This window comes from Rhodococcus sp. PAMC28707 (genome assembly GCF_004795915.1).
Lineage (GTDB): Bacteria > Actinomycetota > Actinomycetes > Mycobacteriales > Mycobacteriaceae > Rhodococcoides.
In genome coordinates this window covers 1,321,608-1,378,338 of sequence record NZ_CP039253.1, presented here as the reverse complement: position 1 = coordinate 1,378,338, position 56,731 = coordinate 1,321,608, and the positions used below count along the sequence as shown (strand labels likewise).

Here is a 56,731-nt window from a genome sequence, read left to right as displayed (position 1 = left end):
TCGGCCGTATGGGCTGCGCTTCGGGCCGAAGGCGGCACCGATCGCGAAGACCACTGCCTGCGCAGCAAGTAGCACTGCCGCGGCAACAACGGAGAAGGTCGACAACAGTAGAACTGCGACGAGTACGGCGGTGGTGATCCAGGCCGCGAATCGTGGTCCACGGGCATCGACTTGTTCGACCGCGGAATGTAGGTCAGTAGACATCGAGAAAGTGCTCCTGCGCTTGAATTTGTTGACCGAGTCGGTTGTCGAGGCGGGTCCGATGGACGGAACCGGCACATCTGCAGAGGGGTAATAGGGGATCTACCCGTGATCGCCTGAAAGTCTTCCGGAGTGCGCACCAAGGGCACCTGCGGAACGAGGGATCAGCAGCAGCGACAGCAACAACCGCCCAGTCGGCACAGGTCTACCGTGCGACGACTGGTGAGCAACAGCTCATGGCGGGACAACACGTAGAACACCCTACCCCGAGAACTTCGACCAGCAGAACTACAGGTCGAGCAACGCAGCCTCGAGGGCCGCCGCTTTCGGGACTCCTGCAATCCGAACACGCTGGTTCAGCTGCCCGTCGAGAACGAATGTCGTCGGAAGCGACAGCACGCCCAGTTCCCGGGCGAGCGCGGAATGTTCGTCGATGTCGAGTTCGAGTTCGGTGGGACCGTCCAGTTCGGCGAGTACCTGACCAACGACGCGTCGCACCGCACTACAGGGGCCACACCAGTCGGCGGAGAAGTGCAGAACTGTGGCGTGCCCAGAGACTGCGCCGGCGTCTGCCAGCATGGCAGTCAAGCGAGGGGAGGCTCCCTCCGTGGCCGCGTGCCGCACCTTTCCTGCACGTGAGGTGAGGACTACGCCGACCACCGATGCGGCAACCAGTACGGCCACGAGAATTGTGATTCCGGTCATGACTTTTCGATCTGGTCCAAGTCGATCGTCACATTCTCCGCCGAGCCTTCGATCACGATCTGCGAACCCTCCGCATAGACATCGGTGGGGAGCACTCCGAACGGAAGAGTCTGGCGATCGATCGTCTTGGTGAACAGACCGAGCACAGCAGACTTCGCGAAGTCGGGGATCGTGAAGTCGGCACTGCCCTCCGGGCCGAAGTAGAAATTGGTCGCGACGATGCTCACCCGATCACCATCGAGAATGAGATCTGCCTGAACACTGACTTCGGTCTCGACCGGGCCGACCGGCACGGTACCGGTGAGCACGACTCCGCCGTTCGTCGTTTTTCCCGACCCACCCGAACCGCCCGTGCCGTCCGACTTGTCGGCGGGTGGCGCAGAAACCTGCAGGTCGACGATGCCGAGGAAGCGCCCGAGGTCCGTCGCTTCGATGCGCACCCTCCCGTCCAGCTTGTCGACGGGAACGGTCTGCACCGACCCGTCGGCCAAGTCCGACAGGGGGATCGACACGCCACGCAGATTGGCTTCGATCGTCGTCGACCCGACGTAATCGTTGGGGACGTCCTGTGCCCGGACCTCCACATTCTGGTATTTGCCTTCGACGGCCTGGGTCAGAAAAGGGAAACCGTGGATCGTGACCTGAGGGTCGGAGGTGAGGTCCCCGCCCTCACGAATCGCGCGAGAGACGCGGTACTCGGAGTAGGCCGCAACCCCGAAGTCGACGACGAGGGCGAGTGCCAGCAGACTCACGAGACCGATGATCAGTTTGCGCATGGGGACCATTGTGACCGAAGGATCCGGGACTGCGTTGAACGGTGGCCCCCGTGGACAAGTTAGTCTTGCCCCCTGAGAAAGCCGTCGGCTTCGCTCCCGAAGACGGCGTCCCGCCGAAAATCGACTCAGTTCGATATCGGCACGACAGCGGTAAGAATAGAGGCTGTGTGGAGCTCCTGCTTCTGACCTCCGATCCGAATCCGGAGGCCGTTCTACCGTCGCTTGCGCTTCTGTCGCACCACGTGCGGCCTGTTCCCACGGAAGTTTCCTCGCTCCTGGAGGCAGGTTCCGCTGATATCGCCCTGGTCGACGCTCGTACCGACTTGGCCGCCGCGCGCGGATTGTGCCGGTTGCTGGGCAGTACCGGCTCGGCGATCCCGGTGGTGGCCGTACTCACCGAGGGCGGTCTCGTCGCGGTCAACTCCGAGTGGGGCCTGGACGACATTCTTCTTCCCGGCACCGGACCCGCCGAGCTCGATGCCCGGCTCCGTCTACTCGTCGGACGTTCCGGGGGAGTGGCAAGCCCGGAGGCGTCGGGAAAAATCACTCTCGGCGAACTCGTGATCGACGAGGGCACGTACACCGCACGGTTACGCGGACGCCCCCTCGATCTGACATACAAGGAGTTCGAACTCCTCAAGTATCTGGCTTTGCACGCAGGGCGAGTGTTCACGCGTGCGCAGCTGCTCCAAGAGGTATGGGGATACGACTTCTTCGGTGGCACCCGAACCGTGGACGTGCATGTTCGACGCCTCCGCGCGAAACTCGGCACCGAGTACGAGTCACTGATCGGTACCGTCCGCAACGTTGGATACAAGGCAGTGCGCCCTTCTCGCACGGCAAAGGGTGGGCCGGTGGTAGCAGGGCACGAAGACGATGGCCATGACGGCGCCGAGTTGACCTCGATCGACAGTACGACCAACGGAAGTGCGGCTCAGTAGATGACCCTCTCGTTCGAAATCTCCCGACTCGACCCCGCAGCGATGACCTCGGAGGTGTCCGAGGCCGTCAAGGCGGTGGTGTCACGTGCCGCCGTCACCGACGGTACGGCGCCTCTGTCGGAACAGGCCGTCAAGGCAATCTCGGCGGACAACTCGGTGCAGCATCTGGTTGTTTCCGAGGGAACTCGTATCTTCGGCTACGCGGGCATCGCGGCTGGTTCGGCCGAGGCTCCGCCGATGGCTGAAGTCGTCGTGGATCCGGAGTTTCGCGGCCGAGGCGCGGGAGGAAGCCTCGTCGACCGTGCACTGTCCGAGGGTGGAGACGGAGCCCGAGTCTGGGCCCACGGAAACCTCGAACCCGCGCAGGCGGTCGCCGCCCGACTCGGCCTGACGGTAGCTCGTGAACTGCTGCAAATGCGTCGCTCGCTCGCGGCGCCGGAACTGCCCGAAGTTGTTGTTCCGGAGAGTATTACGTTGCGTACCTATGATGGACCGTGCGAGGATGCGGAACTTCTGCGCGTCAACAGTGCAGCGTTTGCCTGGCACCCCGAACAAGGTGGCTGGACCGCGAAGGACATTGCCGAACGCCGCGACGAAGAATGGTTCGACCCGGCCGGGGTGTTCCTCGCCTTCGAAGAAGGCACCGACCATCTGCTCGGCTTTCATTGGACGAAAGTGCACGCCGCCGAGGCAGGCGAAGACGAGATCGGCGAGGTCTATGTCGTCGGTATCGACCCGGCGTCGCAGGGGCGTGGTCTCGGCCGGGTTCTGACCCTCGCAGGCTTGCACTACCTGCGCGACCGACAGCTTGCCGAAGTGCTGCTCTACGTCGAGGCGGACAACACCGCTGCTGTGCACACCTACGAACGTCTCGGTTTCTCGCGATTCCACGTCGACGCGGCGTACGCGCGTCCGTAAACGGACAATTGCCCACTCTGTTCATTCTCCGTTCACTGTTTCGGGGGTAGCTGTCAACCGGCCCCCTTTACGTTTTGCTGTGGGTAGCGCCGACGCTGCCCTATCAGCGACAACGGCAACAAGAATCCTCGGAGGAAACGGTGAACCTCAAGCGCAATGCTGCTTTGATCAGCGCAGCGGCGATCAGTGCCATGCTGCTGACGGCGTGCGGCAGCGACTCGAACATCGAAGCGGCATCGGGGAGCACAGCCGCAACATGTGAGGGCAAGTCACCGCTGACCGGTGAAGGATCCTCTGCCCAGCAGAACGCGATGTACAACTTCACATCCGTGTACGCGGGCGTGTGCTCCGGCAAAGCCGTCGAATACACGACGAGTGGTTCGGGCAACGGCCGCACGCAGTTCGTAGCCGGCCTCGTCGACTTCGCAGGCTCGGACTCGGCCATCAAGAAAGAGCAGGCCGCCGCAGCCGCCGAACGATGCCAGGGCAACCCCGCCTGGAATCTCCCACTCGTATTCGGCCCGGTTGCTATCGCATACAACCTCGACGGTGTCGACAACCTCGTGGTTACCCCCGACCTTGCGGCCCGCATGTTCACCGGCCAGATCACCACCTGGAACGACCCGGCCGTAGCCGCGGTCAACGAGGGCGTCTCGCTCCCGGCAACCCCGATCACTCCGATCTACCGCTCCGACTCCTCAGGCACCAGCGACAACTTCCAACGCTTCCTCGCAGCGTCCGCACCCGAGGCCTGGACACTCGACCACAGCTCCGATTGGGCCGGCGGCGTCGGCGAAGGCGCGAACGGTTCGTCCGGGGTCGCACAGGCGGTCGCTGCGACTCCAGGCTCGATCACCTACGTCGAGAAGGGCTTCGCCGACCAGGAGAGTCTCGGCACCGCCGACGTCGACTTCGGCAACGGGCCGGTCGAGCTGAGCAGTGAGACCGCGGGCGCAGCCATCGATACTGCTGCGTTCTCCGGCGAGGGCAACGATCTCGTCATCGATATCGACGCCCTCTACGCCAGCAAAGCCGAAGATTCCTACCCGTTGGTCCTCGCCACCTACGAAATTGTCTGCTCGAAGGGTTACGACGCCGATACCAGCGCGGCCGTGAAGTCCTTCCTGCTCAGTGCCGCCAACGAGGGCCAGCAGGGTCTCGAGCAAGCCGGCTACGTGCCGCTGCCCGAGTCCTTCAAAGAGCGTTTGGTCACTGCTATCGACGCGATCGCCTGATTCAATGAGACGAGAACCTGGATCGATGCCTTGGATGAATCTCCTCGGCATCGGGCAGGACCCGTCCTCGACCACCACACGAGAGACGTGAGCGGTATGAGAGACACCCACTCGATCACCGGCGTTACGTCCGCGGATGACACCACCGCGACCGGGGCGCCCCGGAACACGGAAGAGTCCATTCAATTGCCGGACAAGAAGGCCAAGGGCGGTACCGTCACTCGCCCTGGTGACCGCATCTTCGCCACCCTCGCCAAGGGCTCGGGTGTCTTCATCATCGTGCTCATCGCCGCCATCGGACTGTTCCTGCTGTGGCGGGCGATTCCGGCGCTGCAGAACAACACGGTCAGCTTCCTGACGTACAACGGAAGTTGGAGTACCTCGGACACCTCGGCCATGGTCTTCGGTATCCGGGACCTGTTCCTGGTGACCGCGACAGTGTCGATCTTCGCGTTGATCCTGGCGATGCCGGTCGCGCTCGGAATCGCGGTCTATCTCACCAACTACGCGCCGAAGAAAGTGGCGGGCCCGCTGGGTTACGTCGTCGATCTGCTTGCTGCAGTGCCGTCGATCGTCTTCGGACTCTGGGGCCTGTACGTGTTGGCGCCGGCCATCAGCCCGTTCGCCGAATGGCTCAACACCAACCTCGCCTGGTTTCCGCTTTTCGCCACCGGGTCGGTATCGATCGCCGGTGGAGGCACCATCTTCACCGCCGGCATCGTCCTCGCCGTCATGATCCTTCCGATCATCGCGGCAGTGACACGTGAAGTCTTCGTACAGACGCCGAAAGGGCAGATCGAAGCGGCCCTCGCGCTCGGCGCAACACGGTGGGAAGTCGTCCGGACCACCGTCATTCCATTCGGAAAATCTGGATTCGTCAGTGGTTCGATGCTCGGACTCGGGCGCGCACTCGGCGAGACCATCGCGCTGTACATCATCATTCGCAGCACACAATCGACCTTCGGATGGACACTCTTCGACGGCGGAAATACTTTCGCGACAAAGATTGCACTCGCGGCAGGTGAGTTCAACAACCAGCTCCAGGCGGGCGCCTATATCGCGGCGGGCCTCGTTCTCTTCGTGCTCACCTTCGTCGTCAACGCGGGCGCTCGCGCCGCCATCGCTGGAAAGAAGGCCTAGGCCATGACCGCAACGCTGGATCGTCCGGTCAAGGAAAAGACCTTCAAGGGCGTCAGTGCTCGACGTAAATTCGCCAACGGATTCGCGACAGTGCTGGTCAGTCTGGCCGTACTGGTCGCGCTGGTTCCGCTCATCTGGGTGCTCTACACGGTGATCTCGCGCGGCATCAGAGCAGTGGTCGCACCCGAATGGTGGATGAACTCGCAAGCAGGCCTCACCCCGTTCATTGCCGGTGGCGGCGCCTACCACGCCATTGTCGGCACGCTGATGCAGGGATTGTTCTGCGCGTTGATCTCGATTCCGATCGGTGTCTTCGTCGCCATCTACCTCGTCGAATACGGTGTCGGAACACGCCTCGCCAAGGTGACGACCTTCATGGTCGACATTCTGACCGGAGTCCCGTCCATCGTCGCCGCACTGTTCATCTACACACTGTGGATCGCCACCTTCGGCTTCGACCGGTCCGGCATCGCCGTCGCGCTTGCCTTGGTTCTGCTGATGATCCCGGTCATCGTGAGGTCGTCGGAGGAGATGCTGCGCATCGTTCCGCAGGATCTGCGCGAGGCGTCGTATGCACTCGGTGTACCGAAATGGAAGACCATCGCGAAGATCGTTGTTCCGACGGCACTGTCCGGCATCGTCACCGGCATCATGCTCGCGCTCGCCCGGGTCATGGGTGAGACCGCGCCGGTGCTGATCCTGGTCGGCTCCGCTACCTCGATCAACTTCAATCTGTTCGAGGGGCCGCAGACGTCCCTGCCGCTCATGATGGTCGACCTGCAGAAAGCCGGAACCGGCGCACTCACCAGCGAGCGCATGTGGGGAGCAGCACTGACGCTGATCCTGATCATTGCTCTGCTCAACATCGGCGCGAAATTGGTCTCCAAGTTCTTCGCACCCAAGAACTTCTGATCACTGCGCCACCCACGAATCTCCCCGCTCGAGAAACACAGGAGCCGATCATGGCAAAACGTCTCGACCTGAAAGACGTCAACATCTTCTACGGCAAGTTCCAAGCCGTCGCAGGTGTCACCCTTGCGGTTCCTCCGCGTGGCGTGACTGCCTTCATCGGGCCCTCCGGCTGCGGCAAATCCACAGTGCTGCGTTCGCTCAACCGTATGCACGAGGTCACCCCGGGCGCACACGTAGAAGGATCAGTGCTGCTCGACGGCGAGGACATCTACGGCTCCGGCGTGGACCCGGTCGGTGTCCGTCGCACCATCGGCATGGTCTTCCAGCGCCCCAACCCTTTCCCGACGATGTCGATCCGAGACAACGTCGTCGCAGGCCTGAAGCTGCAGGGTGGACGAAAGAAGAAGGAACTCGACGAGATCGCCGAGCGCTCCCTCAAAGGCGCAAACCTCTGGAACGAGGTCAAAGACCGCCTGGACAAGCCCGGTGGCGGTCTCTCAGGCGGCCAGCAACAGCGACTGTGCATTGCCCGTGCCATCGCAGTGAAGCCAGACGTCCTCCTCATGGACGAGCCGTGCTCGGCGCTGGACCCGATCTCGACGCTCGCCATCGAAGACCTCATCGGTGAGCTGAAGAAGGACTTCACGATCGTCATCGTCACGCACAACATGCAGCAGGCCGCACGCGTGAGCGATCAGACTGGCTTCTTCAACCTCGAGGCCACCGGTAAGCCAGGCAAGCTCATCGAGATCGACGACACCGAGAAGATCTTCTCCAATCCGACCCAGAAAGCCACCGAGGACTACATCTCCGGTCGCTTCGGCTAGGGAAAGTACATGAAAAGAACCCCCGAACGCTCAGCGTTCGGGGGTTCTTCTTGTGCGCGTTCGGTACGAGCGAAGGGGTCAGCTGCTGGGCAGGTGTGTGTTGCTCAATTCGGTTGGCATTTCACCGGTGGCGAGGAAGATGACTCGGCGTCCGACCTCGACTGCATGGTCGGCGAAACGCTCGTAGAACCGCCCGAGAAGGGTGACGTCCACCGCCGCCGCGACGCCGTGACTCCACTCACGATCCATCAGCACCGTGAACAAGTGACGATGAAGGTCGTCCATCGCCTCGTCCTCCTCGTGGAGCTTGGCGGCGCGCTCGGGATCGCGGGTCTCGAGAACCTCGCGCGCGGATGCTCCGAGTTGCACGGCGATTCGACCCATTTCGGCGAAGTAGCCGTTGACCTCTTCGGGGAGTGCGTTGTTGGGGTGGCGACGCCGAGTGATCTTGGCGACGTGCAGGGCGAGAGCCCCCATCCGCTCGATGTCGGCGACGATCTGGATTCCCGACACGACCGAGCGAAGATCTCCTGCTACCGGAGCTTGGAGCGCGAGGAGGGTGAATGCCCTCTCCTCGGCAATGGTGCTCAGTTCGGAGATCTTGTCGTGATCGGAGATGACCTGCTCGGCGAGGAGCAAGTCTGCTTGAAGTAGTGACTGAGTTGCCTTCTCCATCGCAGAGCCGGCCAGTGTGGCCATCTGTCCGAGGGCATCGGCAAGGTCGTTCATCTGTTCTTTGTAGGCGACGCGCATACCTGTGAGTTTAGTAGGTCACACCCATCTGGTCACCGTCGAGAGGGTGAACGGAGCGTGAATGGCTTACTCAGGCGCAGGTATCGTCGGCGGCGTTCGTGAACGAGAGATCCTCGGGCAACGGCGCACCCTCGGTCGAACCCTGAACTTGCGTAGCTTCGATCGGCTCACCGAACGCCGTCGGTGCAGCGGTGTACCCGGGGTAGTCCGAGCCGAGTACGACCTCGACGATGCTGTCGAGCCCCTGCGCTTGCTCGATGACTGCACCGGGTATCGCCGACGCCACCGTTGCCGCCTCGGATTCCTGGCCCTGCGAATAGCGGACGACGGTCTGCTTGGCTGTTCCGACGAAGTTGCCGACATCGAGAATCTGGAACCCGTAGGTGGATAGTTCGCTCGACGCGGTGGCCGCCATTCCTACCAGCTCGGAAGCATTGGAGACCTGGATCGACACGGTTGTCGGATCGACTGCCAACATCGGCGCTGTCGGTTGAACCGACGGCTCCGTGCTGGGAGGCGGGTCCTCACGTTCTTCGCCGGGCAACGGCTCGTCGTTGATGATGGCACTGAAGATCGCCACAATGGCGTCGTCGATCGGGATCTCGTTGCCCCAGTCGTTGGTGCCCGAAGTGGGGATCGTCAGGAAGGTGACGGCTCCAGCATCGACGTTCTGCAGGGAACGACCGAGAGTGACGAGGTCCTTGGTCTTCACGTTCTCGACGAAGGTGTCGCTGGTGAAGGCACCGACGAACCCGTTGAGCTTGCCTGGGTCGAGCAGGACCTTGTTCGAGAGCGCAGACCGAAGGAGGGAGGACAGGAACCGCTGTTGACGCTTGATACGCCCGTAGTCGCCATTGCCCTCGCTTTCCACATTGCGCGCCCGGACGTAATTCAGGGCCGTGCGGCCATCGATACGCTGCTCCCCAGCTGTTGCCAGGACAGTGCCGAGTTCGTAGTCGACCAGGGGCTGCGGCGTGCAGACTTCGACGCCACCGACCTCGTCCACCATCGATTCGAAGCCGGCGAAATCCATACCGACGAAGTGGCTGATCTTCAACCCCGAGATCTTCTGGATCGTCTTGACGAGGCACTTGGGCCCGCCGAGCGCATAGGTCGCGTTGAGCTTGTCGCCGTCCGCTGAGGGGTACATCTCGCCGGTGTAGGTGTTGGTGGAATTGTCGAAGCCCTCGCATTCCGGGCGAACGACGTCGAGGTCGCGCGGGAACGAGACCGCGACGACGCGGCTTCGATCAGCAGGAATGTTGACCAACATCACGGTGTCCGAGCGGGCGCCTTCGGCATCGGCCACCGTACCTGCGCCGACCTCGCCGCTGGCACCGGTACGAGTGTCCGTTCCGACGATCAGATAAGTCTCGTCACCATATTGTCCGGCCGCGTCCACGACGTCCGTCGAATCCAGGTCCAGGGCAGCGACCTGTGCAAAACCTTGGTCGGTGCTTCGAAGATATCCCCAGACCATTCCGGTAAGTGCAAGCGCGAGAACGGCGACGACGGCGACGACGGCGCGGCCGATATTGCGTAGTCGCTTTTGTCGTCGCACCTTGCTCATGGCCAAGCGGGTCAGGACCGGCCGCTCATCGGTGGGGGCGCCGACGGCTTCGGGTAGCGCGACGACCGGGGGTGGGCTCACCGGCGGCGGCGTCGAGTCCGTGATCGGGTCGATCTTTTCGGTGGGGTCATCGACCTCGGGCCGGCTGGGCCACGCGCGAACGGACGGAGTCTCGGCGGGTGGATCGTCGTCGGCCATCTTGTCCACGAGGTCGGCGACCGATACCGAGTCGGACTTTCGAGAGGAGCGCTTACCTAGCCGGTTGAATTTGCCGCTGGGGGTTTCGGTGTCCGCGGACTTGGCGGTCGGCTCGGGCACCTTGCGGCCGGAGGCGGGCGGTGAGAAGGCGGGCGGTGAGGATGCGGGTGGCACCGGCGCGCTACTCGGTGACCGAGGCTCGTGTGAGATTCGGGAGATCGGACGCTCCCAGGGAGCTCGTCCTTCGGGCGCAGGTGGGCTCGAGTCTCGATCGTCACCCACGAATGTGAACCTGGCCTTCCGCGTATCTCTCTTGCCGCCGAGTCGGGCGATCCCCGCAATGATACTGAGGAAACCTGTGGGGTCCACCCCGACCGATCCTCGCGGTCGTGACCTCGGTCAGCCGCCGGAATTCATCAAATCTGCTCCGACCGGCACTCGATCGTCCTCGGGGTCATCGAGCCACCCCTCGGGCAGTGACACAACGCCGGGCGAACCTTGCCTGCCACGTGGGCCTTCGGCATCTTTCGGGAATGCCACCGTCGGGTCGAGTTGGCCGAGCAGATCGTCCAGCTCGGTCAAGGTCTTCACCAATGCCATCGCCACGCGCAGATCGGATCCGGCTGGGAAACCGCGCAGATACCACGACACATGCTTGCGCAGTTCACGAAGACCCTTGCTCTCGCCATGGTGTGCCGCCAGAAGTTCGGCATGGCGACGAATAATGACGGCGACCTCGCCGAGAGTCGGGGGCGTGGGCTCCGCGCGCCCCGCGAAGCGTGCACTGAGTTCGGCGAACAGCCACGGACGTCCCAGGCATCCTCGGCCGACGACGACTCCGTCGCAACCGGTTTCGGCCATCATGCGAACCGCGTCCGACGCCGAGAAGATATCGCCGTTGCCGAGAATGGGGACACCGGTGACGTGCTCCTTCAACCGAGCGATCTCACTCCAGTCGGCTGTTCCCGAATAACGTTGCGAGGCCGTACGCGCGTGCAGCGCCACGGCTGCCGCACCTTCGCCTGCCGCGATTCGGCCGGCGTCGAGGTGTGTGTGATGTTCCGCGTCGATACCGACGCGGAACTTGACCGTCACCGGAATCGACGTTCCTTCTGTCGCTTTCACCGCAGCCGCGACGATGCGTCCGAACAGCTTGCGCTTGTAGGGGAGCGCGGCGCCGCCGCCTTTCCGCGTCACCTTCGGGACCGGGCAACCGAAGTTGAGGTCGATGTGGTCGGCGAGGTTGTCATCGACGATCATCTTCGCCGCGGCGTAAGTCGTGTCCGGATCCACGGTGTAGAGCTGCAGTGACCGCGGGGTTTCGGTCGGGCCGAAGGTAGTCATGTGCATCGTGGCGGGCTGGCGCTCGACGAGCGCACGAGCAGTGACCATCTCGCAGACATACAGACCGGACGTACTGCCGGCGCGTGCTATCTCCTGTTCTCGGCACAATGTGCGGAACGCCACATTGGTCACACCTGCCATCGGAGCAAGAACGACGGGACTGTTCAGCTCGAGCGAGCCGATCTGCAATGTCATGGGAGAAGCCTCTTGAATCTGTGGACGGGAGAAATGCCGTGTGCCCGGCACCGATACCGGTACCGGGCACACGAAATGTCAGCTCAGGAAGCGCGAGCCTCTGCTTTGGCGGCTTCGCGTGCGAGGGAACGATCACGCATTTCCTCGAACTTGGTGGCCTGACGCTCGAGGTCTTCGAGGAATACGGCCAGTTCTTCACGCTTGGATTCCCCGACGCCGGTGAAGTCCTCACGTTCGAAGATCTGCCACTTCCGCAGCACCGGCCACACCACGTCCTCGAGGTGCTGACGCAGATCGTAGATCCCGTGCTTGGCCATCAACACACCGTTGCGGCGGAAGTTCGGCATCCCGGCACCGGGCATCTGGAAGTTCATCACGATATGCGAGATCGCTTCCAACGTCTGATCCGGCGCGATGTCGAGGGCAGCAGCGGTGACGTTGCGGTAGAACATCATGTGCAGGTTCTCATCCGCCGCGATGCGCTGAAGCATCCGGTCGGCGATCGGGTCGTCGCACACCTTGCCGGTGTTGCGATGCGATACGCGCGTGGCCAGTTCCTGGAAGGTGACGTACGAGACCGAATGCAACAGTCCGGTCTGCGCGCCTGCCGGTGAAGCGAAACCGTTGGTCATGTGAATCATCCGGGCCTGCTCGAGCGCGACCGGATCGACACCGCGGGTGACCACCAGGTAATCGCGCATGACGATGCCGTGCCGGTTTTCCTCGGCGGTCCACCGTCCCACCCAGGTACCCCAGGCGCCGTCCTGCGAAAAGTTTTCGGCGATCTCGCGGTGGTACGAGGGCAGATTGTCCTCGGTGAGCAGGTTGGTGATCATCGCTGCTCGCGCTACTTCGGAGAGTGTGCTCTGCTCCGGTTCGTAGTCCACCCCACCGAGTGCGGCGAAGTTGCGGCCTTCGTCCCACGGCACGTAATCGTGCGGGTGCCACTCCTTCGCCATCGACATGTGGCGGTTCACGTTGTCTTCCGCAACAGGAACCAGCTCGTGTAGCAGCTCCAGCTGTGTCAGATCCCTCGCCATACATTGCCTCCATACATTGCCGATATCCGGAACTAGCCTACGGCACCGTAACTTCGCTGTGAACGCTCTCGCGTTGCGTGGCGCACAGTAGTCGGCCGGGAACCAAGGCGTTGATGCCCCCCGTAGCAGTTCATTCCCCATTGACAGTTCGTTCCCCGTAGCCGAACTGTTACCAAGTGTACTTCGATGTACTCGGACGCTGTGGGCCGCCGTTGGTGGAGAAGCGGGCGTCCGGGACCGAACACGCGGTGGGCGGCATCCGCCACCGCGTGGACATCTTCGGTGCCCCCAGTAGGACTCGAACCTACGACCTGCGGATTAAAAGTCCGTAGCTCTACCAACTGAGCTATAGGGGCGCGGATCGAAAGTGTAATGGGTGTTCCCAGTCGGCAGGCAGGTACCCCCAAAGAGTGCCGAGCAGCTATTTGCCGAAGCTGCTGCAACCTCTGGGTGCGGGGGTTCCCGCGAGCCGCTCGTCGATCCACGCGTGGGCAGCAGGCAAGCCCGACACGGCGACTGTCATGTGTTCGCCGAGGTATTCCTCCAACCGGACGTCGGATCCGTGGGCGCACCATTCGTCGTACAGGGTCTCGGCGCCTTGCCTGGGGATCCAGAATTCCTGCTGCCCTTGGTAAATGAAGACAGGGGCCGACGGCGCGAGGTCACCGCCCATCCGCGTCTGAGCGATGATCTCCTCCGCGATCGGAGTGCGATCCACGTTCGGTATGTCCGAGAGTGCTTGGACGGGTATCGGTGCCACCAGCCCGCCTGGGGCGAGTAGATAGACGCACATGTCCTTCGCTATCTGCGCGAGCCGAAGTCCGTTCGCGTTCATGAGTTGGAACATTTCCGGATATTCGCGGGCGACGCCGAGTGCGGCGGAGAGAAACAAGGTCGATGCTGCATTGGTTCCGTTCATGGATCCGAGCAGGATGCGGTAGTCGATCGGCGCACCGCCGAACGCGGTACCGACGATGTTCACTTCCGGGGCGTAGGACGGTGCGAGTTGTGCGGCCCAGCCGGATGCGATTGCGCCCCCGGAATAGCCGGTTACAGCGATCGGAGACTCCTTGTCGAGCCCCAACTGCGGTATAGCGACCATTGCTCGCAAGGCATCGAGGACTGCGTGTCCGGCTATCCGTCCGGCGGCATATGCCTGCCGGGGACCTTGGTGGTCGGTGACCACCACCGCATAATTCTTGCCCAGGAAGAGTTGCACTGCAACGATTTCTGGTGCTATACCCCGAGGGAGTGTCCATGACGGCGCGCACGTGTTGCCCAGTGAATCTATTGCCATGTTGTAGGCGACGACAGGTCGACTACCCTTGCCGGTCCACGGGGCGGTGGGCACGATCACGGTGGTCGCTGCCGCGACGGGTCGGTCCTTGGAATCGGTGGATCGAAAGAGGATCTGGGTGGAGGTCACCGGTGTGATCAGTGGGCCGACATTCACCGGACGGGTGCCGAGGATGGCTCCAGGGCTCGAATTCTCGTATCCGGCAGGCGCGTCGAACCATGGGTCCGAGAGTGGAGTGGCCGCGGCAGATGCGGGATCTTGCTTCGGCGTGACGAAGTCCGTCACGGGGTCGGCGCTGACCGACCACGGATACGCAGCGATCAGTGCTGCTGTGAGAAGTATTCCTGCCGAACGATGTAAGAGTTCTTTGACAACCATGCTGTCACCCGAATTCGTCGTCCACGATCAGCTTTGTGTGCTCTGAATCACACTATGTTCGATTTCGGCGACGCGAGTGGGCAGCGCCGGGTCGAGTTCGGATTGTTATCCGATTCTTTTCGAGACCGGAAGTCGGGTGGATAACTCTTCGAAGAAGTCCACCAACGCCGTTGCATGGAGAGTGGTCACCGAAAAGCATTGAACCGAAGGCCTTCAGCGGTGTGTCATGTTGGGACTCGAACCAGATGAAAGCCCGCGCGTGATCACCGGTGCATCATGGAGTCACCATCAGATGTCAGGTAGATAGAGGGAGTCGAATGTGATTCGTAGTACCGAAGATCACGGTGCAATCGACTGCGCCACGCGTGGTCGCATCTACCGGCACGGCGCATTGGAAGTGAGGGACCCGAACGAGGAAGCGCTCCGTAAGTGGAGCGCGGACCCTGACGCTGTTCTGTGGTTCGACCTTTTGGCGCCGACGACTGCGGACCTGTCTCGGGTCGCGGAGATCCTCGGCGGTCGCGAGCTCCATCCGCTGGCACTGGAGGGAGCGTTGTCTCACGGACGGCGGCCACGGTTCGTTCGATTCGGTGACCACTTTCTCGTGCATACGAGGTCACTTCGGCTCGATGCAGAGGATTCGATTCAGGAAACCGAAATCGGAATGTTCGTCACGAGCAATGCCCTCATCACGATTCGTTCGAATGAGGCGTTCGCTCTGAATACCATTCTCGACGGCTGGGACGATGAGTCTGCGATGATCGCCCACGGGGTGGGGTACCTGGTGTGGTCGTTTCTCGACGCTGTCATGGACGGGTACTTCGCTGTCGTGGATTCATTGGACGAGGATGTGCAGTCGATCGAGGATGCTTTGATCGACGAGGGGTTGCCGGTTCGCGATATTCAGTTGCGCAACTTCGTAGTTCGCCGATCGGTAGTGGCTGCTTCCCGGGTGGTTCTGCCCATGGCCGAGGTATGCGCGGGCTTGCTCAGGCCGAACCGACATCCGATCGACAATGAAGTCACCCCCTATTACCAAGACTTGTACGATCATTCGCTTCGGCTGACGGAGAGGGTCGACGGCCTTCGTGATGCGATCGAGATCATTTTGTCGACAGGTCTTGCAATGCAGGGTAATTCGTTGAACGAGGTCATGAAGAAGCTCACGGCGTGGGCGGCGATCATCGCCATACCTACCGGGGTGACGGGATACTTCGGTCAGAACATTCCGTTTCCTGGTTACGACCGCGCTCTCGGCTTCTGGCTGAGTACTGTGCTGCTGATCGGACTGGCTACAGGATTGTGGTGGAGTTTCAAACGCCGTGATTGGCTCTGATGGCCGTTGGCAAGTCGACTGACCGGTCCGGGGCCTTACAGTGGGGTATTATTTGTAAAGTATGTGCTTCGCGGTGAGCGCACCCTGCCCTGCATGAGCTAGTGGCTCGAGTGCGCACCCCCTGCAGCGCACTCGAGCCGGGTGAAGCGTACCACTCGGATTGTTTGTTTCTAGTCGTCGATTTGTCTGTTTTCTGGGTTTCTCAGGCATTTCTGGGGCAATGAACAGCTTTGTCGAGGACCTGGTGACGTACGCTCGATCAGCGGTGTGGACTGCTGGTACGCAGAGCGCTTTTTTCGGAGGCACGAAAAGTAATGGCACAACAAGAGCGCGCACGCAGGACCAGAGCGGCGATCGTCGAGGCTGCGGCGACGGAGTTCGCTCGACGTGGATACGCGGCTGCGTCCGTCAATGCGATCCTCGAGGGCTCCAATGCCACCAAGGGCGCGATGTACTTCCACTTCCAATCGAAGGAAGATCTAGCCCGGGCAGTGCTCGTAGCTGCGTTGGAGAGGTACACCGCTATCACCGAGAAGTGGCAGGGCTCGACGCTGCATCCCTTCGAAGTCATTCGCGGCATTATCGACGACATCGCTCTCGGATTTCAGACCGACGTGATAGTTCGAGCCGAGTTTCGGCTGATCGTAGAACCTGAGTTCTATAGCGAGGTCAAAACCGGCAGCGGCCGAGCATGGGGTCTGGCTGGACACGAATTGGCACGCCAAGCCCAGGAAATGGGCGACTTGAAGCCGGAGTTCGACCCTGACAAATTCACCAGGGTGCTGAGCGCGTCACTTGCGGGTCAGCGATTCATGGCCGATCTCGTTTCGGACAGCACCGAGCTGCGTGCGCTGTTCCAAGAGTCCCTCGAAGTGCTCCTTTATGCGATGGCAACACCTCAGTGGTTGGACACCTGGCAACGTGTCGGATGGCCACCTCTAGCGCTGGTGGCCACAAAAAGCGCCTCTGACCTGCCGGTTTGAGTTTTTCGGAAGAAGTGCCCTAAGCTATCCAAGCTCCCAACGGAATGCCGTTGAGGGTAACGTCAGAGCAGTTCGAGATTGTAGAAGCTCGTACTCCGAGTAGCTGCAAGTTCGAGCAGTTCGGCGGGCCCCCTTCGTCTAGCGGCCTAGGACGCCGCCCTTTCAAGGCGGTAGCGCGGGTTCGAATCCCGTAGGGGGTACGTTCGATCGCCGGAATTGACAATCCGGTGTGCAGTACAGCAGTCTCTTGCAGGCTGGCGCGGTTCGAAGCGGATTGATCACCTGCTAATGTTTGCGCTAGTTGAGTTCGACGCAAGGCCCTGTAGCGCAGTTGGTTAGCGCGCCGCCCTGTCACGGCGGAGGTCGCGGGTTCGAGTCCCGTCAGGGTCGCAAGTTCGGTGTTCACACCGAATTACATGATCAGTACAAATTGCGTAGATCAGTACAAGGCATTGTCACCGGTGCCGCCCGGCCAGGTAGCTCAGTTGGTACGAGCGTCCGCCTGAAAAGCGGAAGGTCGCCGGTTCGATCCCGGCCCTGGCCACCACAGTTTCAGTACCCAGCCTCATTCGGTTCATCCGAGTGGGGCTTTTTCGGGTTCTATTCACTGTTCAGGCCTGTCTCCTCGTCAGGTGGATGCTCGCGATTGTCGAGGGCGAGCGAGATCGGAAATGCGGCGCCGAAACCGTCGGACTTTCACCCAGTGAGAATTCATGCCCATTGTGCTGTCGGCCACTGCTACTTTTTGGCTCCACCGAGCGGGAATGTGCCGCCTCCTGAGCAGTCAAGGACCAAAAATGCTGCACGACAAGTCAACTCGATTCGAGTTCGAGGATCGAAGCCGCCCGTGCGCGATGACCTCTTCTGTTTCACTACTCGCACTCGGGGGGCGTCGATGACGACGATTCCAGGTCCAGTGGCTCCTGAGAAGACGGCGCCGCAGGCCGCCCGCTACACGAGAAAGCGTTCGGCTGCGGTGATCATCCTCGTTCTCAGTTTGATCGAGGTCATCAGCGCGTTCGAAACCTCGATGGTGTTCGCTGCAATCCCGACCATCATCAGAGACTTCAACAGTGACGCCGCGACGGTCGGCTGGGCAGTGACCGCATTCCTCCTGGTTGCCGCTGCCTCCGCCGCGGTGTGTGGACGACTCGGTGATATGTACGGGCGTGAGCGGGTTTTGATCATCGTCCTGGCTATCGCCACGTTCGGCTCGTTGTTCAGCGCCATCGGCGACAGTGTGGGCGCGATCATCGGTGGCCGCGCCATCCAAGGCGTTGCAGGTGCGATTCTCCCGCTGTGCATCGGACTGGCACGTGCGCATCTGCCCAACGTGAAGGTCCCGGTTGCGATCGCGGTCATCTCGGGTACCGCCGTGGCTGCCGGTGCTGGATCGGCCTTCATTGCCGGCATGATGATCGACTACGCGAGCTGGCACATGATCTTCATCGTCGCGGCTGTATATGCGACGTGCATGCTGCTGCTCGTGGTGTTCGTGCTTCCGTGGCTTCCCCCCGTCGGGACCACCCAGAAGCTCGACTGGATCGGCACCATCGCATTCGCGCCCGCCATCGCGGGAATCCTGCTGGGTATCACCAAGGGCAGTTCATGGGGTTGGACCGATGGAAAGACCCTCGGCCTGCTTGTGGGCGGTGTGGTCATTCTCGCGCTGTGGGTTCTGTGGGAGCTTCGAGTGACAGATCCGATCGCGAACGTGCGTCTGCTCACCGATCGCAAGCTCGCGTTGACGATGCTCGCGACGCTGACCCTCGCGGTCGGTCCTTTCGGAATCAGCAACTTGATCGTCCCCATCGTTCTGCAGTCGCCGTCCAGTGGCTCTTTCGGTCTCGGCATGTCACCCAGCGCGGCCGGGGCCCTGACACTTGCGGGCGCGGTGCTGGGCTTCTCCTTCACTCCGTTGAGCGGGCGTCTCTCGCGAACGGTGGGTTCTCGCGTTTCGCTGCTCATCGGTGGCCTCATGTATGCCGTGTCGGCGGTGCTGCTCTACGCGTTCAACGACGCCAAGCTCGGGATGTTCGCAATGGTCGTCACCGTGTCCATCGCGACATCGTTCGCCTACACTGCGCTCCCGAACCTCGTCGTCGAGTCGGTTCCGGTCGAAAACACCAGCGAAGCAACCGGTTTGAATACGGTTGTTCGAACTGCCGGGCAGGGGATCGGCGCATCGATCGCGACGGCAATCTTGGCATCGTCGGCCATCGCGGGGAGTATCGCACCTACGGTCGATGGATTGAACTTGGTCGTTGTGGTGATCCTCATCGGCACGGCGGCTACCATCGCTCTCGCACTGATGCTGCGGCCAGGCACGGTCTACGCCGAGGCCTGAGTATTCGCGAAGCCTCGACAGCGATAAGACCACGACACCCCAGCATGACGAATGCTGGGGTGTCGTGGTCGTCGGGCACGTCTTTAATGTGCCCACCGGCTCGAACTCGCTAGGCTTGGGCTGTGGATGTGATCGAGGAAGCCCAGCGTGATCTTGCGCGTGGGGACAATGCTCACGCTCGAGATCGACTGTATGCGGCTCTTCGTACGAGTCCTGCGTCCCAGCCGATTCTGGAACTACTGGCCTACACCCATCTGCTGATGGGCGAACGTGCAGCAGCGGGTGCCGCCTGGTTCCTGACATCGAAAGCAGACGGCGATCCCACCGCATCAGCTGCGTTCGCAGCGCTGGAAGCGCGCTATCGGTCGCCGATCTCCTTGGCACGAGGTCTACCGATAAACGCACCGTCCGAGTTCTACCCGGCCCCAGCGCAGGCTCGACTCGAACGTTTGACCTCGGCCATCCGCGCGAACGGCCAACAGTGGGTTCCACCTCGCGACACGGTCTATTTCGACGAGGTGGGCGTCGATTCCGACGACTTTCTCGACGACGACCTTCCCGGTCCGAGCGGCACCTACAGCGACCGAAGTCGTCCGATTCGGCAGCGGGTAGTGGCGTCGTTGATCATCTTGGCAATTGCTGCGACGTCGGCTTCGGTGGTTCTGGCCATCGTGTTCGGCTGACCGCTTCTTCACGCCTTCGCAGCAGGTTGCTAGCTTCCGATCAGTTCTTCCTGGGTGGCGAGAGCAGTTCCCCATCGGGCCAGGGCGACCCGACGCGTTTCCGGTTCACCGCCGTCCCTGCCCTCGGCGATGGTGATCACCGTGCGGGACAGTTCGAACAGGCTGACGCGATTGTCGCGGGCGGTGGCGAACAGATCCTCTACTGCCCGCGCGACACTCCCACCGCGAACGCCGACGAGAACACCCGTCGCGATGTCGACATCGGTGCGTGAAGCTGGTCCCCGAGACGTCATTGTGTCGGGACTTCTATCGATCATGAACAGTTCCTTATTGGTTTGGTTCGGTTCTGCTGCCCATTGCGCAGACGCGCCCACTCTCCCACACCCGCTCGACAGGTACATGGACGAGTTCCAAGTCGCTACGACGGCCTGGCTCGAATGTGGATACGTTCGCCCTGGGGACCGAAGAGACTGAGTATTTCCACTGGCCGATCGTCGACCGCACCGAACCAATGGGGCACACGCGTATCGAATTCCGCGGCCTCGCCCGGCTTCATGACGATGTCGTGTTCGCCGAGTATCAATCTCAATCTGCCGTTGAGAACGTAAAGCCATTCGTAACCCTCGTGAACACGAGGATCGGGTTCGGTGCGCGCGGGATCGACGACGAGCTTGTATGCCTGCATCCCACCCGGGCGTCGGGTGAGGGGGTGGATCGTCAGATGCTCGCGTCGGATCGGCGCCGAGCGCACCCGCGGATCCTCCACGGGCGGTGCGCTGACGAGTTCGTCCAAGGGGATCTGGTGTGCCCGGGCGATCGGGAGGAGTAGCTCCAGGCTCGGTTTACGGTCGCCGGATTCGAGTCGGGAGAGCGTGCTGAGTGAGATTCCCGTCGTCTCGGCGAGTGCGGCGAGCGTGGTGCCACGTTCGCCGCGTAGTCGCTTCAGCCGTGGACCCACAGCTGCGATGATGTCGTCGATGTCCGCTTCAGAGCTGGCCATGAACCTATTGCAGTTTCAGCAAACGGATTTGTCAAACGGTGACGCACAGGGTGAGTCGATCGCCGAAGTAGTGATCGGGTGTGCACTCGACCTACATACTGTGGATGTGACCACCGACGTTACGTCGCAGCAAGTACCTCGACGCCGCTCGCGTGTCGTGCGAGATGCATACGGTTCGACCGCGGCCGAGGCTTTCATGATCATCGCCATCGTGACGATTCTGCTCACCCGCCTGTATCTGGAGGTGACCGACTACCCACAGGTCGGTGGTAAGACCCTTCACATCGCACATGCGCTCTACGGCGGCGCGCTGATGATGTTCGCCCTGTTGATCGGGTGGATGTTCATCGGGTTCGCGGTCCGCGCAATTGCCGTCCTGCTCGGCGGAATCGGATTCGGCCTGTTCCTCGACGAGGTCGGCAAATTCGTCACCAAAGACAACGACTACTTCTATGGCCCGTCCTCGGAGATCATGTACGTGCTCGTCGTCGTCGTCCTCGTGGGCAATCGAATCGTGCGCGACATTCGACGTCCGTCGCATCAGGAGACGTTGACCAATGCGGCACTGATAGCCGCGCATGGCATCGCACACGGATTGCCGGACCACCGGCGTGCGTGGGCTCTGCGGATGGTCGACCGGGCAGAGGCGGAGGGCGAGGATGCCGCGACCATCGCCGGGCTCCGACTTCTTCTCGAGAACTGCAGGACCGGATCGGCACGCCTGTACGACGCCCAGCAGTTCGCGCCTCGCTTGATCCCGAAGTTCTTCAAGAGCCCTCGATGGGTGCCCGTTTTTGCGTGGGGCATGACCCTCGTGTCATTCCTGGGTGTGGTCTTCGGGATCGTCGAGTTGGTTCTCGGGAATCTCCATCTCGATACTCGCGACATGAATATCGAGATCGAGGGTATGGGGGTAGCGAGCGGAATCCTGTTCGTGTCCTCCGTGCTGACCTTTTCGCTCGCATTGCCGTCGGCGATTCGGCTTCGTCGAGGAAAATTGTGGCCACTGCACCTGCTTCGCATCGCGGCCTTGATCTTCACGCTGTTGAACGCGTTGGTCGACTTTGCTCAGGAGGGATTCAGTGCGCTGGCCAGCGTCGCGATCGGATTGCTGGCGCTGGCAGTGTTTTCACATCGAATCAACGTTCGGACGGCGGAGATTGCCGAGGAGAATGCCGCACACGGCGATTTTCTCTCTATGCCCCGCTAGGGAGTTCGAGTGTGCGAGTACTGGCGAAAGTTCGAATCGTCTCGGTGAACGGATCTCGGAACTCGATCGATCGAGCCAGCAGCTGCAGCGGATGCGAATAGTCGTCACCGGCGACGTCGTAGAAATCGGGGTAGAAGTTGTCACCCAGAATCGGCACCCCCAACGAGTTCATGTGAAGGCGCAGTTGATGTGTGCGTCCGGTGGTGGGTCGCAGAGTGTAGAGACCGTGACGGAGGTTGTGGTCGGTGAGCTCGACATGCGTTTCGGCATTCGGTTCGCCAGGGACTTCTTCGGCGCGAAGTACGCCGCGTACCTTGATCATTCGACTACGCAGCGTGAGTGGAAGCTCGAGCGCCGGATCGAATCGTGCCACGGCGTGATAGACCTTCGTCACGACCCGCTGCGCGAACAATTCCTGATAGGCACGGCGAACTTCGGGGCGGACGGTGAAGATCAGCACTCCCGCGGTCAGGCGGTCGAGGCGATGGGCGGGGCTCAGGTCGGGTAGACCCAGCTCTCGGCGCAGTAGAACGAGCGCGGACCTGGCGATGTACGCCCCACGGGGCATCGTCGCCAGAAAATGCGGCTTGTCGATGACCAGCAGGTCTCGGTCGTGGTGGAGGATGTCGATCGGGAACGGCACGACGGGTTCGAGCGGTGGATCGCGATAGAGATAGATATCGCTGCGCGGAACGAGCGGTGAGTTCGGGTCGAGGGGCACTCCTGCCGCATTCACCACTTCCCGCGCAGCGACTTTTTCTCGCAGACGTCTCTCATCGTGGGGGAAACGATCGACGAGGTAGTCCACGACGGTGGGAAAGGTCTCGGTATCCGGCATTCGAATCCGGGTGGGACCGAGGCCGTCACGCAGGGGAAGCGGTGCGCGGGCCATGGAGCAACTCTAGCGTCGGATCTGTCGGTGCAACGCGAGCGCAGTAACGAAGACGCGACGACAGAGTTGCCCTCTGGCGTTCTAGATGGAGACGATCATCTTTCCGGTGTTCTCTCCGCGGAGCAGTCCGATGAATGCCTGCGGCGCGTTGTCGATACCCTCGACAACGGTTTCGTCCCACTCGATGACGTTGTCGGCAAGCCATGTCGCCATTTTCCCGCTGAACTCACCAGCGAGATGCTGGTAGGAGCCGGCGATGAAGCCCTTCAACATCAGTTCCTTGCCGATGGCCAGAGCCAAGTTTCGCGGCGCAGGAGTGGCCTCGGTCGAGTTGTACTGAGAGATTGCTCCGCACAGCGCAATTCGTCCGTTCTTGTTCATCGACGCGATGGCAGCTTCGAGGTGGTCGCCGCCGACGTTGTCGAAGTACACATCGATTCCGTCCGGAGCGGCCTCGGCGAGCTGCTTGGTCACCGAACCGTCGTGGTAATCGAACGCGGCATCGAAGCCCAGCTCGAGTAACCGAGCAACCTTGGCCTTGGACCCTGCGCTACCGATTACGCGAGACGCGCCGAGTGCCTTGGCGATCTGGCCGACCAGTGACCCGACGGCGCCCGCCGCACCCGAGACGAACACCACGTCGCCGGGCTTGAACTGTGCCACCGCGGTGAGCCCGGCATAGGCGGTGAGCCCGGTCAGGCCGAGAGCCCCGAGGTACGCCGAAGCGGACCCCTTGTCGAGGTCGACTTTCATGGCCGATCTGCCGTCGAGGATAGCGGTGTCCCGCCATCCCTTCCCGTGCAGCACGGCGTCGCCGACTGCGAAAGCGTCACTGCGGGTTTCGACAACCTCGCCCACGGCGCCGCCGTCGAGCGGTGCATCGATCTGGAACGGCGGAACGTACGACTTGACGTCGTTCATCCGGCCGCGCATGTAAGGGTCGACGGACATGACGATGTTGCGGACGAGTATCTGACCATCCTGAAGTTCGGGAAGGTCGAGCTCGACGGTGCGGAAGTTCTCCGGCGTCGGCTCACCGTGTGGACGTGAAGCGAGATGAATTTCCTTGGCGCGCAAGGGATACTCCTAGTCTTCGGTGACCGTGACGGTCACATCGATGTTACCGCGGGTCGCGTTGGAATACGGGCAGACCAGGTGGGCTTTGTCGGCTAGCGCCTGGGCCTCGTCGTGGGGAAGATTCGGTAGCGTCACCTCGAGCGTCACCTCGAGCTGGAATCCGCCTGCGTCGTTGGGGCCGATGCCGACCTGGGCACCGACAGCCGAGTCCGTCACATCTGCCTTGCTCGCACGGGCGACCATCTGCAGGGCGGAGTGGAAGCAGGCTGCGTAACCTGCAGCGAACAGTTGCTCAGGATTGGTGCCCTGGCCGTTGCCGCCCATGGCCTCGGGGATGGCAAGTTCGAGGTCGAGGCGACCGTCCGAGCTGCGAGCGCGGCCGTTGCGGCCTTCTCCGGTTGCCAGTGCTTCGGCGGTGTAAATGGTAGCCACAGTTATCCCTTTTCTTGGTGAAGTGCTTCGGCCAGTGCGGCCAGAACGTTCTTGAGGTTGGTGAGTTCGTCGACGCTCATGCCCGTCTGTGCGGCGAGTTGCATCGGTATGCCGGCCGCCTCGCTGCGTAGCGCGCTGCCCGCTGCCGTCAGGTGGATCTCGACTCTCCGCTCGTCCGACGTGAGGCGTCGACGTTCGATGAAACCGAGGCCTTCGAGCCGTTTGAGTAGCGGGGACAATGTCCCGGTGTCGAGATCGAGGGCGGTGCAAATGTCACGGACGCCGCGTCCGTCCTTTTCCCACAGCACCAGGAGTACCAGGTACTGCGGGTAGGTGATCCCGAGTTTGTCGAGGATCGGGCGGTAGGCGGCGGTGGTGGCTCGCGATGCCGAGTACAACGCAAAGCACACCTGGCGATCGAGTGCGAGTTCGTTGGTCACGTGCACAAAGGTAGCGCACGTTTAAGTTGTTCGCAACCTACATGGGAGTCGCGCGCACGAACGACGACAATGCCACCGCGGCCAAATATTTCGGCGGCGGTGGCAATTGTCCTCGCTACTGCCCGTAGTTAGCTACCGGTTCCGTTCTGCAAGATTCTGCTGATGATATCGCCGATGAAGTCGCTCGGATTCTCGATGATGCTCGAGCCTGCCGATCCGGTACCGCCCTCGCCGTCCGAGGAACCGAATCCGAGATCCGCCGAACCGGAAGTAATCGCTTCTCCGGGATTCTGATCGCGGATCTCGACGAATACACCGGTCAGCTTCTGCGTGGATGCGAAGGTCGACACGTCGACATCGACCGAAGTTTCGAGGAAAGCACCCTTTTGGGCATCGTTCGGTGCCAGATAGGTGGCCTCGAAGGTCACCGTCTTACTGCCGGTCGGTGAGATGAGCCAACCCGCGTCGGGAACGCTGACTGTGTTGGCGTTCACGTCGACCGAGGGTGTGACCTTTTCCCAGCTTTGGCCACCGATCAAGTGCCAGGCGTTCACTCGCGCACTGTCCTGCACGTATTTGAAACCTGCCGGAGCGCGGTCGGTGATTCTATTGATGTACCGCTCGGGGTGTCCGGTGGAGGAGATCGAGGTACGAAGCGTGACTTTGCCTCCCGCCGCAACCGTGCCGTCGCCGACAACCTCTTTGCTGATCTTCACGTTGCCGCCTACGACGGTATTCGACGTGGGATGTGCGGCGTCTGCCGCGGCAGCGCCGGCGCCGGACAACGCACCGGTAACCGTCAAGGCACCGACTGCGAGGCCCGCAACCGTGCTCTTCCAAGCCGTACGTGACATGAATGCTCCATTCGATCTCGACTCGACCGGAACGACCCGGACGAAACGGCCACTCTGTGTGACCTGACTCATACTTATACTGTGGAGTGCGTGATATCACAAAGCCGCGTCGGCGCGTCGGCTGATCGGTGCCACGGGTCGTGGTCGATCGCAGAGAATTCGATCCGGACTTCGACGGCGGGCGTGGTTGCCGGAGACGATCCGAGCAACCGTTGGACCCCCAAATATGCACCGACCCAGCCAGTGTCGGTTGCTCTTCGAAGTAGGCGGCCTGGCGGGCACCGACGTCGATCTCTCGAAACCCAGCCAGGAATTCGCTCGACCGTATCGTGCTGGTCAGCGAAAGGACCGCGCCCCGCTTCACCGGTCAGGCTTCTTGTGTGAAGCCTGACCGGATCGAAATGGCGACGAGCAGGAGCCGAAAGGGCAAGTCGGACAGGGTTGGAAAGCTAACGAGCCAGAGCAGCGGCCTCTACGAGGTTGCGCAGTGAGGCTTCGACCTCGGCGTTACCTCTGGTCTTCAGCCCACAATCCGGATTGACCCACAGGCGGGCGGCCGGAACGGCCTTCAATGCCGCCTGCAAGGAGGCGGTAATCTCCTCCACGCTCGGAACCCGCGGTGAATGGATGTCGTACACCCCTGGACCTACACCGAGATCGAATCCGACGTCATTGAGATCGTCGAGGACTTCCATGTGGGAGCGGGCGGCCTCGATCGACGTCACATCGGCGTCGAGTGCGACGATCGCATCGATCACCTCGCCGAACTCCGAGTAGCACAGGTGCGTATGGATCTGCGTGGAATCCGCTACCCCTGACGTCGACAGCTTGAATGCACGCACAGCCCATTCCAGGTAGGCCTTCTTGTCCTCTGTGCGCAAGGGGAGCAGTTCGCGTAGGGCAGGTTCGTCTACCTGGACGATCGCGATTCCTGCCGTTTGCAGGTCGACGGTCTCGTCGCGGATGGCCAGTGCGACCTGATCTGCGGTGTCGGCCAGCGGTTGATCGTCGCGAACGAACGACCACGCGAGGATCGTCACAGGTCCGGTCAGCATGCCCTTGACCGGCTTGTCCGTCAGTGATTGAGCAAAGGCGATCCAGTCGACGGTCATTGCGCCGGCCCGGCTCACATCACCGAACAGGATGGGCGGACGCACGCAACGAGAACCGTAGGACTGAACCCAGCCATTGGCCGTGGCCGCGAAGCCATGCAGTTGCTCCGCGAAGTACTGCACCATGTCGTTGCGCTCCGGCTCGCCGTGCACGAGAACATCGAGGCCCAACTTCTCCTGCAGTGCAATGACATCGGCGATCTCTGCTTGCATGCGACGCACGTACTCGGCGTCGTCGATCTCGCCCTTGCGCAATTCGGCCCTGGCGAGACGGATCTGGGTTGTCTGCGGGTACGAACCGATCGTCGTCGTCGGGAGCGACGGGAGATCGAGCCGAGCCGCTTGGGCCACCCGACGCTCGGCAGCGGGACTGCGATCGACTGCCACACCACCCTCGAGTCGGGCGCGAACTGCACTGTCGTGCACTCGGGGGTCGGTGCGACGGGATTCCGCAGCGACCCGTGCAGAGGTGAGTGCGGTTGCAACGCAATCGGTTCCCTCGCGAAGTGCACGTGCGAGCACGGTCACCTCCTCGACTTTTTCTGCGCCGAACGCCAGCCACGAGCGCAGTGGATCCACGATCTGCGTCTCGGAGTCGAGCGTGTACGGGACATGAAGTAGCGAGCAGGAACTCGATACGGCGAGCGCGCCAGCACTGCCCAACAGGCTCGCCAGCGTGGCCAGGGCCTGGTCCAGATCGGTCCGCCAGACATTGCGGCCGTCGACGATGCCTGCCACGAGAAGCTTGCTCGCCAGAGCGGGCACCGCTGCGACCTGCTCGACGGTTCCCGGGGTGGTGAGATCGACCGACAAACCCTCGATACCGGTCGAGGCGAGTACGGGCAACGCGTCACCGAGGTACCCGAAGTACGACGCCACCAGTATTGCCGGCCGTCTCTCGACGGCGCTGAGGTAGTCGTAGGCGCGTCCGGCGGCGGCGAGTTCGGCTTCGGTTCGATCCGCGACGAGAGCCGGTTCGTCGATCTGGACCCATTCGGCACCCGCGTCGGACAGCTGTGTCAACAGATCGGCGTACAGCGGGAGGATTTCGTCGAGACGGTCCAGCAGCGGAGCATCACCGCCGACCGATTTCGAGAGCAGCAGGAACGTAACCGGGCCGACGATCACCGGACGGGCCGGAATACCCAGTGCGCGAGCCTCGTTCAGCTCGCCGAGAATCTTTTCCGGGTGGAGTGCGAACGTTGTGCTCGCTGCAATCTCGGGTACGAGGTAGTGATAGTTGGTGTCGAACCACTTGGTCATTTCCAAGGGCTGCACGGTGTCGTTGCCACGCGCGGCGACGAAATACCGATCGAGATCGTCCTCGATGGCGCTTACCCGTTCGGGCAGCGCGCCGAGTAGGACTGCGGTGTCGAGCACCTGGTCGTAATAGGAGAAGGTGTTGATCGGCACGGAGTCGAGCCCTGCGGCCTTCAGTGAAAGCCAGTCGTTCTCGCGTAGCTGCTTGGCGACGGCACCGAGTGCGGCGGCATCGCTCTTTCCGGCCCAGTAGGACTCGACAGCCTTCTTCAGTTCGCGCTTCGGGCCGATTCGGGGGGAACCGAGAACTGTCGCAGTGAATTCGAATGTCACTTCGTGTGTCTCCAGATACATGGCGTGATGGGTGGAACACCACCGTGCGCGCGAGTACGCCTGAGCCCAAGACGAGAGTTCAGGTCTACTCGCCCACTCCACGGGGCGGTGAACCGCTACGCACGGCGTGCGCAGCACAGAAGGCAGGTATTCGGACTCGCAGGCGCGCGATCTCGACAAACCCTCGAGAAAAGCTCCTAGTGGCCGTCGCTTCCCAGAGAGGCTTCTCCAGTGCTTGATAGACGGCGGTCGTTCCTGCATACCGCTGCGGGACAATCCCGGATTCTCACCGGGTTCCCTCTTGCGTCGCCGTTGCGGACTTCGGGGCTCCTCTTGGCCGCGGGCGAACCGACTGCAAGCACGAGCATAGGCGCTCGGTCGCCTCTGGAGAAAGGGCTGCTACTCTCGACCCCATGAAGCGCACGTATTTTTGGTTTAGCAGGCCGGCCCCGGGTGGGTCAGCCAGCGACACCATGCGCTGACACCCCACCCCACGAGCCGGAATCGGACCGGCTCGAAGTGCGCGTGGATTCACCGTGAACGAGTCGGTCTGGGAACAGGACCTTCCTCCATGACAACCGACATCGACACCATCGACCCAGCTCTGCACGATTCTGCTCTGGACGAGCGACGGACGATCAGTATCAGTCCGCTTCTGTCTCCTCGGACCGTTCGGCGTGAGCATGCGGCGGACGACGCAGTGGCCGCCGTAGTACGGCGCGGCCGCGACGGCGTCGTCGACATCCTCGACGGACGTGATGACAGGCTGATCGTCGTCGTCGGACCGTGCTCGGTGCACGACACCACCGCGGCGATGGACTACGCCCGGAGATTGGCCGCGAAGGCGACCGAACTCGATGATCGCCTGCACATCGTCATGCGCGTGTATTTCGAGAAGCCGCGGACCACTCTCGGCTGGAAAGGCCTGATCAACGACCCGCATCTCGACGGCAGCTTCGACATCAACGAAGGCCTCCGTGTGGGCCGCCAGTTGCTAGTCGACATCTCGAGTCTCGGTCTTCCGGTCGGATGCGAATTCCTCGACCCCATCACCCCTCAGTACATTGCGGACCTGGTCAGCTACGGTGCCATCGGCGCACGAACCGCAGCCAGTCAGGTGCACCGGCAGCTGTGCAGCGCCTTGTCGATGCCCGTCGGAATCAAGAATTCGACCGAGGGTGATGTTCAGGTTGCCGTCGACGGAACCCGGGCGGCGGCGTCGAGTCACGTCTTCCCCGGAACGGACCTCGACGGTCATTCCGCGTTGATCAGAACCGTCGGTAATCCCGACTGCCATGTGATTCTGCGCGGCGGCACCGACGGTCCGAACTACGATGCGGGCACTGTCGCCGACACCATCGCGCGGCTCCGGAAGTCGAATCTTCCCGAGCGCGTGGTGATCGACGCGAGCCACGGCAACAGCCGAAAGGACCACAACAGGCAGGTCGATGTCGTGACGGACGTGTCGGCACGGCTCGCAGCAGGGGAGCAGGGGATTGTCGGTCTCATGTTGGAGAGCTTCATCGAAGCCGGCCGGCAGGATCTGACCCTCGGTCATGCGAACGAATTGACCTACGGTCAGTCGATCACCGACGCATGCCTGGACTGGGACACCACTGCGGCACAGCTCGACGCACTCGCAGCCGCAGTCACCGAACGCCGCGCGGGCGGAACTGCACGCTGACGCGAGGGCCGGTGGCACGATTGCTTTTGGGCACGGCGTGCTCCCATGTTCGTTGGCACGAACCGCCCATGACGATCAGATCGCCGTGGCCGAGCGTGAACTTCAACGATGCGCCGCCGCCACGCGGCCGCAGCATCAGTTGTCGGGTGGCACCGAGTGACACGATGGCAACCATCGTGTCCTCGGTGGCGCTGCGGCCGAGGTTGTCTCCGTGCCAGGCGACGCTATCGGATCCATCCCGGTAGTAGCACAGTCCGGCGGTGGCGAAGGGCTCGCCCAACTCGGCCCGATAGTGCGCATCGAGTGCCGACTTGGCCTCGAGCAACCGTGCCTCGGGCCAGCTTTCGTACTCGGAGTAGAAGCGCGCCAAACGCGGCACCTCGACCACGCGGTCGTACATCTGGCGTCGCTCGGCACGCCAGTCGACGTCGGTGACGAGTCGATCGAACAAGTCCGTGGTGCTCGCCCATCCGGGGCGGACATCGACCCATGCGCCATTTGTGAGCGTGCGCCGGGTAACCGAGGACCCGAGTGGACCGAAGTCCTCGTCGCCGTCGGTGAACAGCGACCCCTGCAGATCCACGCTCATGACCGAAATCATAGCGTCACTCGAACGTATGTTCCAATAATCGATCGCAAAAATATTGTCGCAACAGTGTCCTATCGTGTGCGCATGGGATACGAAATTCAAGTCACGATAGACAGCGGCAACCCTCATGAGCAGGCCGCATGGTGGGCTGCGACCCTCGGGTGGCAGGTGGAGGAACAGGACGAGAAGTTCATCAGGGAAATGGTGGACGCCGGTCACTCGAGCGAGGACGACACACTCCTCTTTCACGGTCGGCTCGTCTGGAAGATCGGCGCCGCAATCGTCGATCCCGACCGACCCTCGGCGCCGCGCGTGCTCTTTCAGTGGGTACCGGAGTCGAAAACGGTGAAGAACCGGCTGCATTTCGACATGAGGGTCGGAGAAGACCGCGAGGCTGTGGCGCGAAGCCTCGTCGAGGCCGGGGCATCGATTGCCTTTCGCAGTCAGCTCGGCCCGAGCACGTGGATCACGATGACCGACCCGGAGGGCAACGAGTTCTGCCTCTCCTAGCGGTGCTTCACCGATACGCGCCCGGCGTCTGTCCGGTCCACCGCTTGAACGCCCGTCGGAAGGCCGACGGCTCCGAGAATCCGAGCTGATGAGAAAGATCGTCGACGGAATCTCCGCGACTCAACCCCGAGATGGCGGCGTCGCGTAGTACTTCCTCGCGAATTTGGTTCACCGACGTGCCCTCCTGCCGCAACAGTCGGCGAAGGTGCGCGGTGCTGACCGTCAGCTTGGCGGCAATCTCGTCGGTACATGGACTGCGGCCCTGAAGCCCCAGTTCGAGTGCTCGCCGCACTTGGGATGATGCGGTGCTGTCGTAGTCGCGTGCAGTGAACAACAAGTTCGGTGACTCGCGCAAATAGTCGGTCAGGCTCGCCTCGGTTTGCACGATCGGCGCTCGCATCGCGGCATTGTCGAACTCGAGGACTGCTACCGATGCGCCGAATGCCACTCGGGTGCCGAACATTCGGTCGTACAGCTTGGCGGTTTCTGCGTCTGGCATGTCGTAGGGCAGTTCGACCGAGTGCAGCTTCACCCGACCACCGATAAGCCACGCGGCGAAGCGATGTACCAGCAACATTCGAAAGTCGGTCAGTAATTGGCCGGCCCGCTCCCTGGCCTGCTCCGGCAGATGAGTGTTGTCCACCGGCGGCATCGTCAATCGCGTTGTGCTCTCACCGCGAGTGATCGTCATGGGCGGAAGTCCCGAGAGTACTCGCGTGGTTTCCGTCATCCGGTTCAACGCCGACGCGAGGTCGGGACTGTGTATGAGGGTCTGGCAGATGACGCGAAAACTGCCGCGTCGCATGGGCGTCGAGGCTAATCCGAACAGCTCGTCACCGGTGATCTGCCATGCGGACTGAGTGAACAGTGTGACCTGTTCGGCGGTGAGTCGTGCTCGCGGATCCTTCAACGTTTCCGGCCCGATTCCCGCGATCGACAGTGGATACGACAGATCGACGCCGCTGCTCGCCGCGAGAGCAGTGGCATTGACGACGAAAGCGACGGGGATGGTTCTGGCGGTCATGGTGGTTGTCAGAGTCTCAGCAGTCTGTCCGACGCTTCGGCCAGCACGTCGTCTTTTTTGCAGAAGGCGAAGCGCACCAAAGTCTTCCACGGCTCGGCATGATCGACGAACGCAGTGACGGGGACGGCCGCCACGCCGATTCTGGCGGGCAGTGTGCGACAGAATTTCAGGGCGTCGGTCTCACCGAGCGGTGCCACGTCGGCACAGACGAAATATGTTCCGCTACTGGACTTCACCTCCAGACCAGCTTTGGTCAGCGCGGTGGAGAGTACGTTCCGTTTTGCGTGCAGTGAATCTCGGAGTTGGTCCACCCAGGCGCCTTCATGGGTGAGCGCGTGCGCTACTGCAGGCTGGAACGGGGTTCCTCCGACGAACGTCAAAAACTGCTTGGCCGAGCGCACGGCATCGATGAGTTCGGCTGGGCCCAGTGCCCAGCCGGTCTTCCAACCGGTTGCGTTGAAGGTCTTTGCGGCACTGGAGACGGTGACGGTTCGCTCGAACATGCCGGGTAACGATGCAATGGGTACATGCTCGGAATCCTCGAAGACCAGGCGTTCGTAGACCTCGTCGGTCAGGACGAGCAAGTCGTGCTCGCAAGCGATCTCGGCGATACGGACGAGCTCGTCACGAGTCGACACCATCCCCGTCGGATTGTGCGGGGAATTGACCACGAGAAGTCTGGTGTTCACCCCGATCGCACGTTCGAGCGCATCGAGGTCCACGGCGAAACCGGTTCCATCGGCGACGAGAGGGACCGAGGACCGACGGGCGCCGGCCAACGCGATCGCGGCAGCATACGAGTCGTAGAAGGGCTCGATCAGCAAGACCTCTTCACCGGGCTCGACGAGCCCGAGGATCGACGCGGCAATACCTTCGGTGGCACCGACGGTGACGAGAACCTCGCAGGACGGGTCGTAGTCGATGCCGTAGCGGCGAGAGCGATCGGCGGCGATAGCCTCGCGAAGGACCGGCATACCCGACCCTGGCGCATATTGATTCAGGCCGCCGGCTATAGCGTCCTGCGCGGCCGCGAGCATTGACGCCGGCCCGTCGGTGTCGGGAAATCCTTGACCCAGATTGACCGCGTCGCTCGCCACGGCGAGTGCTGTCATCTCCGCGAAGATCGTCGACGCGAAGGGGCGTAGACGCTCGACAGTTCGACTTCGGTGCTCCGCGGGCATTCATGCAGCGTAGCTGGTGTCGCATTCGGTACGCGCGCCTCGTCCAGGAGGTAAGAACCCCCCTACCCGTCGACGGTAGTGTCGATTGCATGAGATTCGGACTGTTCATCCCTCGAGGCTGACGACTGGATCTGGTCGGCATCGAACCCTCCGCACAGTGGGGAGTCATGCGAGATCTGGCTACGGCAGCCGACGCCGGATCATGGGAATCATTGTGGGTGTACGACCACTTCCACACTGTCTCCGAACCCACCGAGGAAGCCACGCACGAGCCATGGACTCTCATGTCCGCGATCGCTGCGTCGACCTCACGTATCCGGCACGGCCAGATGTGCACTGCGATGGCCTATCGCAACCTGCCTACCTGGCCAAGGTCGCCGCCACCGTCGATCCCCATCTCGGGCGGTCGCGTCGAGATGGGGATCGGTGCCGGTTGGTACGAGCAGGATTGGCGCGCATACGGTTACGGATTCCCGCCACCTCGCGAGCGTTTGGGCCGTCTCGACGAGAGCGTTCAGATTCTTCGGCAGGCCTGGACCACCGGATCGGTGACACGAACTTCGACAGCAACCTAGAGGCGCTATCGGTTTCACCGAGAAGGAGGTGGCGGATCGGTTGACGCAACTCGAAGATCGGCTCGGACAGTATGTCGGCGCAGAAAAAGCTGCAGCCGCTCTCGAAAATTTCCGCAACGCACCCGCCGTCGGAACCCCCCGCACAGATAATCGAGAACCTGACGGCGCTGAAGTCGAATGGGCTGTCGTACGGTATCTTCTATTTCCCCGAAGCTGCCTCCGATCGCTCCGGGATCGAACTGTTCGAGCGCGAAGTTATCCCGGCACTCGCCTGAGCCCGAACTTACCGAAGGTCCTCGGGCAGGTCGTGTGGATCGACCAACAGCTGCTGATTGTCGGCCGCACGCACCTTCTCGGACAGGCCGATGTTCGCAAGGAGCAGGGACCATTCGGGTTCGGTGATCTCCGCTGTGGCTCGCTCGATGACGGACGCGTCGGTGGTTCCCCAGGCAATGGGCATGGGGGAGACCATCTGCCAGGTGTCACCGGTGGTGTTCGTGGTCCGGTCGGCAAGCACCGCGATCGACGGAACCAGTTCCCCTTCGACCAGTTCATGGCCGGGTAGGGCGCGAATACTCCTGGTCACGAGCACATAGTGCCGTGCCTGGGCGTCGGGCTTCGCGATGTCCAGCAGAGCGAGAATGGTGACCCCCCGCGGACGGGTCTCGGCGATGACAGCCGGAATCAGCTGCCCCTTCGCGTAGAGGTCCTCGACTGCGCCCACCTTGCGAGGTGCCCATACCGTGACCCACAGCGAGGTCGCTGCAGCGATGAGAAACACCGCACCCAGGATGTACGACCACGGATGAGCCATCCAGAAGAACCATGCCGCGACGGCAATCAACACGACGGACGTGACGATCGCAGACACTCTGAGCCTGCGAACATCTGCCATCGTCTCGTTCACCGACGCGGCATGGGCTACATCGACAGGGAACTGGAAACGGCGCACATGCTCATTAGTAGCACGAATGTCAGATGGCAGGACCGAGCAAGTCGTCCGCGTCGGTGATTCGGTACGCATAACCCTGCTCGGCCAGGAATCGTTGCCGGTGTGCTGCATATTCGGCGTCGAGCGTATCCCGTGAAACGACGGAGTAGAAGTGCGCCTGACCGCCATCGTGCTTCGGACGCAGCAGACGTCCGAGTCGCTGTGCTTCCTCCTGACGTGAGCCGAAAGTTCCGGAAACCTGAACTGCCACAGAGGCTTCCGGTAGATCGATGGAGAAGTTCGCGACCTTGCTCACCACGAGGGTCGGGATCTCGCCCTTTCGGAAGGCATCGAACAGCACCTCGCGTTCCTTGTTCTTCGTCGAACCTTGAATCACCGGCGCGTTCAGTGCCTCGCCGAGCTCGTTCAACTGATCCAGGTAGGCGCCGATCACCAGGGTCGGCGCACCTTCGTGCTTGGCGAGGATCGACTTCACGACCGCCACCTTGGTGTGGGCCGTCGAACAGAGTTTGTACCGTTCCTCGGGCTCGGCAACCGCATACGCCATGCGCTCGGCGTCGGTCAGCGTCACCCGGACCTCGATGCACTCGGCGGGTGCGATCCACCCCTGTGCCTCGATGTCCTTCCACGGAGCGTCGTACCTCTTCGGCCCGATGAGCGAGAAGACGTCGCCCTCGCGGCCGTCCTCGCGCACCAGCGTTGCGGTCAACCCGAGGCGGCGACGTGATTGCAGATCTGCCGTCATCCGGAACACCGGCGCGGGTAGCAGGTGGACCTCGTCGTAGATCACCAAACCCCAGTCACGGGAATCGAACAGTTCGAGGTGTTTGTACTCACCCTTGGTGCGACGCGTGATCACCTGGTAGGTGGCGATCGTCACAGGGCGAATCTCCTTGCGCTCGCCGGAGTACTCACCGATCTCTTCCTCGGTGAGCGAAGTACGAGCGATCAGCTCACGCTTCCACTGACGGCCGGCGACGGTATTGGTGACGAGAATGAGCGTCGTCGCCTTGGCTTTGGCCATCGCGGCTGCGCCCACCATCGTCTTACCCGCACCACACGGAAGTACTACGACGCCGGAGCCACCGGCCCAGAACGAATCAGCGGCCATCGCCTGATAATCGCGCAGCGTCCACTTACCGCCCTCGGTGTCGAGTTCTATGGGATGCGCCTCGCCGTCGACATAACCGGCCAAGTCCTCCGCGGGCCAGCCGATCTTCAGCAGCAGCTGTTTGAGGTGGCCACGCTCGCTCGGATGGACGAGAACGGTGTCCTCGTCGACCATTGCACCGAGCATCGGAGCGATCTTCTTGTGCCGCATGACCTCGGTCAACACAGCGCGATCCAGGCTGATCAGTGAAAGCCCGTGGACCGGACTCTTCACCAACTGCAACCGGCCGTAACGCGCCATCGTGTCGACGATGTCGACGAGCAAAGGCTGCGGAACGGCGTAACGCGAGAAGTTGACGAGCGCGTCGACGACCTGTTCGGCATCATGGCCCGCGGCTCGCGCGTTCCACAGAGCAAGCGGAGTGATCCGATACGTGTGAATATGTTCGGGAGCACGTTCGAGTTCGGCGAACGGAGCAATGGCGGCGCGAGCGGCACCTGCGAGCTCGTGATCGACCTCGAGCAACAGGGTTTTGTCGGACTGGACGATCAGGGGGCCGTCGGTCACAGTTCCTCCTAGAGAACTTCGCGTTGCATGGAAGAAAGTGCGCAACTTCTCCATTGTCCTGATACAGCGCCCTCGGCGCCATGTGATGCTCGGCGCTCGGCGCCTAGTCGATCAGTGCGACCGAGGTGATGCGGTGCAAGGTGAACCGGCGGACCTCACCGGTTGCCGACACATATGCGTCGAGCTGGCCGCCGCCGACATTGACAGGATCGACGATGCGTTGCGATGCGACCCCCTGCGCGTCGACATACCCGATCGAGACACTTCGCCGAGCTTTCAGCGCGGTGTGGAGCAACGCCATCGTCGCCGATCCGGTGGCGCGCGTCCCATCGGCAAGGACTGGGCGCCCACCCGCACGAGATGCACGATCGCCGGCGCGTAGTTCCGAGACGAGACGGGTGAGCTGCTCGTCGGTGGCGATGGCAGGCGCCCTGAAAGCAGAGCGAACTCGGTGTAGCGGAATCCGGGCGCCGCGCGAGCGCAGATCGAGAATGATGCCGTTGGCGTCCTCACCTGCAGGTGCAAAACCTGCCGCGTCGAGCGCCCTCATGACTTCGTTGAGCGGCGCCTGGGAGATCGCGACCGTCGGTGCGAGCGCGCGTAGCGCGAGCTGTTCGGCAGCAGCAGAGGTCAGTACCTCGGCAAGCAGGGCCGGATCTTCACATCGCACGAACGACGCAGCGACCCCCGCGCGTAGTCGGCCGTGACGGCGGGCGACGTCGTCGATCAGGTAGGTCAATCCCTGGGGGACCGGCGTACGGGAGTGCGCGGCGAACAATGCGTGCAGCTCGGCCGCACTCATTCCGACGTCGAGCGCCCGGCGAAGGGAGTTCTCGGTGATCCGATAGACCGTCGCAGCACCCGCGGATTCGACATCGGCGACGAGTTCGATCCTATGCTCGAGATCGGGCTCGAGGGGACCGGGCGCGACGAGCGTGAGGTCGGCCTGAATCAGGACGTAATCGATCGGTTCGGGCAGCGCAGCACGCATTGCGGCCTCGGCGTCGCCGCCGTGCAGGAGCGCCTTACCCGGCGTCGACAGCGCTCCGCGGGCGACGATGCCCATAGCCGTCGCCTCGCCGATCATCTTCGATACCGGCCGAAGCGCGTATCGCGACATTGCACGTGGTCGACGCCAGGCGAGGCCGCGCGAGACCTCGCCTTCGGCGATGGCATTGCCCGGGCCCAGTTCGGCAAGGAACTCGAGAATCGTTCGACGGTCGCGAGGAGCAGCAGGGGAGCGCACTTCTTCGGACAACGCGGCAACCGGTTTGTCGTTGGGGTCACGCATCCCGATCAGCCAGGGCGCACGTTGTACATCCAGCCATGCCGCGGCGAGGGTATGCCATCGGGATGCCGGAGTCGCGGTGGTCCACGGTTCGACGGCTGGGGTCGGACCCCAGTAGTCCTCGCCCGAATCGTTGGGTGGCAGCGGATCGGGGGTTCCGCTGGTGATGAGCGATGCAGCTGCCAGCACTTCCAAAAGCAGGCTGACGCGGTGTTCGTCGAGCCCGGTTGCCTTGGTGATGCGCTTGACTTCACGTACGCCCAGGCCACCGGCTTTGAGCGCGGGGGCGGGCGTGATCGACAGTGCTTCGATGATGAGGGCACAATGCCGAATCAGTTCCAGGGCCTCACCCGCTGCGGCAGCATTGACGTCGGTGAGGGGGTATTTGATGCTGGCGCGCTTCGGCGGCGTCAGCGACGTCGGATCGAAAATCGGCTCGCCGCGTAGGGCCTGGCCAACCTGCTGAGGGAGTTCTACAGTCTGTTCGTCGAGCCAGATCAGCAGCCCGGCGCGCAGTAGCTTCTGCACCGGACGATCCTCGGACGTGCCCGGTGCAGCATCCCTGGTACGTCCAGTCGGTGATGAACGAGCCAGTGTCATGAGCAGGGTGCGTTCACCTTCCCCAATTCGAGCGAGCGCGTCGGTGATTCGCTCGGGGGTGAGGTCGTCGGTCGGGTCGAGTAGTCGCCCGATTCGCCACGGGACCGCATCCCGCGCCGCCGGCGGCATCCGAATCGAGCCCGTTCCCCAGATGAGTGCTCGTTCTCGCAGAAATCCGAGGGCTTTGTCGACGGCCTTGGTCGTGGCTCGCTTGCCGACAGCAGCATCGAGTCGCTCGCGGTCGACCGGCATTTCGTGGGCGCCCTCGAGCGCAAGGATCTCCAGAATCGTCAGCGCCAACGTGTCGAGTGCGTCAGCGCAGCGCAGGATCGAGGCACGCTGTTCGGCCCGTCCGGCGAGTACGCCGATGGTCGTCGGTGGTGGCACGGTGAGGTCGGGTCGCAGCGTGAGGATGCTGACGAGCTCGTTATCGGTCCGTGAAGAAAGCCACGCTGCGAGGTCTGGAGGCACTGCAGTATCGGTCATCGACTACCAGATTAGAGACCTGGACTGGCTTTGGGTGCAGCGCAGGTGTCAAAATGGTCCCATGGTGAACAAGTCGAAGAAGCCCTACGTAGATCCAGGCTGGCCGGAAACCGCTCGCGGCGACCATGCGGTCAGTGAATTGGCGTCCTCGCGCTCGGGAAGCTTGTCGCCGTTCGGCGAGGAAACCGAGTTTCCGTTGCCCGTGGACCAACTGCTGTACGCCCATCCAGTGACCGTCATCAACCGTTAATTCCGACCATAGAAAAAGGCCCCCGAGTGATCGGGGGCCTTTTTCTATGGTGTGGGGTTTCTACTGAGGCAGGAATGCCTTGTTTGCCTGGTAGAAATTGACGACCTGTGGGTCGAGCTGGATGCCCTGTGTCGCGTTCTGAATGAACGAAGCGATCGCCGGATCGTTCGTGACGGTCTGAACGGCGCTCGTGATGCCGTCGATTACCTCGGCGCTGCCGTCGATGGTGGGGATGCTCGTGAGGTCGGGGAGCTTGGGTGCCTCGGGAGCGGACTGTGGGGATGCAGGCGCGCTGCGTTCGCTGGGCGAACTGCTCAGGCCAAGGCTCGACGAGCAGGAAGGCCATGCGCCCCAACCCTGCGAGGCGAGAACCTTCTCGGCGACGACAATCTGCTCTTCGCGGCTGGCCTGGTTCGCGGTGGCGGCATACTGCCCGCCGCCATGTGAACTCCAGGTGCTCGGCGAGAACTGCAGGCCACCCTGGAATCCGTTTCCGGTGTTGATGCCCCAGTTACCGCCTGCTTCGCACTGTGCGAGGCGGTCCCAATCGGAATCGGGGGCTGCACTGGCGGTGCCGGTGAAGGCCATGCCTGCTGTGCCCATGATGGCGCCGGTGACGGCGACCTTGGCTACGGTCCGGCCGGTGGTGGTCGGCTTGCGATGACGTCCGCTCATACGAGTTGAAATCCTCTCCACAGGCGCCTGCGAGGTCAGCTGTCGGGTTCGGGCTGAGAGGTAGCCCGGCCCAGCGCTTCCAAGTGGAAGTGCGTGGGCTTCACCCCAAGGAAATTCTCTGCCGAGGTAGTGAATTTCCGGTTATCCGAGAGGACGTGTGGGTCCCCCGTCCTCGTCCCCTGGGTGTTCTTGTGGGGGTCCGTTCCCGCGGGACGAGGTTTGGCGCTGCGGGTCCGGATTCAGCCGAAGTTTCTCAGCCGTGGACGACCGTACTGAAATTCCCGCGGAGTGTCACTATTTGGTAACTCTTGGTTTTTCGAGTTGTCCGGATGTGCGGCCCAGCACAGTTTTCGTCATCGGCCGAATGTGCAGCTAGCGGCGTTGCTGCTCGTTGAACCCCTGCTTGTTGCGCGTCCGTTACCTGGCTGTTATGTGATGGAAGTCACACCCATCCGCGAATGGGGCTGGAGTGTCAGGAGTCGACGATGTCCTTGCCGAGCGGCATGAGTGAGATGGGGACCATTTTGAGGTTCGCGACGGCGAGTGGAATGCCGATGATCGTGATCGCCATCGCAATCGCCGACACCACATGCGCGATGGCGAGCCAGATGCCGGCAACGATGAGCCAGATTACGTTGCCGACGACCGCCGCGACCCCCGATGTCGGTTTGTCGACGATCGTCTTGCCGAACGGCCACAGGGCGTAGACGCCGATGCGGAACGACGCGATACCGAACGGGATCGTGATGATGAGGATGCAGCAGATTATGCCCGCCGCAAAGTAGCCGATAGCCAGCCATAGTCCGCCGAAGATCAACCAGATGATGTTGAGAACGACTCGCATGTGGTGCCCCCCCTGTTTATCTCGCCCGCCGGCCGGACAGCAATGCAAACACTATCGCCAGCACGAAGCCCAGGGGCGAGAAGATCATTGCGGTCAGATAAAGCCACAGTGGGGGGTCGTCGCCGGAAAGCGCAGGCACCGCGAAGATGGCGACTATCGCGATCAACCCGATCGCAAATATCGCCAACGAGATACGAAGAAGGGTCGTGCCGTTTCGGGGTGTTTGATCAGCCACGTCGGTAACGGTAGCCCGACAAACCGGCGTGCTGCCGAGCACTCCTTCGCGCTATGCTGGGTCATTCGCGTCCAACACCGCTGTTGGACGCGAAATTTGTGCAAAACAGGCTATTTACCGAGACAAATGGACGGGTGAGCGCAGTGCCTACCGGCAAGGTGAAGTGGTACGACGTCGACAAGGGATTCGGCTTCCTCTCGCAAGAAGAAGGAGAGGACGTCTACGTCCGCTCGTCGGCGCTGCCAGCGGGTGTCGAGGGCCTCAAAGCAGGTCAGCGCGTCGAGTTCGGTATGGCCGCAGGACGCCGTGGGCCTCAGGCGCTGAGCCTGAAAGTTCTCGAGCCGGCTCCCACCCTGCGTCAGAACACCGCCAACCGTCGTGAGCCCGTCGAGCGTAAGCACACGCCCGACGAGCTGCACGGGATGGTCGAGGACATGATCACGCTTCTCGAGGCAACGATCCAGCCTGAACTGCGTAAGGGTAAGTACCCCGATCGCAAGACCGCTCAGAAGATCTCCGAAGTGGTCAGGGCGGTTGCGCGCGAGCTCGACAGCTAACCGGTCGGTGTCGTCGCGATCGACCAGATCGCGTGGCTGATGATCTCTTCCTGCTGGGTGTCGGTGTCGATGATGCCGGAGGGCAACCTGATTTCGACGCCCAGCAGTGCTCGTCCGTCGGCGTCGACGGGTGGCACGGTCAGACCCAGTTTCTGATCGGGCAGGTACAGCGAGTCTGTTTCGACGACGTCGGCCCCGGCATCGTCGGAATACACAGCTGCGAGAATCCACGGCGCCGAGGTGATCTCGGAGGGCAAAGACAGCTGCAGCGGATAGCCCTCCCGAACCGGCACGCTGGCGCTCGATCCATCGTTCTCACACAGTGGCGCCTCGACGGGGCAGTACAGGTACGGCTCGACGGTGACGGCTTTCCCGTCTGCGAATGCCGTGATGGTCGGTCGGTGCGCTGGAGCGTTGGAGACGAGTTGCGCGAGCACGGCGACGAATGCCACGCCGACGACGATCAGTCCGGCAGCTCCGATCGCCAGTAGCTTCATTGTCTTCGGTGCAAGATTCACTTAACTCACGTTCTCTTGGGGTGAATAGTCGGGACCGCGCTGCTCGGCGTGCTCGGGTCGGTTTCCGCCGAGTCCGGGAAGCAAAGTCTTGCCGCGGTAGGTGAGGATGGTCTGCACCAGGCCGATCGTAAGCAAAATCGAGACGACCGTGAAGCCGAGCCAGTACTCGGTGGGCAACAGCACTCCCAGCGTTCCGCCAAGTACCCAGCACAGCTGGAGGACGGTCTCCGAACGCCCGAATCCGGACGCAATGGATTCGGGTGGGAGATCGGATTGCAGAGATGCATCGAGCGAGACCTTGGCGAGCGCACTCGCACAGGAGGCGACGAGCGCGGCCAATGCGGCGGTCAGCAGGCTGTCGGTGACGGCCGCGACGATAGCAACGACGGTGACAGCGAACGTACATCGGATGATCATGATGGACGGGCGGCCGAGCTTGATCCGAGCGCCCGCGGCGTTGCCGGAGAAATTGCCGATTGCTGCGCATGCACCGACAAGTCCGAGCATCGCGGCCTGCTTGATCGGTTCGTGTTCGGTCTGAGCCTTGGCGACGAAGGCTATGTAGAGCGTCAGAAATCCGGTGAGAATGCGTACGGTTCCGTTGCCCCACAGGCCGACGATGACGGCTTTGCCCAGCGGTTGGCGGCGGTTCTTCGGTGGTGTGGTCCCAGGCTTTGCACGGTGCATCACCTCTGTCTCGGCGTCGTCACCGTGGTATCGCAAGGTGGCTGGAACTTCGCCTTCGGTCACTTCGACCCACGACGGGATCCGCATGCTGAGGTAGGCGCCCAGCACGGTGACGGCAGCTACGAACCACAGTGCGCCCGGCGATCCGGAAAGCCAGGCGATAGCGCCCGCGATGCCGCCGGCGACGATTGTTCCGCCGATCAGGCCGAACACTGTCAGGCGAGAATTGACACGAACGAGGTCGATCTCGGGTGGAAGTACACGCGGCGTCACGGCGCTCTTGAGTACTGCAAAGGATTTACTGAACACCAGCATGCCGAGCGCAGCCGGATAGAGAATCCAGCTGTCGAAGTTGAACACCAGCACAACGGCCAGCACGGTCCGTAGCAGGAACGAACCGGCGAGCGCGAGCCGTCGACCATGCTGCAGCCGATCGAGCATCGGTCCGATCAGCGGCGCTATCAAAGCGAACGGAGCGATGGTGATGACGAGATACAGCGCAACCTTCGTCTTGTCCTCACCGGTCGCGGCGGAGAAGAAGAGTGTGTTGGCCAACGCGACAGCCGTGGCGGCGTCGGAGGCGAAGTTGGCCATCGTCGCGTACGTCAGCGCGGTGAGTCCAGATTTGTCGGCACCGTCTGCTTTCGCGGCTCGATGGAAAGTCGCGATGCCCTTGTTGGTGAGCTCGCGGCTGCGCATCGCAGCGACGCGAGTGACGGTCAACTTGCGGGGCATGGGCGGCGGCTTCGGTCCACGCGGACGATCACCCGGCGGGGTAGTCGACGGGTGAAGAGGAGGCAGCGGAGTTCTGCGGCTGGCGGTGCGTGGAGCCGGCGGATAGTTCTCGAACCCCGGGTGGTCCTCTCCCGGCGGGGTGTCGGAGTTTCGAGGATCTGTCACGTCGTCAATTCTGTCCTAAAACCGGAGGGTGTGAGTACACCGACTCACTCCACGGGTGTGAACTCCACCTCGAACATGCTCGGCCACAGCTTTCCCGTCACCAGAAAGCGGTCGGTGTCGGGTATTTGGGCGATCCCGTTGAGCACGTCTGCGCCGTCGCGTTCGCGCTCGGACATCGAGTTCCACAGCGGTTCGGCATCGATGATCTCCGACACCGTCCCGGTGGCAGGGTCGATCCTCGCAATATCGAACGTGCGCCAGATGTTGGCGTAGACCGATCCGTCTTCGGCGCATTCGAGTTCGTTCAACGATTCGAGCGGCGTTCCGTCGAGCGTTACTTCGACGGTGCCGGTGGCCTCGAACGTGTCCGGATCACGGAAAGTCAGCATCGAGGACCCGTCGCTCATCACCAGGCCGTCCGCTGCCGCGCAAAGACCCCAGCCTTCACCGTCGTAGCCGACCTCGCGCGCGCCGGCCAGAGTGGTCTTGTCTCGGGCGAACGCGATTCCGTTCTGCCAGGTGATCTGCCACACGGTATCGCCGGCGACGGTCAGGCCCTCGCCGAAGTACTGGGCAGACAGATACACACGCCGCAGTTCTTTGCCCGTGTCCAACGACGACACGCGCACGTACGACGAACCCTTGCGGCCGGTGCCCTCGTAGAGCTCGCCGTTGTCGATCTGCAGACCCTGGGTGAATGCGGAACGGTCGTGCTCGAGGGTCCTGACCACGGTGACCGTCGACCTCATTGCCGGAAAATCTGCGCTGACCTCGCGTTCCGTCGAGCACCCGACAAGCAGAATAGGCACCGCGAGGACGCCGAGCACGCGGCGGAGCGAGGCGATCATCTGCACCATCATGGCAGCCCGAACTGGGCACTCCGGAAGTGATGCGGCAAAATGAACCTGTGAGTTTCGCATCTTTCCCAGAGCTCGACCAGATTCGTCCTGTCCTAGCGGAAGCCGCCGAGTTGGCGCGCCGTGCTCTGATCGACCTGGGTGAAGGCGGCGTCGGCGATTATCTCGGTGTCACCGCCGAGGACGACAGTGCGGCGACACATCGCTTCATCGCCGACCTACCCGGCTACCGCGGATGGCAATGGGCCGTGGTCGTCGCAGCCCCCGCCGACGCGGACAGTGCCACCGTCAGCGAACTCGTCCTGCTGCCGGGCCCCGATGCCCTGGTGCCGCCGACCTGGCTGCCGTGGGACGAGCGCATCCGCCCCGGCGATCTGGGGCCGGGTGATCGGCTCCCACCGCGAGCACACGATCCGCGTCTCGTCCCCGGATACGTCGCCACCGGTGACCCCCAGGTCGACGACGTCGCGTACGAGCTCGGCCTGGGCCGTCCGCAGGTCCCCAGCCGTGAAGGGCGTCTCGAAGCGGCCGAGCGCTGGCACGACGGCGAGTTCGGTCCGGACAGTGAGATGGCGAAAGCTGCACCGTCGACATGCGGACTGTGCGGGTTCTACCTCCCGCTCGCTGGATCGTTGTCGGCGGCGTTCGGCGTCTGCGGCAACGAGTATGCGGCCGACGGCCACGTAGTGCACGTCCAGTACGGCTGCGGTGCGCATTCCGATACCGAGCTTCCCACCGGCGCCGGGTCGCCCGCCTACGATCCGTTCGACGATGCGGCCCTCGATGTCACCGCGCAAGCGCCGACTGTCACTGCCCCGGCTTCCGAGACCGAGAACACCTTCGTGTCGGACCATGCGTCCGAGCCACTGCAGGATGCGCAATCGGACAGTTGAGAGATCCGTACGACACCGAGGCGTTGCGCGCCTCGACTTTGTCTGCCTGGACGGATTCGCCTACCCGGTTGCGCGAAGACGCTGCCACCGAAGCGGACCTGGTTCGCGGGGGTTATCGCGACCGTCTGCTGACGGAACTCGCGCAGAATGCTGCCGATGCGGCAGCCCGAGCGGGAGTTGCCGGACAGGTGCGGGTCTGGGTGTCCGGTCGCGACCTGCACGTTGCCAATACCGGTGCACCACTCGATCGCGACGGAGTCCATGCGCTCACGGCCTTGCGGGTGTCGGCGAAGACATCCGGTGTGGGTCGCTTCGGGGTGGGTTTCACGGCGGTCCGCTCGGTCAGCGACGAGATCGAATTTCGTTCCACTGCAGGTGGAGTGCGCTTCAGTGGCGCGAGGACCCGTAGTGTTCTCACCGATGCGGGCCTGAATGTACCCGATGCCGGGGTTCCCGTGTTGCGACTTGTCTGGCCTGCCGAAGAACCTCCAGCAGTAGGGTTTTCGTCGGAGATCATCCTGCGGGACGTCGAGGTGGCCGGGCTGCTCGACGCCATGCGCGCCGAAGCGATCGACCTGTTGCTCGAATTGGAATCGTTGGTCTCGATCGAAATCGGCGAAGATCGGCTCGACCGGACGATCGAGGGGGAGGGTCTCGAGTCGGTGAAGGTCGGCGATCTCGAGTGGTGGCAATTCCGCACCGCTCACGCCAGATGGCTCGTCCCTGTTTCCGGCGGTGTGCCGACAGTGGTGGCATCGGATGTCCTTCGTGCGCCGACTCGTTCGGACGAGGAGTTGTCACTGCCGGCGCTCGTCGTCGCGGACGTGCAGATGCAGCCGGACCGTCGGCGCGTTCTTCCCGGTGCGCACCTGCTGCGCGTCGCGGAGGGGTACGGGGAGATGATCGCTGCTTTTCCTGCCCGGTTCAGAACTCGACTTGTTCCGGTCCCCGGCTTTCCGCGTAGCGAGGTCGACGGGATCTTGCGTGAGCAGATTCTTCGGGAATCCGTCTCTGCCCGTTGGCTTCCGTCGGTGACCGGTGAGAATCTGATCCCCTCGCGGGCGATGGTGCTGCCGGGACTCACCGAAGAGCTCGGTGAGCTTCTAGCAGATGTGTTTCCCGATCTGGTCGGGGCTGCGCTCTCGGGTCCGCGGAACGCAAGCGCGCTTGCTGCGGTCGACGTACACCGAATCGGCCTCGCAAGACTTGCCGAGATGCTGACGGGTATCGACCGTGAGCCTCGCTGGTGGGGGCGACTCTACGATGCGCTCACTCCATTGGTCACCGACGGTGTGGCGGCGGAAGAGCTTGCCGCGCTGCCGGTTCCGCTGTCGGACGGCCGGACGATAACCGGTCCTCGTACTGCCGTTCTCGGAGCGGGCGTCAGTGGGGTCGGGTCGGTGCATTGGGCCCGGCTGGTGCATCCGGACGCGGTGAGCCCACTGTTGTCGAGGTTGGGCGCGGCGGAGGCAACCGCAACCGATCTGCTGTCCGATTCGGCGCTGGAAGCGTTACTCGAGGACCTCGACTGGGACGAGACCGACGCCGTCGTCGATACCGTGACTTCGGTGCTGGCGCTCGCCTCGTCCGCGGGCGAGCTCCCTTCTTGGATAGGTTCGCTGCCGCTAGAGGACTCCGATGGGGAGCTTCGTGCCGCCGATGAATTGCTGTTGCCCGATGCCCCACTTGCAGGCCTGTTGGTCGCGGACTCGCCTTTCGGGCTGGTCGCAGATTCTGTCGTCGCGCACTACGGGCCTGCAGCGCTTCGCGCGGTCGGAGTGGGCTGGGGATTCGGCACCGTGACCGATGACCTCCCGACCGGTCCGGATCATGATCTCGACGACGAGGACTCGTGGTGGGCTTCGTTGGCGGAGGACCCGGCGGTGCTCACTGCCGTGCGAGACCTCGATCTGGTCGATGAGCAGCGGTGGCCGGATGCGTTGACGCAATTGATGTCCGATCCGGCAACCCGGGCAGCGGTGCAGGCGCGGGACGGGTACACGGCGTGGTGGCTGCGTACGCACGCCCGGGTCGACGGCGAGCGGCTGGGAAGTTATCGAGCGCCCTCGGACTTCACGTTCGCCGGTCTGCTCGACCCACTCGATCACCCGAATGCCGACGATGTGGCGGCGGCGCTTGCCCCCAGTTCGTGCGACAGCGCGTGGTTCACCGGCCTGATTCTTTCGAGATTGGCCGATCCTTCGCGATCGCCGACTCCTGCGGTCATCACGCGAGCTCATCGACTCGTCGCAGACGCTGTCACTTCGGGGCGAGTGGAACTCGACGAGTTGGATGCGCCGACGAAAGTGCGTGCTGTTTCCGGCAGTCTCGTCTATCCTGCCGACGCGATCGTGCTCGACCGTCCATGGTGTGTGGCCGCGGTCCCCGCCGACGTCGCGATCCTGTCGTCCATGGATACCGCGTCGTCGTTGGCGTCGATCCTGGACGTGCGGACCGCCTCGGAATCGATCTCCGCAGAAGTGTTGGGAATCGGCCGGGTGAGTTCGTGGGACCGCGAGCCCGGAGCGGTACTCGCATGCGCAGAAATGGGTGTGGAGCTGCCGGTAGGGCAGGTTGTCGTGCACCGCGAACTTGTCGTGAGACTTACCGGGGCCGTCGAGGGTGATCATCACCTCGCCTGGTGGGTGACCGAGGACGGAACTACGCATTGCGCGCAGAGTTGGGAGAGACCCCGTGGACGGTGACGTGTTGGCGTGGATGGTCGAGCACCGGGTTGTGTGGCTGACCACACTTTTCTGGATTATCACCACGCTCGGAAATACGATCGCGATGTTCCTCTTCTCGATCATCGGATGCGCAGTCCTACTGCGGGCACGTCGTCGACCGGAAGCAGTCATGATTGCAGGCGCCATGCTCACCGGCTGGGGGGTGATGGCCCTTCTCAAGCTGATCTTCGGGCGCGAGCGGCCGCCGATACCGGAAAGGCTCGTCGAGATCTCGACGCACTCGTTTCCTTCGGGGCACGCGATGATGTCGGCGATCCTGGCCACGACGGTGACCGCGGTGTTGCTGCGGTCGACCGCGTTATGGCTCAGAAATCCGGTGGTTCTCGCGTTACCAGCGGTTGCATCCCTGGCGATCGGCTTCTCGCGGATCTATCTCGGCGCGCATTGGACGACGGACGTCCTGGCAGGATGGTGCTTCGGTATCGCGTGGGGGTTGCTGTGGATCTATGCGCTCAGCGTGCGAAGTCGCTTCGCTGTGCGATGACGAGGAGTTCATCGCGCATCGAAGGGCTGCTGACGGCGTGGGCGCGTGCGTAGAGGGCGCGGAGCGAGCGAGCGTGGGTACGACGATTGCGGTACTGCCTGACGAGCTTCATGACCTGACCTTCGGGTAATTCATGGGATGAATCAACTGACATAACCCATACTCCCCGCAAACCCTGTGTTACTCAACCCTAATAAAGGTGAGTTTCCGCACGTCGAGCCACTATGCGTGACTACGGTTACGTGAGGCCGCGTTGAGCGGTCCTGCTGCCGCGACGAGCGGCAGCTCTCTGTATGAGAAACAGTGTGAAGCCGACGACACCGACTGCTACGCCTGTCCAGCAGGTCGGCAGCGCATCCGCCCACCGATCGCCACTCGAGAAGACCACTGCGGTAGCAACGACCCAGGCGAGAATACCGACCGCGATGACGGGCGCGGGATCTGTGAGCCGTACGCTCAGCGCGGGGGTTTCCGGCTTACTATCCACGAAATGTAGGTTACTCCCATGGCGTCGCCCAAAATCCTGGACAACTACTTCAAAGTCACCGAACGTGGATCGACGGTCGGTTCCGAAGTGCGCGGCGGCGTCGTCACGTTCGTGGCGATGGCGTACATCGTCGTCCTCAATCCGCTGATCCTCGGCAGCTTTTCGGCGGACGACGCCGCGGCCAAGACCGATGTGCTCGGCAATATCCTGCCCGTCGCGCAGGTCGCCGCGGTGACAGCGCTAGTCGCCGGCTTCATGAGCATCTTGTTCGGCATCGTTGCCAACTATCCCTTCGGTATCGCCGCCGGACTCGGGATCAACACCCTTCTCGCCGTCACCATCGCTCCCCAGGTGACGTGGCCGGAGGCCATGGGGCTCGTCGTCATCGACGGCATCATCATCGTGTTGCTCGCGCTGACGGGCTTTCGTACTGCGGTGTTCAACGCCATTCCGTCCGAATTGAAAGCGGCCATCGCGGCAGGTATCGGGACGTTCATCGCCTTCATCGGACTCGTCGACGCTGGTTTCGTACGACGCATCCCCGACGCCGCCGGCACCTCGGTCCCGGTCGGCCTCGGTATCGACGGCTCCATCGCCTCGTGGCCGACGGCAATTTTCGTGTTCGGGCTGCTGTTGATGGGTGTTCTCGTGGTGCGGAAGGTACGTGGAGGGCTGCTGATCGGCATCGTCGTGACCACAGTGCTCGCGGCCGTCGTCGAAGCCTTCACCGATATCGGGCCGTCGAACGGAGTGGATCCGAAAGGCTGGAATCTGAGCGTTCCGATCCTGCCCGATCAGCTCATCCAGACACCCAACCTTTCCTTGGTCGGCGACGTGGATCTTTTCGGCGCTTTCACTCGCATCGGCGTCCTCGCAGCGAGCCTGCTGGTGTTCACTCTCGTGCTGGCGAACTTCTTCGATGCGATGGGCACGATGACCGGGCTCGGCAAGGAAGGCGAGCTGATGGATGACAAGGATCAGCTCCCCGGAATCGGCAAAGCGCTCGTCATCGAAGGAACCGGCGCGATCGTAGGCGGTGGTGCGTCGGCGTCGTCGAACACGGTGTTCGTCGAATCGGCGTCCGGTATCGCCGAGGGCGCACGGACCGGTTTGGCCAATGTCGTGACCGGTCTACTCTTCCTGGCCGCCATGTTCCTGACGCCACTCACTGCCATCGTCCCCATCGAGGCTGCCTCTCCGGCGCTGGTCATCGTCGGGGCATTGATGATCGGACAGGTTCGCGACATCGACTTCTCCAAGTTCGAATTCGCGCTGCCGGCATTCCTGACCATCGTGGTCATGCCGTTCACGTACTCGATCGCGAACGGCATCGGAGTCGGGTTCATCACCTGGGTAGTTCTCGCAGTGGGGCGCGGCAAGGCGAAGACGGTTCATCCCCTGCTTTGGGTCGTGGCCTTGATGTTCGTCCTATATTTCGTTGTCGGACCGATCACTGACGCGGTTACGTAGGCCATAACGCGCATCAGGGCGTAGTCTCTGCGCTGTGACGTCGGGAAACAGCGTGAAAGACAACCGTGAGTTGGCAAGCGATCTATCACTGGCCGTGGTGCGATTGACTCGCCACCTGAGGGGAAGACGTGTCGACTCGCAAGTGTCGCTCACTCAGCTGTCGGCTCTTGCGACATTGAGCCGTGAGGGCGACATGACGCCGGGGGCACTGGCGGCCCGTGAACGAGTGCAGCCACCATCGATGACACGCGTGATCGCGTCGCTGGCGGAGCTCGGCCTCGTGGATCGCACTCCTCATCCGACCGACGGTCGACAGGTGATCGTGTCGCTGTCCCCGTCCGGCAACACGCTTATCGCCGACGAGGCCAGTGCGCGTGAGGCGTGGATGACCTCCCAACTGGCCGGCTTGAACGAGACTCAACTCGTAGTTCTCCGCGATGCAGTCGATATCATCGGTGCGCTGGTCAACGACTCCGAATAGGTAGTTCGTTACCTGAGGTTAGTATTTGTGGAGTGCCCTCTGCTTCCCCGATGTTCGCTGCATTGCGAACCCGCAACTACAGGTTGTGGGCGTCCGGGCAGATAGTTTCTCTGGTCGGAACGTGGATGCAGAGGGTGGCGCAGGACTGGCTCGTGCTGACACTGTCGGGCGGCAACGGCGTCGCTGTCGGCATTGTGATGGCCCTGCAGTTCGGACCGACACTGCTGCTGTCGGTGTGGGGCGGGGTGCTCGCAGATCGGTACGACAAACGAAAACTGCTGATGATCACCCAGGCCTTCGCGGCGGTCTGCGGGCTCGTGCTCGGTCTCCTCGACGTCGGCAATCTCGTCGAACTGTGGCACGTGTACGTCATCGCGTTCGTTCTCGGCTGTTCCTCCGCCATCGACGCGCCGGTACGCCAGTCGTTCACCATCGAGATGGTCGGCAAAGAGACGCTGGCAAACGCAATTGCGTTGAACTCCATGACCTTCAACATGGCACGCATCATCGGACCGGCCCTGTCGGGTGTACTCATCACGTTCATCGGAACCGGGTGGGTGTTCTTGATCAACGCTGCGTCGTTCGCGGCGGTATTCGGCGCTCTGGTCGCGATGCGATCTGCCGACCTCTTCCACGTCGAACGAGCCGCGCGCGCGAAAGGCCAGGTACGGGAAGGGTTCCGCTACGTGTGGGGCCGAGACGATCTACGCGTTCTCCTGGCAACGGTGTTCATGGTGTCGACGTTCGGATTGAACTTTCCACTCAGCCTGGCAGTGTTGGCTCGCAACACCTTCGGCAGCGGCGCCGACGCATACGGGTTGCTGTCGACGACTTTGGCCGTCGGAACGCTCGCAGGCGCGACCCTTGCGGCCCGTCGATCCGGCACGCCCCGACTGCGGTTGTTCATCGGTGCCGTCATCGCTTTCGGAGTGTTCGAAATACTCGTCGGACTGATGCCGAACTACACACTCGTTGCAATTCTGCTCGTTCCGACCGGAGCGTTGACTCTGACCTTCACCACCTCGGCGATGAACATTCTGCAGATGTCGGTGCCGTCGGAGATGCGGGGACGGGTCATGGGCATCTACATGCTGTGTTTCCTCGGCGGCACACCGGTCGGTAGCCCCGTGCTGGGCTGGCTCGCCGACGTCCTCGACCCGAGAGCTCCATTGCTGTTCGGTGGCGCAGTGTCGCTGATCTCGGGCGTCGGGGCGGCCGTCTACCTGATGAAGCACAACAATCTGCATCTTCGGATCGATCCTTGGCGGCGAACGAGAGTCGCCGCGACGTGAGGTCTAGAACCCCCAGCCCATGACCGACGCACGGTCGGTCGAGAACGCGAGATCCACCGTGTGCAACGCGTCCGAATCCCGGCTCCACAGGCGATTCGAGGCCGCGAATCTACTGGCACGATGAGTGCCGAAGTACAGACTGCTCAGCACATCGAGCTTCATCGACGCGTCGGCGGGAGCATCGGTTCGAGTCACGGTGGCACTTCCGGCACTGATCGTGACGTCGAAGGTTCCGCCGGCCTCGAGGAACGGATCCTCGACGTCGAGCACGAACTGCGCGTCGACGGCGTAGGTACGGGCTTCGAGGGCAGCTTCGACATTCATGACACGGCTCCACAGTGCGTCGTGGTGGCCGGTGATCTTCGGCAGGCGATTGTTCGTCAGCAGGAACGGCAACGGCTCGTCCGGGGCCTGACTGACCTCGATGGTGTCGACGAGATCGATCCCGACGAGCACCTGCCACATCTGGGCATACGCGTCGTCGGTGACGGCGATGAACTCCTGAACGACGACCTTGGTGTCGCCGGACATGTTTCGGCGGTAGGCGACGTAACCGTCCGGGTGAACCATGAAGAAGAGCGCGGTCAATCCTTCTCGAACGTTTTCGCGGTCGGCGAAGAAGCGCTCCCAACGGATGGGCGGCTTCGGTTGTGCGCCTGCCGTTTTGCGCTGCCAGCGATGGTAGATCTCGGGAAGCAGCGCCGACGCCTCGGTGGACTCCACCAATCGGACGTCGGTCACTGCGGGTACGTCCGGATGGAATTGGGCGAAGCGGCGATCGAGAACCACTCGGTGTTCCTCGGTGGCAGGCCCGTAGCCGAAGCGCCGGTAGATCGTGGCCTCGCTCGCCGTCAGCAGCGACAGGGGGGCGCCTGCTGCGTCGAGATTGCGATGCTGTTCGGTGAACATGCGCCGGAGGATTCCGCGTCGGCGATGTGTCGGTGCGACCGAAACCCAGGACACGCCCGACGCCTCCACCTGAGCGCCTCCCGGGACCGTCACGGACATGGGGAAGTGCATCGCCACCCCGACGGGCGTGCTTCCATCCCACGCCATTACGACATGACGCGAACTGGTGAGGATCTGCGTCTCGGCAAGATCCTCGGCATTCTGGTGTTCACCGAATGCATGCGCATCCAGAAGCGCGACGGCATCCCAGTCGTCGTCGGTTGCAGTCCTGACAGTGATCGTGCCCTCGGTATTCATCGCACTCGACCTTTCCATACAGATGCCAAGATGGACACGTGGTAAACGTAATCGACATCGACGACTCTGCCGATCCGCGACTGGACGACTTTCGCGACCTCAACTCCTCCGACCGTAGACCGGACCTCCCCGACGGGAAGGGGCTGGTTATTGCCGAGGGCGTTTTGGTGACCGAGCGGTTGTTGACCTCGCGGTTCCCGACGATCAGCCTGCTCGGCGTCGACCGCAGGCTCGTAGAACTGGGTTCACGCCTCGACGGGGTGGACGCTCCGTTCTATCGGACCAGTGCCGAGGTGATGGCCGACGTCGTCGGATTTCACCTGAACCGTGGCGTGCTCTCTGTGGCGAGTCGGTCCCCGGGACTCGACATCGCCGACGTCGTCCGCGATGCCAGGACGGTCGTCGTGCTCGAGGGCGTCAACGATCACGAGAATCTCGGAGCAATGTTCCGTAACGCCGCAAGCCTCGGCGTGGACGCCGTACTTTTCGGGGCGGCATGCGCCGACCCCCTCTATCGCCGTGTCGTACGAGTGTCGATGGGGCACGTACTTCGGGTTCCGTTCGCGCGCGTTCCCGACTGGCCGCGGGGCTTGAAGATTCTCCGTGACAGCGGCTTTCAGACCATCTCGTTGACGCCGAATCCGTCGGCGATTTCTCTTGCCGAGGCGATGACGGGGGAGAAGGTCGCATTGCTGCTCGGCGCCGAGGGACCGGGGCTGACCGAACATGCCATGCGCGCTACCGACGTTCGCGCACGAATTCCGATGGCGCCGGGTACCGACTCGCTCAATGTGGCCACCGCGGCTGCGATGGCGTTCTACGAACGGGTGCGCGTGCAGTGACCGAGCACGTCGCCTATACCGGCATTCCGGTCGCGCTCTTCGCAGCTGTCCTCGTCGGAGCCGCGCTGACAGCGTTCGGCCTCGAGCTCGCAGCCGTCAACGTGTTCCTGGCAGTGGGGATCAACTTGATCGTCGTCGGTGGAGCTGCACCGACCGTGCTGCGCTTTCGGCGCACGCCGCTGTGGCGGTGGCTGGTGTACGGAACCTGTGTCGGTGCCGTCCTCAGCTTCGTGGTTCTGGGGATTTCCGTCTCAACCACCGCATGATCGAGCGATCCGGCATCGGCTCGGGTGGGGCCTGGTCGGGTGGGGCCTGTTCGACCCGTCGGGGTTCCTGACCGGGCGCATACATGATGAAACCACACACCGGCAACGAGATCGGATCGAACTCGTCGCCGCGTGGCGCGCCGGTATAGCGATAGCCGAGCCATTCCGAGTTGGCGGCTTCGGCAAATTCCTGTGGGTGGAACGGAAGCGAGAGTGGGTCCGGCATGACGCCGTGCGGATAGACCAACGGGTGCTCTCCGGCCCAGAAGCGTCGTTCCCACACCAGCGGCAGACCGGAGTCCTCGTAGATGTAGATCGGAGTCGCGCTGAACGAACGTCGCAGGGTGCCGCGTTCCCAATACGCGAAAGCACCCCACGCCGTCTCCGGATCCGTCATTACGAGATACGTGCGCTCGGCCGCCAAAGGATGAATCCAGGGCTCGGGCAAAGTCGACGGAGTCGCGACGGTCAAATCGGCCGAACAGACCACGGTGACGCCCGGATATGCCCCGATGTAGATCTCGTCGGGGCCGACTCCAGCCACGGCCGACACCGGGGAAAGTTGGCTCGGTACGGCTACTCGATCGGGGAACAGGCGCCCGGCCAGCGCTGACGCAGTATCCCAGTCCGAAGTTGTAGAGGATCTCAAGACTGCGATCGGGTCAGGGGTATCTATGTACCAGACAGTCGATGCTTTGGCCCCCACTCCTGGCACCCTTCCCGATCGAACGTCAGCCCATCATGATCAATTGTGTCCACTGCTGCGGACGCCCAGCAGAACGTCCTCCCACGAGGGCATTGCGGGCTTGCCCTTCTTGTCCTTCTTCGGTGTAGGAGGCTCGTGCCGCTTCGTCTCGGCTACAGCGGGCACCGGGGGCTCGGCGACCTCTGGTGGGGTGCGCTCCGGTAAATCGATCTCCGGCGCGGGGTTCTCCGGTGCAGCGGTCGCGATCTCACTGTCTGCGGTGGTGCCGTAGTACTCGTCGAAGGATTCCTCGGATGTGTCTTCTTCGATTGCGAGCGATCGCACCGGAGCGAGTCCTCGCAGCTGCCGCCCGAAGTCCGGGTCGATCAGCTCCGCTGCCGCATCGTCGAGTGCGGTGATAGTGCCACCGTGGCCGTCGGGAAGGTATTGCCAATGCGCCTTGTTGGTCGTTCGGCCCGCCTGCCACTTCAGCTGAGCTACCCACTTGTTGTCCTCGTCGCGCCACGCGTCCCACGTTGCTTCGCCGAGATGGTGGCCGCGAGCGCGAAACGCAAGCGCGACGATCTCGGCCAAAGTCTGGACGGCAGGCCCGTCGTGACGAAGAGGGTGGCCGGCTTGCGCCATACTGGATGCCTGGGACCGTTCGAGAAGTACCGGATGGGCGAAGACCTCGACCCGGCTCAATGCCATTCCCGATTCGTTTGCAACCTGTTCGACGGTGGCCCCGCCGCGGATACGAGCCTGGATCTCCCTGGGCCTGAGCACACTGTCCATTTGGATCTCAATCTGTCCTAGTCGAGCGATGTCGCCGCGGGAGGCCGCGCGGAGCTTGTCGTCGGCTGGAAGCCGGAATTTGTCGCCGGTGGTTGGATCTGCGCAAATGACGTGCTGACCGTCGGGTTCGAGACCGACCACACGTAGATCTCGCACCTTGACCTCCTCATCGCGCCGACTCGCGATATCGTCCTGCTCGACAGTAATCCAATCGTGATCGACGGTGTGTATCCGACACGCATCCGGCATCACCGATGCTCGTGACTCATGAGCGTAGTCATTGCAGTGTCCTGCTGTGGTTGTTCGGTGATGGCAGCATCAAAGGTGTTGGCGCCCTTGGCTATCGAGTCCGCTCGGATGTAGTGGGCACCGAGCGTGAACCCGATAGTCAGCGCAGCGATGTGTCCGAATGCCGTAAAGGTCGGGTCGGAGATCGCGGCGACCGCCACGACCGCTGCCCATCCCACCGCCCAGGCAATGCGCCAAGAGCGGTGGAGATATCGAATCAACGACCCGGCAACCGCAGCAGCGGCGTAACTCACTCCGACATCGATCGCCATGGTGAGGGAGTCGGCGAGCCAGTCCGCGTGGATGCCGACGAACA

At 62.6% G+C, this 56,731-nt stretch carries 59 protein-coding genes, 4 tRNA genes and 2 riboswitches (2 of these 65 only partly in view); of the genes, 28 read left to right on the top strand and 35 right to left on the bottom strand.

Annotation, left to right across the window (positions count from 1 at the left end):
- The 3 genes from E5720_RS06260 to E5720_RS06250 form a co-directional block, all read right to left on the bottom strand.
- On the bottom strand, positions 1-204 hold the 5' end (the start) of the coding sequence (locus tag E5720_RS06260; RefSeq protein WP_136169930.1) for a DUF4395 domain-containing protein. Its footprint begins 264 nt before the window's first position; only the first 204 of its 468 coding nucleotides appear in the window; the start codon lies at positions 202-204; its stop codon lies beyond the left edge, outside the window.
- Positions 205-489: 285 nt separating this feature from the next.
- Positions 490-906 (bottom strand): thioredoxin family protein, encoded by a 417-nt coding sequence (locus E5720_RS06255; protein WP_136169929.1) that lies wholly within the window; start codon positions 904-906, stop codon positions 490-492.
- On the bottom strand, positions 903-1,682 hold the full coding sequence (locus E5720_RS06250; RefSeq protein WP_168708288.1) for an LmeA family phospholipid-binding protein: 780 nt from the start codon (positions 1,680-1,682) through the stop codon (positions 903-905). Before E5720_RS06250 ends, E5720_RS06255 begins: the two co-directional genes overlap by 4 nt.
- 167 nt (positions 1,683-1,849) lie before the next feature.
- On the opposite strand from E5720_RS06250, the gene E5720_RS06245 reads away from it, so the two are divergent.
- The 6 genes from E5720_RS06245 (at position 1,850) to pstB (ending at position 7,655) form a co-directional block, all read left to right on the top strand.
- Entirely contained in the window at positions 1,850-2,623 is a 774-nt protein-coding gene (locus tag E5720_RS06245; RefSeq protein ID WP_136169927.1) for a response regulator transcription factor, read from the top strand.
- Positions 2,624-3,541 carry a mycothiol synthase gene (gene mshD / locus E5720_RS06240; protein WP_136169926.1) on the top strand — a complete coding sequence of 306 codons (918 nt, stop codon included), beginning with the start codon at positions 2,624-2,626 and terminating at the stop codon, positions 3,539-3,541.
- Positions 3,542-3,681: 140 nt separating this feature from the next.
- Complete coding sequence (pstS, locus tag E5720_RS06235; protein ID WP_136169925.1) at positions 3,682-4,776, top strand: phosphate ABC transporter substrate-binding protein PstS; 1,095 nt, start codon at positions 3,682-3,684, stop codon at positions 4,774-4,776.
- A gap of 96 nt (positions 4,777-4,872) precedes the next feature.
- Complete coding sequence (pstC, locus tag E5720_RS06230) at positions 4,873-5,916, top strand: phosphate ABC transporter permease subunit PstC (protein WP_136172482.1); 1,044 nt, start codon at positions 4,873-4,875, stop codon at positions 5,914-5,916.
- A 3-nt stretch (positions 5,917-5,919) separates the two neighbouring features.
- Positions 5,920-6,828: a phosphate ABC transporter permease PstA gene (pstA, locus tag E5720_RS06225; RefSeq protein ID WP_136169924.1), complete on the top strand. Its 909-nt coding sequence runs from the start codon at positions 5,920-5,922 to the stop codon at positions 6,826-6,828.
- Between the two features lie 50 nt (positions 6,829-6,878).
- The gene (gene pstB, locus E5720_RS06220; RefSeq protein WP_136169923.1) at positions 6,879-7,655 is read left to right on the top strand and encodes a phosphate ABC transporter ATP-binding protein PstB; all 777 of its coding nucleotides are present in this window, start codon (positions 6,879-6,881) and stop codon (positions 7,653-7,655) included.
- Between the two features lie 78 nt (positions 7,656-7,733).
- Here pstB and phoU read toward each other — a convergent pair whose 3' ends face one another.
- The 6 genes from phoU to E5720_RS06190 form a co-directional block, all read right to left on the bottom strand.
- Complete coding sequence (phoU, locus tag E5720_RS06215; protein WP_136169922.1) at positions 7,734-8,408, bottom strand: phosphate signaling complex protein PhoU; 675 nt, start codon at positions 8,406-8,408, stop codon at positions 7,734-7,736.
- A 70-nt stretch (positions 8,409-8,478) separates the two neighbouring features.
- Positions 8,479-10,458: an LCP family protein gene (locus tag E5720_RS06210; protein ID WP_136172481.1), complete on the bottom strand. Its 1,980-nt coding sequence runs from the start codon at positions 10,456-10,458 to the stop codon at positions 8,479-8,481.
- A 117-nt stretch (positions 10,459-10,575) separates the two neighbouring features.
- Entirely contained in the window at positions 10,576-11,715 is a 1,140-nt protein-coding gene (gene dusB / locus E5720_RS06205; protein WP_136169921.1) for a tRNA dihydrouridine synthase DusB, read from the bottom strand.
- A gap of 83 nt (positions 11,716-11,798) precedes the next feature.
- Positions 11,799-12,755 carry an acyl-ACP desaturase gene (locus tag E5720_RS06200; RefSeq protein WP_084347099.1) on the bottom strand — a complete coding sequence of 319 codons (957 nt, stop codon included), beginning with the start codon at positions 12,753-12,755 and terminating at the stop codon, positions 11,799-11,801.
- 283 nt (positions 12,756-13,038) lie between these two features.
- A tRNA-Lys gene (locus E5720_RS06195) sits at positions 13,039-13,111 on the bottom strand.
- A gap of 65 nt (positions 13,112-13,176) precedes the next feature.
- A complete protein-coding gene (locus tag E5720_RS06190) occupies positions 13,177-14,430 on the bottom strand; it encodes a lipase family protein (protein WP_136169920.1) in 1,254 nt (417 codons plus the stop codon).
- A 319-nt stretch (positions 14,431-14,749) separates the two neighbouring features.
- Here E5720_RS06190 and E5720_RS06185 point away from each other — a divergent pair, with 319 nt between their 5' ends.
- The 7 genes from E5720_RS06185 (at position 14,750) to E5720_RS06155 (ending at position 19,779) form a co-directional block, all read left to right on the top strand.
- On the top strand, positions 14,750-15,766 hold the full coding sequence (locus E5720_RS06185; protein ID WP_136169919.1) for a magnesium transporter CorA family protein: 1,017 nt from the start codon (positions 14,750-14,752) through the stop codon (positions 15,764-15,766).
- Between the two features lie 314 nt (positions 15,767-16,080).
- Positions 16,081-16,749 (top strand): ScbR family autoregulator-binding transcription factor, encoded by a 669-nt coding sequence (locus tag E5720_RS06180; RefSeq protein ID WP_136169918.1) that lies wholly within the window; start codon positions 16,081-16,083, stop codon positions 16,747-16,749.
- Between the two features lie 127 nt (positions 16,750-16,876).
- A tRNA-Glu gene (locus E5720_RS06175) sits at positions 16,877-16,949 on the top strand.
- Positions 16,950-17,065: 116 nt separating this feature from the next.
- Positions 17,066-17,139: transfer RNA gene (locus E5720_RS06170), tRNA-Asp, on the top strand.
- Positions 17,140-17,219: 80 nt separating this feature from the next.
- A tRNA-Phe gene (locus E5720_RS06165) sits at positions 17,220-17,296 on the top strand.
- Positions 17,297-17,644: 348 nt separating this feature from the next.
- A complete protein-coding gene (locus E5720_RS06160) occupies positions 17,645-19,096 on the top strand; it encodes an MFS transporter (protein WP_136169917.1) in 1,452 nt (483 codons plus the stop codon).
- Positions 19,097-19,218: 122 nt separating this feature from the next.
- Positions 19,219-19,779, top strand: a complete 561-nt coding sequence (locus tag E5720_RS06155; protein WP_136169916.1) for a DUF6584 family protein — start codon at positions 19,219-19,221, stop codon at positions 19,777-19,779.
- Between the two features lie 29 nt (positions 19,780-19,808).
- Here E5720_RS06155 and E5720_RS06150 read toward each other — a convergent pair whose 3' ends face one another.
- Positions 19,809-20,096 (bottom strand): ANTAR domain-containing protein, encoded by a 288-nt coding sequence (locus E5720_RS06150; protein ID WP_247596186.1) that lies wholly within the window; start codon positions 20,094-20,096, stop codon positions 19,809-19,811.
- Between the two features lie 101 nt (positions 20,097-20,197).
- A complete protein-coding gene (locus tag E5720_RS06145) occupies positions 20,198-20,779 on the bottom strand; it encodes an XRE family transcriptional regulator (RefSeq protein ID WP_136169915.1) in 582 nt (193 codons plus the stop codon).
- A gap of 196 nt (positions 20,780-20,975) precedes the next feature.
- Here E5720_RS06145 and E5720_RS06140 point away from each other — a divergent pair, with 196 nt between their 5' ends.
- Positions 20,976-21,989, top strand: a complete 1,014-nt coding sequence (locus tag E5720_RS06140) for a hypothetical protein (RefSeq protein WP_247596295.1) — start codon at positions 20,976-20,978, stop codon at positions 21,987-21,989.
- Here the strand turns inward: E5720_RS06140 and E5720_RS06135 are convergent.
- From E5720_RS06135 to metE, 6 genes are all read right to left on the bottom strand, one after another.
- Positions 21,976-22,881, bottom strand: a complete 906-nt coding sequence (locus E5720_RS06135) for a pseudouridine synthase (RefSeq protein WP_136169913.1) — start codon at positions 22,879-22,881, stop codon at positions 21,976-21,978. The two genes, E5720_RS06140 and E5720_RS06135, sit on opposite strands and share 14 nt — an antisense overlap.
- An 81-nt stretch (positions 22,882-22,962) precedes the next feature.
- Entirely contained in the window at positions 22,963-23,958 is a 996-nt protein-coding gene (locus E5720_RS06130) for an NADP-dependent oxidoreductase (protein WP_136169912.1), read from the bottom strand.
- Positions 23,959-23,967: 9 nt separating this feature from the next.
- Positions 23,968-24,390: an organic hydroperoxide resistance protein gene (locus E5720_RS06125; RefSeq protein ID WP_136169911.1), complete on the bottom strand. Its 423-nt coding sequence runs from the start codon at positions 24,388-24,390 to the stop codon at positions 23,968-23,970.
- Between the two features lie 2 nt (positions 24,391-24,392).
- Positions 24,393-24,830, bottom strand: a complete 438-nt coding sequence (locus E5720_RS06120; protein ID WP_136169910.1) for a MarR family transcriptional regulator — start codon at positions 24,828-24,830, stop codon at positions 24,393-24,395.
- 128 nt (positions 24,831-24,958) lie between these two features.
- Entirely contained in the window at positions 24,959-25,684 is a 726-nt protein-coding gene (locus E5720_RS06115; RefSeq protein WP_136169909.1) for a hypothetical protein, read from the bottom strand.
- Positions 25,685-26,133: 449 nt separating this feature from the next.
- Positions 26,134-28,389, bottom strand: coding sequence for a 5-methyltetrahydropteroyltriglutamate--homocysteine S-methyltransferase (metE, locus tag E5720_RS06110; RefSeq protein WP_136172479.1), 2,256 nt, complete (start codon positions 28,387-28,389; stop codon positions 26,134-26,136).
- A gap of 124 nt (positions 28,390-28,513) precedes the next feature.
- Positions 28,514-28,727: riboswitch (cobalamin riboswitch) on the bottom strand.
- A gap of 233 nt (positions 28,728-28,960) precedes the next feature.
- Here metE and E5720_RS06105 point away from each other — a divergent pair.
- Entirely contained in the window at positions 28,961-30,073 is a 1,113-nt protein-coding gene (locus E5720_RS06105) for a 3-deoxy-7-phosphoheptulonate synthase (protein ID WP_136169908.1), read from the top strand.
- Here the strand turns inward: E5720_RS06105 and E5720_RS06100 are convergent.
- A complete protein-coding gene (locus E5720_RS06100; RefSeq protein WP_136169907.1) occupies positions 30,039-30,662 on the bottom strand; it encodes an alpha-ketoglutarate-dependent dioxygenase AlkB in 624 nt (207 codons plus the stop codon). The two genes, E5720_RS06105 and E5720_RS06100, sit on opposite strands and share 35 nt — an antisense overlap.
- Before the next feature lie 84 nt (positions 30,663-30,746).
- Between E5720_RS06100 and E5720_RS06095 the strand changes: the two genes are divergently transcribed.
- Positions 30,747-31,172 (top strand): VOC family protein, encoded by a 426-nt coding sequence (locus tag E5720_RS06095; protein WP_136169906.1) that lies wholly within the window; start codon positions 30,747-30,749, stop codon positions 31,170-31,172.
- A 7-nt stretch (positions 31,173-31,179) separates the two neighbouring features.
- Here the strand turns inward: E5720_RS06095 and E5720_RS06090 are convergent, their stop codons facing one another.
- Both E5720_RS06090 and E5720_RS06085 read right to left on the bottom strand, forming a co-directional pair.
- Complete coding sequence (locus tag E5720_RS06090; RefSeq protein WP_136169905.1) at positions 31,180-32,196, bottom strand: AraC family transcriptional regulator; 1,017 nt, start codon at positions 32,194-32,196, stop codon at positions 31,180-31,182.
- An 8-nt stretch (positions 32,197-32,204) separates the two neighbouring features.
- On the bottom strand, positions 32,205-33,377 hold the full coding sequence (locus E5720_RS06085) for a pyridoxal phosphate-dependent aminotransferase (RefSeq protein ID WP_136169904.1): 1,173 nt from the start codon (positions 33,375-33,377) through the stop codon (positions 32,205-32,207).
- Positions 33,378-33,544: 167 nt separating this feature from the next.
- Here E5720_RS06085 and E5720_RS21945 point away from each other — a divergent pair, with 167 nt between their 5' ends.
- Together E5720_RS21945 and E5720_RS21940 are read left to right on the top strand one after the other, a co-directional pair.
- A complete protein-coding gene (locus E5720_RS21945; protein WP_247596185.1) occupies positions 33,545-33,952 on the top strand; it encodes an LLM class flavin-dependent oxidoreductase in 408 nt (135 codons plus the stop codon).
- Between the two features lie 71 nt (positions 33,953-34,023).
- Positions 34,024-34,227 (top strand): hypothetical protein, encoded by a 204-nt coding sequence (locus tag E5720_RS21940; protein ID WP_247596184.1) that lies wholly within the window; start codon positions 34,024-34,026, stop codon positions 34,225-34,227.
- Between the two features lie 8 nt (positions 34,228-34,235).
- Here E5720_RS21940 and E5720_RS06075 read toward each other — a convergent pair whose 3' ends face one another.
- The 3 genes from E5720_RS06075 to E5720_RS06065 all read right to left on the bottom strand — a co-directional run bounded on the left by E5720_RS06075 (position 34,236) and on the right by E5720_RS06065 (position 38,956).
- Complete coding sequence (locus E5720_RS06075; RefSeq protein WP_210729965.1) at positions 34,236-34,904, bottom strand: DUF3239 domain-containing protein; 669 nt, start codon at positions 34,902-34,904, stop codon at positions 34,236-34,238.
- A 22-nt stretch (positions 34,905-34,926) separates the two neighbouring features.
- On the bottom strand, positions 34,927-36,582 hold the full coding sequence (locus E5720_RS06070) for a DNA repair helicase XPB (RefSeq protein ID WP_088942325.1): 1,656 nt from the start codon (positions 36,580-36,582) through the stop codon (positions 34,927-34,929).
- A gap of 103 nt (positions 36,583-36,685) precedes the next feature.
- Positions 36,686-38,956, bottom strand: coding sequence for a helicase-associated domain-containing protein (locus E5720_RS06065; RefSeq protein WP_136169903.1), 2,271 nt, complete (start codon positions 38,954-38,956; stop codon positions 36,686-36,688).
- Positions 38,957-39,017: 61 nt separating this feature from the next.
- Between E5720_RS06065 and E5720_RS06060 the strand changes: the two genes are divergently transcribed.
- A complete protein-coding gene (locus E5720_RS06060) occupies positions 39,018-39,206 on the top strand; it encodes a hypothetical protein (RefSeq protein WP_084347541.1) in 189 nt (62 codons plus the stop codon).
- 60 nt (positions 39,207-39,266) lie between these two features.
- Here the strand turns inward: E5720_RS06060 and E5720_RS06055 are convergent, their stop codons facing one another.
- The 3 genes from E5720_RS06055 to E5720_RS06045 all read right to left on the bottom strand — a co-directional run bounded on the left by E5720_RS06055 (position 39,267) and on the right by E5720_RS06045 (position 40,960).
- Entirely contained in the window at positions 39,267-39,881 is a 615-nt protein-coding gene (locus E5720_RS06055) for a transglycosylase family protein (protein ID WP_136169902.1), read from the bottom strand.
- Positions 39,882-39,889: 8 nt separating this feature from the next.
- Positions 39,890-40,116: riboswitch (cyclic di-AMP (ydaO/yuaA leader) on the bottom strand.
- A gap of 237 nt (positions 40,117-40,353) precedes the next feature.
- Complete coding sequence (locus tag E5720_RS06050) at positions 40,354-40,725, bottom strand: YccF domain-containing protein (protein WP_136169901.1); 372 nt, start codon at positions 40,723-40,725, stop codon at positions 40,354-40,356.
- 16 nt (positions 40,726-40,741) lie between these two features.
- Positions 40,742-40,960: a hypothetical protein gene (locus E5720_RS06045; RefSeq protein ID WP_136169900.1), complete on the bottom strand. Its 219-nt coding sequence runs from the start codon at positions 40,958-40,960 to the stop codon at positions 40,742-40,744.
- A 143-nt stretch (positions 40,961-41,103) separates the two neighbouring features.
- Between E5720_RS06045 and E5720_RS06040 the strand changes: the two genes are divergently transcribed.
- A complete protein-coding gene (locus E5720_RS06040; RefSeq protein WP_210730024.1) occupies positions 41,104-41,517 on the top strand; it encodes a cold-shock protein in 414 nt (137 codons plus the stop codon).
- Here the strand turns inward: E5720_RS06040 and E5720_RS06035 are convergent.
- From E5720_RS06035 to E5720_RS06025, 3 genes are read right to left on the bottom strand one after another with little or no spacing between them, the layout of a single operon-like run.
- Complete coding sequence (locus E5720_RS06035; RefSeq protein WP_247596183.1) at positions 41,514-42,035, bottom strand: DUF2771 domain-containing protein; 522 nt, start codon at positions 42,033-42,035, stop codon at positions 41,514-41,516. The two genes, E5720_RS06040 and E5720_RS06035, sit on opposite strands and share 4 nt — an antisense overlap.
- Positions 42,036-43,622, bottom strand: coding sequence for an MFS transporter (locus tag E5720_RS06030; protein WP_210729964.1), 1,587 nt, complete (start codon positions 43,620-43,622; stop codon positions 42,036-42,038).
- A gap of 44 nt (positions 43,623-43,666) precedes the next feature.
- On the bottom strand, positions 43,667-44,470 hold the full coding sequence (locus E5720_RS06025) for a glutaminyl-peptide cyclotransferase (protein ID WP_136169898.1): 804 nt from the start codon (positions 44,468-44,470) through the stop codon (positions 43,667-43,669).
- A 41-nt stretch (positions 44,471-44,511) separates the two neighbouring features.
- Here E5720_RS06025 and E5720_RS06020 point away from each other — a divergent pair, with 41 nt between their 5' ends.
- From E5720_RS06020 to E5720_RS06010, 3 genes are read left to right on the top strand one after another with little or no spacing between them, the layout of a single operon-like run.
- Entirely contained in the window at positions 44,512-45,372 is an 861-nt protein-coding gene (locus tag E5720_RS06020) for a DUF3027 domain-containing protein (RefSeq protein WP_136169897.1), read from the top strand.
- Positions 45,369-48,077, top strand: coding sequence for an ATP-binding protein (locus tag E5720_RS06015; protein ID WP_136169896.1), 2,709 nt, complete (start codon positions 45,369-45,371; stop codon positions 48,075-48,077). The genes E5720_RS06020 and E5720_RS06015 overlap by 4 nt, the downstream gene beginning before the upstream one ends.
- On the top strand, positions 48,067-48,603 hold the full coding sequence (locus E5720_RS06010) for a phosphatase PAP2 family protein (RefSeq protein WP_136169895.1): 537 nt from the start codon (positions 48,067-48,069) through the stop codon (positions 48,601-48,603). The genes E5720_RS06015 and E5720_RS06010 overlap by 11 nt, the downstream gene beginning before the upstream one ends.
- Here the strand turns inward: E5720_RS06010 and E5720_RS06005 are convergent.
- Together E5720_RS06005 and E5720_RS06000 are read right to left on the bottom strand one after the other, a co-directional pair.
- Positions 48,572-48,757 carry a hypothetical protein gene (locus E5720_RS06005; RefSeq protein ID WP_136169894.1) on the bottom strand — a complete coding sequence of 62 codons (186 nt, stop codon included), beginning with the start codon at positions 48,755-48,757 and terminating at the stop codon, positions 48,572-48,574. The genes E5720_RS06010 and E5720_RS06005 overlap by 32 nt on opposite strands.
- Before the next feature lie 84 nt (positions 48,758-48,841).
- A complete protein-coding gene (locus E5720_RS06000; protein ID WP_136169893.1) occupies positions 48,842-49,090 on the bottom strand; it encodes a DUF2530 domain-containing protein in 249 nt (82 codons plus the stop codon).
- Positions 49,091-49,108: 18 nt separating this feature from the next.
- Here E5720_RS06000 and E5720_RS05995 point away from each other — a divergent pair, with 18 nt between their 5' ends.
- The 3 genes from E5720_RS05995 to E5720_RS05985 are packed head-to-tail and all read left to right on the top strand — an operon-like array spanning position 49,109 to position 52,333.
- Positions 49,109-50,560, top strand: coding sequence for an NCS2 family permease (locus E5720_RS05995; protein ID WP_136169892.1), 1,452 nt, complete (start codon positions 49,109-49,111; stop codon positions 50,558-50,560).
- Positions 50,561-50,612: 52 nt separating this feature from the next.
- Positions 50,613-51,041 carry a MarR family transcriptional regulator gene (locus E5720_RS05990; RefSeq protein WP_136172475.1) on the top strand — a complete coding sequence of 143 codons (429 nt, stop codon included), beginning with the start codon at positions 50,613-50,615 and terminating at the stop codon, positions 51,039-51,041.
- 50 nt (positions 51,042-51,091) lie between these two features.
- Complete coding sequence (locus E5720_RS05985) at positions 51,092-52,333, top strand: MFS transporter (protein WP_210730022.1); 1,242 nt, start codon at positions 51,092-51,094, stop codon at positions 52,331-52,333.
- 3 nt (positions 52,334-52,336) lie between these two features.
- On the opposite strand, the gene E5720_RS05980 is transcribed toward E5720_RS05985, so the two are convergent.
- A complete protein-coding gene (locus E5720_RS05980; protein ID WP_136169890.1) occupies positions 52,337-53,539 on the bottom strand; it encodes a GNAT family N-acetyltransferase in 1,203 nt (400 codons plus the stop codon).
- A 38-nt stretch (positions 53,540-53,577) separates the two neighbouring features.
- On the opposite strand from E5720_RS05980, the gene E5720_RS05975 reads away from it, so the two are divergent.
- Both E5720_RS05975 and E5720_RS05970 read left to right on the top strand, forming a co-directional pair.
- Positions 53,578-54,381 (top strand): RNA methyltransferase, encoded by an 804-nt coding sequence (locus E5720_RS05975; RefSeq protein WP_136169889.1) that lies wholly within the window; start codon positions 53,578-53,580, stop codon positions 54,379-54,381.
- Positions 54,378-54,647 carry a DUF2537 domain-containing protein gene (locus E5720_RS05970; protein WP_136169888.1) on the top strand — a complete coding sequence of 90 codons (270 nt, stop codon included), beginning with the start codon at positions 54,378-54,380 and terminating at the stop codon, positions 54,645-54,647. The genes E5720_RS05975 and E5720_RS05970 overlap by 4 nt, the downstream gene beginning before the upstream one ends.
- On the opposite strand, the gene E5720_RS05965 is transcribed toward E5720_RS05970, so the two are convergent.
- The 3 genes from E5720_RS05965 to E5720_RS05955 all read right to left on the bottom strand — a co-directional run.
- On the bottom strand, positions 54,604-55,296 hold the full coding sequence (locus E5720_RS05965) for a hypothetical protein (RefSeq protein ID WP_247596182.1): 693 nt from the start codon (positions 55,294-55,296) through the stop codon (positions 54,604-54,606). The two genes, E5720_RS05970 and E5720_RS05965, sit on opposite strands and share 44 nt — an antisense overlap.
- Before the next feature lie 96 nt (positions 55,297-55,392).
- The gene (gene sepH, locus E5720_RS05960; protein WP_210729963.1) at positions 55,393-56,283 is read right to left on the bottom strand and encodes a septation protein SepH; all 891 of its coding nucleotides are present in this window, start codon (positions 56,281-56,283) and stop codon (positions 55,393-55,395) included.
- 92 nt (positions 56,284-56,375) lie between these two features.
- Positions 56,376-56,731 carry the 3' portion of a rhomboid-like protein gene (locus E5720_RS05955; protein ID WP_136169886.1) on the bottom strand. The gene runs 331 nt beyond the window's last position, so only the last 356 of its 687 coding nucleotides appear in the window; its start codon lies off the right edge, out of view — the gene reads right to left on this strand; its stop codon occupies positions 56,376-56,378.

Coding starts and splice junctions, on each gene's coding strand:
- pstC (WP_136172482.1), top strand. CDS start 4,873: ATGAGAGACACCCACTCGATCACCGGCGTTACGTCCGCGGATGACACC.
- mshD (WP_136169926.1), top strand. CDS start 2,624: ATGACCCTCTCGTTCGAAATCTCCCGACTCGACCCCGCAGCGATGACC.
- E5720_RS06200 (WP_084347099.1), bottom strand. CDS start 12,755: ATGGCGAGGGATCTGACACAGCTGGAGCTGCTACACGAGCTGGTTCCT.
- E5720_RS06005 (WP_136169894.1), bottom strand. CDS start 48,757: ATGTCAGTTGATTCATCCCATGAATTACCCGAAGGTCAGGTCATGAAG.
- E5720_RS06105 (WP_136169908.1), top strand. CDS start 28,961: ATGACAACCGACATCGACACCATCGACCCAGCTCTGCACGATTCTGCT.
- phoU (WP_136169922.1), bottom strand. CDS start 8,408: ATGCGCGTCGCCTACAAAGAACAGATGAACGACCTTGCCGATGCCCTC.
- E5720_RS06050 (WP_136169901.1), bottom strand. CDS start 40,725: ATGCGAGTCGTTCTCAACATCATCTGGTTGATCTTCGGCGGACTATGG.
- E5720_RS06085 (WP_136169904.1), bottom strand. CDS start 33,377: ATGCCCGCGGAGCACCGAAGTCGAACTGTCGAGCGTCTACGCCCCTTC.
- E5720_RS06090 (WP_136169905.1), bottom strand. CDS start 32,196: ATGACCGCCAGAACCATCCCCGTCGCTTTCGTCGTCAATGCCACTGCT.
- E5720_RS06025 (WP_136169898.1), bottom strand. CDS start 44,470: ATGATCGCCTCGCTCCGCCGCGTGCTCGGCGTCCTCGCGGTGCCTATT.
- E5720_RS06250 (WP_168708288.1), bottom strand. CDS start 1,682: ATGCGCAAACTGATCATCGGTCTCGTGAGTCTGCTGGCACTCGCCCTC.
- E5720_RS21945 (WP_247596185.1), top strand. CDS start 33,545: ATGCGAGATCTGGCTACGGCAGCCGACGCCGGATCATGGGAATCATTG.
- E5720_RS05980 (WP_136169890.1), bottom strand. CDS start 53,539: ATGAATACCGAGGGCACGATCACTGTCAGGACTGCAACCGACGACGAC.
- E5720_RS06160 (WP_136169917.1), top strand. CDS start 17,645: ATGACGACGATTCCAGGTCCAGTGGCTCCTGAGAAGACGGCGCCGCAG.
- pstB (WP_136169923.1), top strand. CDS start 6,879: ATGGCAAAACGTCTCGACCTGAAAGACGTCAACATCTTCTACGGCAAG.
- E5720_RS05995 (WP_136169892.1), top strand. CDS start 49,109: ATGGCGTCGCCCAAAATCCTGGACAACTACTTCAAAGTCACCGAACGT.
- E5720_RS06065 (WP_136169903.1), bottom strand. CDS start 38,956: ATGACCGATACTGCAGTGCCTCCAGACCTCGCAGCGTGGCTTTCTTCA.
- E5720_RS06145 (WP_136169915.1), bottom strand. CDS start 20,779: ATGGCCAGCTCTGAAGCGGACATCGACGACATCATCGCAGCTGTGGGT.
- E5720_RS06135 (WP_136169913.1), bottom strand. CDS start 22,881: ATGGCCCGCGCACCGCTTCCCCTGCGTGACGGCCTCGGTCCCACCCGG.
- E5720_RS06140 (WP_247596295.1), top strand. CDS start 20,976: ATGATCATCGCCATCGTGACGATTCTGCTCACCCGCCTGTATCTGGAG.
- E5720_RS05985 (WP_210730022.1), top strand. CDS start 51,092: ATGTTCGCTGCATTGCGAACCCGCAACTACAGGTTGTGGGCGTCCGGG.
- dusB (WP_136169921.1), bottom strand. CDS start 11,715: ATGACATTGCAGATCGGCTCGCTCGAGCTGAACAGTCCCGTCGTTCTT.
- E5720_RS06020 (WP_136169897.1), top strand. CDS start 44,512: ATGCGGCAAAATGAACCTGTGAGTTTCGCATCTTTCCCAGAGCTCGAC.
- E5720_RS06100 (WP_136169907.1), bottom strand. CDS start 30,662: ATGAGCGTGGATCTGCAGGGGTCGCTGTTCACCGACGGCGACGAGGAC.
- pstA (WP_136169924.1), top strand. CDS start 5,920: ATGACCGCAACGCTGGATCGTCCGGTCAAGGAAAAGACCTTCAAGGGC.
- E5720_RS06190 (WP_136169920.1), bottom strand. CDS start 14,430: ATGGTTGTCAAAGAACTCTTACATCGTTCGGCAGGAATACTTCTCACA.
- E5720_RS06060 (WP_084347541.1), top strand. CDS start 39,018: ATGGTGAACAAGTCGAAGAAGCCCTACGTAGATCCAGGCTGGCCGGAA.
- E5720_RS06150 (WP_247596186.1), bottom strand. CDS start 20,096: ATGATCGATAGAAGTCCCGACACAATGACGTCTCGGGGACCAGCTTCA.
- E5720_RS06255 (WP_136169929.1), bottom strand. CDS start 906: ATGACCGGAATCACAATTCTCGTGGCCGTACTGGTTGCCGCATCGGTG.
- E5720_RS06180 (WP_136169918.1), top strand. CDS start 16,081: ATGGCACAACAAGAGCGCGCACGCAGGACCAGAGCGGCGATCGTCGAG.
- E5720_RS21940 (WP_247596184.1), top strand. CDS start 34,024: ATGTCGGCGCAGAAAAAGCTGCAGCCGCTCTCGAAAATTTCCGCAACG.
- E5720_RS06055 (WP_136169902.1), bottom strand. CDS start 39,881: ATGAGCGGACGTCATCGCAAGCCGACCACCACCGGCCGGACCGTAGCC.
- E5720_RS06115 (WP_136169909.1), bottom strand. CDS start 25,684: ATGTCACGTACGGCTTGGAAGAGCACGGTTGCGGGCCTCGCAGTCGGT.
- E5720_RS06095 (WP_136169906.1), top strand. CDS start 30,747: ATGGGATACGAAATTCAAGTCACGATAGACAGCGGCAACCCTCATGAG.